Raw genomic sequence first — 57,671 nt, 5'->3', positions numbered from 1 at the left:
GTCGGGGTGATGGTCAGGTCGAGGTTGTGGCGATAGAAACCGGTGACCACGACATTTTGCCTGTCGATAGCAAATTTCTGGCTCATATCTTCAATAACTGCCGGGGTCGCAGTTGCTGTCAGCAACAACACCTGAGGAATATTCAGCCACTGGCGATGAGTGGGCAGCTTGAGGTAGTCCGGGCGGAAGTTATGCCCCCATTCCGAAATACAGTGGGCCTCATCGACAACCAGCAGTGAGATAGGTACCTGTGAGATGAAATGACGGAAACGTTCGTTGTTTAGCCTCTCGACTGAGATCATCAGAACCTTTATTTCTCCGTTTCTTACCCCTTGCATAACCTGCTGGCTCTCGTCCCAGCTTTGGCTCGAATCGATTGAAGCGGCTGGAATGTTTTTGCTATGCAGGAAGTCGAGCTGATCTTTCATCAGCGCCAGCAGAGGCGAAATAACCAATGTCAGGTGTGGCAATTGGACAGCAGGCAACTGATAACACAATGACTTTCCGGAACCTGTCGGGAATATCGCACAGGCCGACTCGCCGCTTAAGATCTGCGTGATGACCTCTTCCTGTCCCGGACGAAGGTGATCAAAGCCAAAGTAGTTTTTCAGTGTTTGCTGGTACATAGGTAAAGAGAACTCTTAGCACAAATGAAGGGTGATAATAACGTACCTGGGCGCTGGACAGTACCTAAGGCAGGTAAAAACGCAAAATAATCGGTGGGGATCGTAGGAAGCTGAAAAGTGTTGCTGCCTTAACGCATTAAACTGTGTTAAGGCAGCCGTCGCAGTTATTTTTCCTCGAAGCGTGCTGCCAGAAGGTGGAAGTCATTGACCTTGTTCTTCAGGGTCGCGCTGCCTTGCTCTACCTGTTCGACTTCATCAAGGTTTTGCTGTGAAGCATCGGCGATCACATGAATATGCTGGCTAGTTTGCTCTGACAACTGCTCTTGCTCCGAAGCTGATGAGGAAACCTGACCAATCAGTTGGTTGATTGCCTGCATATTCTGTTCGACCTGCTCAAGACATTGGGCGCCTTTGGCGGCGATATCGACACATTCGTTGGTTTTGTCCCGATTGTTTTCGATCACCGTTTGCCAGTCATTGATGGTTGCCATCATCTGCTCGATGCTGTTCTGGATTTGCTCGGTAGCCGTTTGTGTTCGGGATGACAGAGCACGTACCTCGTCAGCAACTACCGCAAAACCACGGCCATGTTCACCGGCACGAGCGGCCTCGATGGCGGCGTTAAGCGCAAGCAGGTTGGTTTGATCGGCAATACCGCTGATTTCTGACATAACAGTACTGACCTTATTGGCTTCGCTGCCGAGCTGGTGGGTTGCGGCCGTTGCCTGTTCAGCCTGGGCTGATAACGTCTGCAGGCTGCTTTGGGTCGAATCAAGCTGTTCACGGGTTTGATCGCAGTGAATGCGCGTCTCATCCAAAAGGGTGTTGCTGTCACTGGCATGAGATGCAACCGAACGTGCGGAGTCTGCAATGTCATTCATTGCGTTGGCAACACGGTGAATATTGGTGTTCTGGGTAGAGATTGCCTGGTTCACCCGGCTGGCCGACTCGCTGAGTTGATCAGCAAGATCATGTAGCGGAGCGGCGGAATCCGTCATTCTTCCCAGTACAGTACGAATTCGTGCAGAGGCCATTTTTATACGGTAGTCGGCAACCGAGAACTTATCACTGCCAGAGAAAATGAGTCGGCTGATGCTGTCGTATCGCTGCTGCAGTTCTTTTAGGCGTATCGGGGTGTCAAAGATTTCCTGACGGAATAATAAACCGATAACAGCCAATGGTGTGAACATCAGGGCATTTTGCACGCTGATACCGTCATTGAACAGGTTGGCGGTAGCGGGCAAGACACATGATGCAGCCAGCGCACAGTACTTAAACGAATCAGGAAGTGAAAAGGCGGCTTTTCGTCCACGCTGTTCTGCTTTCAATAGTTGTTTATAGGCTTCGGTAGCAACCTTCACCCATTGAGATTTAGGTTTAACGCGCACTGATTGATAGCCCGTTACCTGGCCGTTCTCATAAATTGGTGTGACATAGGCATCTACCCAGTAAAAGTTGCCACTTTTCGCCTGGTTTTTGACAATACCGCGCCAGGCCTTGCCATCCCGCAGGCACGACCATAAATCGGCAAAAGCGGCCTTAGGCATATCCGGGTGGCGAATAATATTGTGGTTTTGGCCGATGAGCTCTTGTTCGCTATAGCCGGCTACTCGGCAGAAAGATGGGTTGCAGTAGGTGATCACACCTTTGAGGTTGGTCGTCGAGACGAGTTGTTCACCTTCCGGAAATGTTATTTCGCTTGGATTTGAAAAGATGTTGCGAGCTGACATTGTAAATAAACCTGAAATGTACGGTACTTATTTAGAGGTACCTTGTTATAAATCAGGCTAATGAAAACATAATATGATAGGACGTATCAATATATTAATAGAGTTTTGCTACCTAAGACTGATTATGTCGTGTTTTTGACCGTTTATTTGCCAATTTTATGACTATGTACCTGTTGAGTTATGTGCATGTTGTGCGCTTGGTTGCTGGCGAGAGAAGCAAAATATTGCTTTTTTGCATGCTTATTGGCTTGAGTTACGAGAGTTATCTGTATTTCACTGTTTTATGTCTTTATTGACCCCCTTTGTGTGATTGAGTCGATTTTTGCCCAAATCTTTATTGCCTGAGTAAAAGAAGTGGAGTGTGTCCTATTTTATAAATATGCACATAGTTTTGCATATCAATAAGTAGTGGCATATACCCATAATCGGTATGGTTACCCTATATCTCAACAGCTTAGATCAAGTCAGGAATAACAATGTTGTGGTTCAGAAATCTCTCTTTTCGTTGGAAATTCATTACTCCGATAATGCTTGTCGTTACTTTGTTCAGTGGTCTGTTTGCGACAATTGTACTTGTCCTAAAGGATCAGGCTGACGCGAGTAAAATTCTAACAGATGAAATGCAGCCAGTGCTTGAGCAGCTAGAGGATGGCTATCGTGATATCTATCAGGTGATAACTGCTGGCCAAGGGGTGATTTTGTCGCAGCGCGATCTGGCGCAGTTGCAATATCATACCGAGGAGTTTAACGATAATAGTGCGAAGGCATTGTTGCGCTTTCAATCCCCACAAACGCTGATTGATAACGGCTTTCTTGGCGCAGAAAGCAAACAGACGTTACAAACACTCAATACGAGTTATGCCAAGTGGTTACAGTATTATCAAACCATGGTAGAGCAGCCTGATCTGGCTGGTATGTATTACCAGGAAAATCGGGTACAAATTGAAAGTGACTTCAATACACTGCGTACCTCATTGCTTGCGATTCGAGATGAAATCCAATTGGCACAGCTGGATTTAAAGCAGCAGCTTGTTGCCAAGTCGGAACTTATCACATTAATCATCGAAGCCGGTATTACGGTTGTCATAATTATCTCAGCTTTGATTGCCTGGCTGGTCTCACGTTTGGTCAGTTTGCCTTTGAAGCGTTTGTCGCTGGCGATGAACGATATTGCGGTAGGTCATGGTGACTTGACCCAACGTATTCAGGAAGACAGCAAGGATGAAATTGGCATGCTGGCCAATTCCTTCAATGAGTTTGTGTCCAGAATCCACATCATGATCATCGAAGTTGCGCTGACCTTGCAGGCGGTACAGTCTGAAACGGGCCGAATACAGCAAGAAACACAAGGCGTAGTGACTAATGCCTCCCGCCAGCAGGAAGAGAGTACGCAGGCTGCAACGGCGGTTAATGAAATGAGTGCAACCAGTGATACGGTAACAGAGCACGCCAACGAAGCGGCTCAGGCGACACAGAGTGCGAGTACCGAGTCCCAGACTGCACGCGATATGTTGAGTGATACCGTTGTCTCTATCCACAAACTGGCAGAAGAAATTGAATCTTCCAGTGTCGTTATTAGCCATCTTGAGCGTGATGTGGGTAATATCGCTTCTATTCTTGACGTTATTAGAGGCATTGCGGATCAGACCAACTTGCTAGCGTTGAATGCCGCTATCGAGGCCGCACGTGCTGGTGAGCAGGGCAGAGGTTTCGCGGTTGTTGCTGATGAGGTTCGTACGCTTGCCAGTAAGACCCAGGACAGTACTGGCGAAATTCAGGTGATGATTGAGCGTCTTCAGCAAGGGGCAAGGGCGGCTGTACAGGCGATGGAATCGAGTCGTGAAAGCAGCACCTATACGGTACAGCAGGCCAACACTGCCAATGATTCTATTGATGCTATCAGCCAGTCGATTAGCGTGATTAATGAAATGAACCTGCAGATAGCAGCGGCAGCTACGCAGCAAAGTCAAGTCAGCGATAGTATTAACCGTAATGTGCAGGAGATTGCCTCAATGAGTCACAACATGGTTGGCAAGGTCAGAACGACCGAGCAGGGTTTTGAGATGCTCTCGACCCAGTGTGCACAACTTGAAGAGCTGGTGGGGCAGTTCCGCACCTAAAACATACCAATCTTCTAACTTTCGCGATAATCAACATCCGCCTTTTGGCGGATGTTTTCGTTTGATCGAAAATTAAGATTGATCAATATCTATATGAACAATCAATGGCTTAAGATATCCTACCAGTAACTGAACATTGTTTGTAAAGGAGTGAGTCATGCCAGACATGCCGGCTATGCCATATGATACGTTAGTTACTGTAGGGATTTTCATTATTGTCGTGATTGTGTTCATTGCCTCCGGGGTGAAGACCGTTGCACAGGGGAATGAGTGGACTGTTGAGCGTTTTGGTCGTTATACCAAAACATTGCGTCCGGGGCTAAATCTGATTGTTCCTTTTGTTGATAAAGTTGGCAATAGAATCAACATGATGGAAAGGGTTCTTGATATTCCTGCGCAGGAAGTGATCTCGCGTGATAATGCGAACGTCACTATTGATGCAGTCTGTTTTGTTCAGGTTGTTGATGCGGCAAAAGCAGCCTATGAGGTTAATGATCTCGAGCATGCGATTCGAAACCTCACTCTTACCAACATTCGTACTGTTCTGGGCTCGATGGAGCTGGATGAAATGCTATCGCAGCGTGACAGGATCAACAGTCAGCTGCTGACGATTGTCGATCAGGCGACTAACCCATGGGGTGTAAAAGTTACCCGTATCGAAAAAGTAACCACATAAAACATAATCAAACAGTGAGTGAGTGAGTGGTACCTCCGGAATAGTAAGGCTTGCCCTTGAATAAATGTTTGATGAAGTTTGATTAATCATAATCAAACCTTCAATCTGCAATACAACGTAGCTTCCCAATACCAAGCTGTTTTGCTGCCTTTTCTTTTGTCATACCGGACTCGATAAGTGTTTTAGCTGAATCTCCGAGTTCATGACGTGTCATCTCAAGGGGTGATATATAAAAGGGTGCAATGCGTTCAACAGAAAACGGGGGCTGATGTTCAACATGATATCACAATAAAGAAATCATAGAGTTACACTAAACCGTATTTCCAACTAATGAAACAGGCTTTAATATGAAACTCACCACGCTGTCATCTAACAGACAAGAAACGACTGCTTTCCTTGAAACAAAGACAAAGGATTTTCTGCTGCCAGATTTCGTAAAGCCTGCGGGATATAAGGTAGTAGCCAACGAAGCGACAAAGCAAAAAGAAGGTGTCGTTCAGACCATTTGCCTGATCTGGAGTGCAGGAGAGCATGCCGAGACAGTGTACAAGGTAAAAACTATTGTGCGCGACGAGCTTAACGCTTACCTTTCTTTGAAGAAATGCACCCAGTTGATTGTTTGGCGTCAGATTGCCGGTATTCATGGCCACGTACTTTCCTGCTTTGCCCGTGAAGTGTTCAATTTCCTGCTGCAATCACACAACGTCATGATCACGGATGAGCAGCAAACTCCGGACGGTCAGCGTTTCTGGCTGGATCGCATTGGTGAAGCGCTGGTAATGGCAGACCGAGAGGTGTATTACGTGGATCTGAATGAACTTGACGACAATCTTGTGCCAGTGATCGAGCGTATTTCGTCACACGAAGAACTGATGGGGAACTACTGCCCAAAAGGTTGGGGGGCTGACGAATCACACCGCAACCGTGCATTTATCATTTCCAAACTAAACCTTGTTGATAATTTAGAGGCGAAGCCTAGCTGATATCATTAGCCCTGGACTTTGTTCTTTGAAAGTTCGAGTTTTGTGAGTCTCATGTATTTAACAACGCTTCGTAAGGCCTTGACTGTTTGTAATTGCTTTATTGGCATCACTAAAATATGGGTATTGCGGTTGTCGCGATTTGCCCCTAAGTTTTGTGATCATACGGTTTGGGGTATGAGATATAGAACAGATATCGGTAGTAATAAACGCTATCCGCATCTGCCTTTTCAATCCAATAAATTATCCGAAAATAACAAGTAGCGCAGAAGATCTAACACGAAATGTCCAAATCAGCCTTACGATTCTGAGTACCCTGCTCTATAGCTAGGAATTTGCGGCACTCAAACTAAGCCATGGAGGCGTATGATGCCTTAGTTAGAGTGATTATTGCCTTAGTTAGAGTGATTTTTGCATAAAAATGTACACAAAGGTTAATTTGAGTGCGTTAAGTGTAAGTCCGTCCGATATACGCACACTGAGCATCCATAATCTGGCAATTGGTGACATATGATTTTTCATACCAAATGTAACTTTTGCTATCTATTTAATCTTAACAACGAATTTATCAACCTTTAACCTTGGCCCTATAATTGCGAAATGTGATGCTGCCATAATGTAACCGGCCCCATACATAGGGGGGTAAAGTCATTTTTTACAACAGGCTGCTGCAATAATTAGCATTGGACAGTGCTAGTCCACACTAGGTCGTCAATGAGTCATGGTCTTAATTAAATGCGGGTTTATAGGGCGCCATTAACAGATGTTCCGCTGAGATGAACTGGCATTATTTATGAAGCAACTTAATCTGCATATACAGCCAGCGAATCGTGGTTTGATAGTTGGCTGGCTAAGTCTAAATCAACCCAAATCCAAGTCGGTTATGTTGGAATTCCGTGTTTTAATCGGCCAACTAGATCGCATACCATCTCAAAATCTTCCTTGTTTGAAATCATATCGACTGGCCGCTTCCCTCCTAAGCCGTAAACGCTCTCTTGTACCCACAATTTTGCCAAGTGCACATCTTCGTGAAGCTCCGTTGCAAGAGAAATTATGACTTTGAGCCTTTCTATTTGCTCTTCACTTAGGCCCTCATATTCTTCGCTATCAAAAGTCATTTTCCAACCTCATTCTGCCACCGCTAGTGAATGTATCTTATACTAGTACTTATTTGGTGCTACAGCTTAGTTCATTTGGTGGGATGTGTAACTCAGGTGTTGCGACTTAAGTACCGTAGCTGGTATCTGCATTTTTGGTGATACGAATGGACAACAATAAGCTAGAGTTAGCAAGGGATACCCTTAAAAAATGGGGAGCCACGCCGGAAGAAATACAAAATGTGCTTCACTCTTATCCAGAAGATGAACAGGAAGAGCGAGTGTATTGCATTCTAAGTATTCTTAATTTCTTAAAAGTACATTTTGAGAACCCCAAAAATCAGACCGGTTTTATGGCAATAAAAAACCATAACAGCTTTTTTGAGGGGCGTTCCCCTTTAGAGATAATCAGTACAGGTTCACTTGACGCTCTCAAAGAAGTAGAAGCAAGAGTTCGCAATATGGGAGTGTGGTAGCGGTGTTTTTCAAGGTAGTTGCAGATCAAAACTGCCGCTCGCATATCTATAGAACTGCGCCGTCTACACTATGCTATTTTCCATAATTCTTCATAGATGTATCAAACGTAGCTCAACCCCCCCCACCATTGCCATTGAGGTAGCTAGGCTGGCCTATTCCGTGGTATTCGGCAATAGCCTGTTGGACAATTGCCTAAGAAGCTTACGCCCCTAATTGAGATAGATCAGCTTCAGTAGTCTAAATAACCCCATAAATAATTCTTCAGCAGTTCACATTGTCACTTTCTTTTTTACCAACTACCGAGGATTCCTCGGCAGTTGTTGCAAATTTTTCAACAACTGAGTTATGACACTCTTCCTTAAGTCTGGCTGAACTGACTAGCTTTTGCCTCATTCTGAGTTAAAGTGAAAGCTCATACACATTCTGTTTTTTCTGTATTTGCCATAGGAAAAACTAATCCACACAGATCTACACCTACATTAATCAGTTCGTAATATTTAATTTTGATTGACATGGTTTTTGCTGAGATATCAGGGTGATATAATTTTTATCTTATGCGTAAGAAACCCCCAAAGGGAGATATGTCAGTGCCTGAAGCGAACCAAGTGAAAATAGTTGAAGCACCAGAAATTGAAAAAGAAGTTACTGATAATCGCCCTACCGAGGTCATAGAAGTAGGTGCCAAGGTGCTGCCATACCAATTGTTGACCCCTGAACAGTTTGAACTGTTACTTTGGGATGTATTTCGCAGCGGTTATGAGGCGGAGCACCCTTATGACAAGTCTCGATGGATGATTACTGGTGCAGACAAAGGGAGAGACGTTTGGCTTACCAATAAAGAGGTGCCTGTTGGCTTGGTACAGTGTAAGCGTGAGGCAGGAAAATTTAGCGTTTCAGCAACTCTAAAAGAGATCATTAAATTTCTATTTTATGCTGAATTAGATAAAAGCTTATTACCACAACCTGATGAGTTTACTTTTTACTTGGCCTTGAGCAATGATCCACATGGTGATGTAGACGATTTTTTCCAAGCACCAAAAGCTTGGGTCGCAAATAATGAACCAGAAATTTTAAGACAAGCAAAAGCTGTCAAGCAAAAATACGCATCTTTCAAAAATATTGATGCCGAAAACCTCTTGCCAGCTCTTGTTAAGAACATAAATAATTTTCGATACATATTACTGAGACCACATGAATTAAATCGATGGTTACAGATCAATCAAGATGTCTGTAACCGTCACTTCATAATACCGAACACTCTAGTAGCCCCTCTATGGGAGCAACCGATGTCGCAAGTCACAGAAGAGAAGCTAAAGGAAGCAAGTCGTCCGCTCTCTTGCTGGCATAAGACTATTGAGAATCAGTTTATTTTTCGACAAGAATTAGAAAATCTCAAGCAGCTGATAGATACAGCAGAAAGTAACTGTTACCTTCTCTCAGGGAGTTCAGGCTCTGGTAAATCATCATTATTGTCACAGCTCTATGACCACTTGCTTGAGCAGGATCTAACTATTCTAGCCATTAAAGCTGACGAATTGGATAAAGAAATTAATGACTTAGTAGATTTGGGAAAGTATTTAAAATTAGAGGGAAATATTACAAATTCTCTACTGAAACTATCTGAGTCCAAGCCTTTAGTACTATTGGTAGACCAGATGGATGCAGTTAGCGAAGTTATGGATCAGAGTTCAAATAGATTTAGAGTTCTGGTAGACCTTATACTTTCGCTTAAAGAGCAGTTTGAGTCTCGTAAAACATATCCTATTCATATTGTAGTGTCCTCTAGACCGTTTGAGGCTAGCTTTGACACTCGGTTTGTCCAATTGGATGCAACGCAAATAGAACTCAACGCCCTCTCACAAGAATGTGTTGAAGAATTTTTGACGGACATTGGAATTAATAAAAATTCAGTGCCTGTATCAATGTATCCCACTATACAAGTACCTTTCGCATTAAGCTTATACGTCAGTCTTATAACGTCGGGGGAGAATCCTGCTGAAATTACATCTAAAAACCTACTGAGCCGTTGGTTAGAAAAGAAGTTAACAAACCCAGTAACTCGGGTACAACAGCTCGATTTCCTTCGCTTGTTAGCTAATGACATGATTAAGCATGAAGTTCTAAGAAGACCTATTGATGCTTATGAAATTGAGTACCATTCAACTATCTACACTTTAGAAGCTGTTGGAGTTATCGTTAGGTATGGGAAAAATATCGGCTTCAGTCATCAAGCATGGCTTGATGACTTTCAGGCACAATGTTTCAAATGCTCTGACGATATTTGCCGATTTATTTCACTCAAGCAAGATGGGTTATTTTCTAGGAGTACAATTCTTAGAGGGTTAGAGCATCTCCGTGAACATAACATTAGCGAGTACCAAAAGGCGCTGGATACGCTGTTATTTAGTGGCAAAGTGCGCCGTCATATACTTCACCTTTTAGTTGATATCATAAGCACCTCTCCATCTCCTGACTTTAATGATTCGGAGCGTGTTTCTAGAATTATTCAACATGATCAGGTGCTTGCTCGACGTATTGTATCTAAGACATCTATCCATTGGGTGAACTGGAGAGGGCTACTCGTTGAATATCTACCTGAGCTAATGGGGCAACTAAAACACTATGAAAATGCAACTCAATGGCTCATAGCCGAGAGTAACTTTGATGAAGATCATGTTGTGTCATTAATAGATAGGTTGTGGGGCGAGCAGGAAGATGACGAGCGAGCCTTCAATGTACTATCTAGATCAATAGCTTCAACCTCTGCAACATTGAAACGAGTTGAAAAAATCTTATCTCGAACCGATGTGATTAAGGATGTGGTTTCGAGGTATATCGTTGGGTTGTTTAAGCAAAACCATAAAGAATCAGCGTTAAAGCTCCTAGCTACATGGCTTAATTTAGTCGAATATAAAGTCGCGATTGAACACCGATTATATGGGATCGACAAATATGTAAAAGAGTATCCCTTCCAGTTTGCTGAAGTTTTAATGCCTTGGTTTATCCGCATTATTGAAAATGGCGAAGTTCATACTACCTTGGCTCGCACGTTTAAACGCTCTTCCTACCTTAATGGCGACTTGGAAGATAGATTAGAAGAAGATAAACTTTTAGGTGCTTTGCAAATATCATTAATCGAATCTGCTAAAAATAATCCCATAAAGTTTCTAGAGTTTATTAATCCGTTTATGGGTATCCAGCTTGACGAAATTCAATCAATGATAGCCATTGCTTTGGCATCGAATTCTTCAGAACTGGCTGATGAAATTGAAATTTTCTTATTGGAGAATGATTTTCGCTTGTGTTTGGGATATGGCTATTTTCAAGGAGAAGATAAAGTAAACTTTTTGGTGAATGGCAACATCACTATGATGCTTATTGAAGAAAGCGTACCTTACTGGAAATCTGAACAAATCGAACATATAAAGCAGGCTATTGAAAATTATCATGCATATTCACCAGATTCTGAACTTCCAGTAGAAACGAGACATCGCTCACTTCGATATAGTGAAGAGTATCGCCTTACTTTACTAGCTAGGCTCCCTGCTGAAATGTTAACTCCTCGCAGACGACGTCAAGTGGCAGAAAGAGACTGTCAACGAGAGCCAAAAATTGGTGAACGCTCAAGTGGTATGGGCATGGCCTCTATAGTGACTTCTCCTATGTCAGAAGAACAGATGGACAAAGCAAGTGATAGCGATATTCTCAAATTTTTTAATGAGATGATTTCTGATCACGATGAACAAAAACAAAGGCATTGTTGGAGATATGGTGGGATAGTAGAACTATCAAGAGCATTTGGACGCTTCGCTTTTTCTACCCCAGTACGAGCGATGAATCTTATGAACAATCATTTTGAGGCGGGAATTCACGAACGTCCTGCGGCTTACGCTGTAGAAGAACTATCTAAGTTAAATGAAATTAAATCATCTGAGCTAAAAGAGCTTATAAGTACGTTAAACCAACGAGGATTTAAATCACAAGAGTGGGTTTTCGGAGTTGCTAGATCATTCCAACAGATTGCAAAGATCGACAAAGGATTGGGCGATGAAGATATTACGCTTTTAGTTAGTTTCCTTGAAGCTGATATAGAACCTGATACGAATCACAAGGAGTTATCCGAGGACAATGAACATAATGGGGCACTTCTTTTCGGTAATAGAGGTGGATCTCGTGCTGTTCCATCAGGAAACTACACTATTCTTTCCGCAATTTATTTGGGCTTATTGTGTCGGGAGAATCCCGAATATGATCAGTGGCTGGACATCTTATTCCAGTTTATTGATTTATCGAAAAATACTGAAACTTGGGAATGTATATTACTTTTTGAAGGACGTCAGTTGTATTGGGCTAATCAAGAAAAGGTTAATTCTCTAATCACTCGACTATTTACAGAAAATTCGGCGCTGTTCTCAACACCAGCATTGGTTAGTACTATTTGGGAACTCGTAGACAAGTTAGATTTCTCGTTACTCCTTGAGATAATTGAGAACTGGCTATCCACAAAAAATCCTACTTGTATTCAGGCAGCTGGAGAGTTGATGGCTGGGATCATAATTTCTGATCGAGGATGCGCTCAATTGGTAGATAGGTGGATAAAGGCACTTGATACAGGAGATATCAATATTAAATGTGGAGGGATCTACGCTGCTTGCTCTGGGTGGTACGAACTTGGTAAGGTCAGAGGCTCCTCACATGACGTACTGATGAGTTGCATGAAAGGAGAACTTGAACTGTTATCTCATGCAATAAACTCCGTGTTTTCCTACAATAAACGAATGCCTAGTGATGAACTTACATACGAGGTTCTTCATTTTATTGCTGATAACCCATCACTGATAACCAAGCTCGACATGTATCGATTAGTAAGCTGTCTTGTTAAGCTAAATCCAACTCCAAGGATAATGAAAGTAGTTTTGACTATTGCCCAGCATATAGTGAAGGTGCAGCAAGAAAAGGAATGTGATTTCGCGTACATCGAGCATGCTGATAAGTTAGTTGAACTAGCAGTAACGCTTCAGCGAACTGTGGGAGCAGTAAAGGAAGACGCTATGACGCTATATGAAAAATTACTTGATGCTGGAACTTATCGTGCAGAAGAAGCTGCTGAAGTAGCATTACGAAGTCATTGAGTGAGGTCTATTCCTCATACCTAAGAAATATTGGACTATATTGTAATCTAGATTAGCTGAGTTAGAATGAAGGTTCTAACTTGGTTTTGTCCATCATCGAGTCAGCTAGATCTAGGCTGATTCTGATCCCCTGCCACAAAGCGTTTTGGCTCCTCACTAAATTATATCGATGAGGTAAGGGATATGACAAAAGCATCTCGTGATGGATCGAATAATAAGTGAACAATCATTATTTCTGGGTTAATCTATATTCATCAAGTTGAATGCGATGTTATAGAGGCTCAATGCACGAGAAAGTAAATCGTTGGCTAGATATAGCTGAGCGTATTTTAAATCTAATCAAACCCAAGGCTTACAACACTATAGCTAAGTCAGTTGTTCTTACTGGTATAGGTCTAATAGTCGAATCACAGGTTAACTTTCTTCACGCTGTAGTAGTGGCGCTATTCGAAGAGTATATAGGTAAGTCCGAGATTCTTCGCTCTGTACTGAATGCTTCTAGTGATCCCACTGTGGGAGTCTTACTTGTCCTTACTGGCATGGTTTATCACGTAGCTGTAACCCTTGGTAAAGACTTCATTGATACTAAAAAAGCAGAATTACCGAAGTATCCAATTTTAAATTGCTTGCTACTGAACGGTGACAAGGAAGAGTTGAATTCAGAATTCACGGTACGTGGCAAGTTAGTTTCTCTTCCAGATAACGGCAATATTCCAGATCAAGAAGAGACTAAGCTCGATGAGTCTATCTATGGTAACTCTTCTATCTTCCAAACAATGCAATTATTACAAAACTCTCACTTTGGAAAACAACTAAATAAGGACTTATACAGAGAGCGAGCAGGTGTGCTCAGAGAATGGGCTGGTGCGGAAATTCTTTATCTAACCGTATCTAATGATAGTCGTATCTTGGCAAATGGTGTTTCTGTAGAGCTAACAATTCCGCGACACAAAGGGTTATCAATCAAAGTGCCTAAGAATAAGTACCCAGAAGAACCTAAAGCAGAAAATGACTACAACGATAGGTTTCAAATCCAAAGTATTCATAGCTGTCACAATGTCTCAATACCGGACTTGAGAGTGTCATCTGATGCTAAAAACTACTACATCAAGTGGAGAGTAAACCGTCTACAAGCACAAACCTATCTAGAAGTAGATGAATATGTATTGCTTAAAACTGATAAGCCTGTTGATATTCAATGCACTATCTTTTGTGATGAGTTACCGGAACCTACCAAGACTACATTCAAGGCAAATCCACCGTTGGGTACTGCTATTGTATCGATAGATGAATTATCGGATGAATCCTACTATGCGTCATTGCGCGATAAGCTCATTATGGATGGTTATGTCATAAGAGTTTTTGAAGAAATGATGGAAGAGTATGAGCTTGAGAGCTAGATAATCCTAGCTCTACCATCTTTACTACCTATGTGTGCGATAGCGACAGCTTATCTGGACGTATTTACCCCAAAGCATTTAGAGTCAATCCTAGAGCAACTCTTTCTGAGAGCTCATTTCCCGCAAAATAGAAAGCACTCGAGATTTGTCCTCATCTTTGAGCTTGGCCAGTAAACAGACAGCCTCGGCCATCTGATCATCTTCACAGAAAAAATAATTTAGCGGAACGCCTAGCTCGTTAGCTATCAGTTTAAGCGTTCGCACATCAGGGGTATGCCGCCCCTTCTCATACTGGTTCATCCGTGCACTTGCCGAACTTTCATCCATGCCTATGCGCACACCCAAAGCTTTTTGGGAGATCTTGGCTTTCTTGCGGACCTCCTTGAGGCGCATTGGGATAGGGTTGTGGTTCGACACTTACGTTTCATACTTTAAGGCTCAATCGAACTAAGATTTTCTTAGTTTTACTGATTTCTGTATACTAAGCAATCCTTAGTATTTATTTGTCAGGAGCCGAAGAATGTCGAAGTCAGTGGCATTGAATGAACATATCTACAACTTGTTGATCGTAAGGGATTTGGATCATTTTACTGTTACTGAGCTAAGGGATGCGCTTCTTGAAACGGGCAATATCAACACAGACAAGAATGAAACGCGAAAGTTCGTCTATCGCCAGGTAAGTCGGTTAGTACTTAAAGGCTATCTGGAGAAGTCGACAGAGAAAGGTTTTCATAATGCGGTTTACAGCAAAACGTTGGCAGCCCGGAGCACTCGCTTTCATGCCAAGAAAAACAACCTAACAAAATCGCAGGAGGCCTCCAAGATTGCTGAAAAGTCTCCTGGAAACAATAAGATTGAATTTCTATCCGCAATAAAAAGAGAGAGAAACGAGCTGGAGGTAAGACAAGCTATTGCCTTGAGAGAAATAGACAAATTCAAGGAACTGCTTCACCGTTTCCCTGATGAACAATCATATATCAGACCGTTTTTCGTAGAAGCTCGGCGGCATGCAACAGATGTTCAGGGTGATTTGGAGGCCGTTACTAAGCTAATTGATAACCACCCGCTATCTCAAGGTTGTCATGAATGAAGTTAAGAGCGTGGCAAACTAACTGCGTTAATACAGCTTTCGAAAAATACTTAGCAGGACATCAGCACTTTATGTGCCTTGCAACACCCGGTGCAGGTAAAACCATCATGGCATCTCAGGTCGCCAAAAGACTATTGTTGCAAGGTCATATCGATTTCGTTTTGTGTTTCTCACCTTCGGCTGTTGTTGCTCAGGGGATAAGAGAGACTTTTGCTTCGCAGCTTGGGTGCAACTTTGAGGGGGGCATCGGTGATACTGGTGCGTCTTATACTTATCAAGGAATGCTGTATAGGAAAGACTCTTTTTGGCAACTGCTGAAACGGCACAAAGTGCTTGTTGTGTTTGATGAGATACATCATTGCGCTGGTTCTTGCGAACTCGATGCAAATAGCTGGGGAGCCAAAATTCTAACCGAGATACAAGGCTATGCTGCTTATACTTTAGCGTTAACAGGTACGCCATGGCGCTCAGACAGCGCCCCTATCGTTCTGGCAAGTTACACCGATGATGATGGTCAGGTTCTGTGTGACTACTCATACGGGCTCGCAGATGCGATTACTGACGGCGTGTGCAGAGTACCGAAAATAGTATTGGTTGATAACGATAAACTGCAAATTACTCGAGATGGCGAAACGGAGTCCTTCAGTTCTTTCAACGAACTTCTAAAGAGTAAATCAGCGTCGTACCTATCTATCATTACTCAGTATGATGCGATGAAGTATGTTCTACAAAAGGGCTGCGAGACATTAGCGAAACTCCGAAAAAGTAACTCTAATCCAGGAGGACTCGTTGTGGCAGCCTCAGTATCGCACGCCAATATGTTACTGAAAATACTTGTCAACGAATTGGGTCAAACAGCGGAGATAGTCACGTACCATGAACGGAACCCTCTCGTTAAAATTGAGCAATTCAAGCAGGCTAACATCCAATGGATTGTCAGCGTAGGTATGATCAGTGAAGGGACAGATATTCCTCGCCTTCAAGTCTGTTGCCACCTTAGTACAGTGAAAACTGAGCTGTATTTTCGGCAGGTTTTGGGGCGAATTCTGAGAAAAACAAGCACTCCTAATCAGGAGGCTTGGCTTTACACCTTAGCTGAAGAGCGTCTATCAATATACGCGGAGAGAGTTGAGCAGAATATTCCTGAAGCATTCTCAAATCCCAATAACTCTGCATTTGGTGAAGCCGAGCTGAGTATCCAAACTGGTTCTCAACCAGTAACTAACCATGAGGAAATTGACCTTAGCTTGGGGGCGGTAAGTAATGATTCAATTTGTGGTTTTGGGCACATCGAAGACGATCCGTCATTTCCTCGACTGCTGTTGGGTGACTTTCGCGAGAGGCTGATTAGTGCCTTTATGTGAGCAGGATATTATCCAGTTTCGTGCCAGGTGCTTGCTCTGGCACAGTTTTGCCCAAAATCAGTCAGAGCAAACACTCGTTCATATCTTGTTAACGTGCGCTTTCCCTACCAAAAGTTATCCGAATTCAGAACATCAAGAAATTGAACATCAATGAGCAGTCTAAGCTCACAATATAGACACTAACCTATTGATTATAAATTGAAGTGATAAATGAAAGACGGCATTATGTGATTAGAACATTAGACGCGACGGTTAGCCGTCTAAGTAGCGTTATGAGTTTAGGAGGAAAGACCTATTTAAATCGATGATAGGCTGTTTATTACTAATTGAACCATAACAATGATTTTGATGGGGCTGATTATGAAGCTTAGTTTTGTCCGGCTGTCGAATTTTCAATCATTCGGGCCGGAACCAACCACTCTTACACTCAATGACATGACCTATTTAATTGGTCCAAATGGTTCAGGCAAAACAGCTGCGCTATTGGCTCTGAGTCGCATGTTCGGTTTCAATCCAGCCATGCGCAGAATTCAGCGCTCAGACTTCCATGTACCAGTAGCGGAAGAGGAGGCTCCTGAAGAACGGACACTATGGATCGAAGCGGAGTTTACTTTTCCAGAGCTGAGAGAGGGTGTTGATAACAGCACAGTCGCTCCACACTTCGGGCACATGAGGTTAGATGTTCCTGACGGTCTACCGCGAGTACGGTATCGCCTTACTGCGACGATGGGAATTGATGGTGATATCGAAGAAACACTTGATTATGTACTGGAAGTAAACCCAGATGGCTCACCACTCAGTAGTGCGAAAGTGCCACGTGGTGAGCGCAATCATATCCACGTTCACTATCTTCCTGCTAGGCGCGATCCTGCGGAGCACGTAACATACGGTTCTAATGCTATTTTGGGCAGAATGCTACGTTCTATTCAGTGGGATAATGAGCGAAAAACCATCTCAAGGCTAACAGGAGAGATAAGCGATAGTTTGCTTGGTAATCCATCTATTGTGGCTTTAAGCCAAGGTCTTACAAGCACATGGAACAAGCTGCATAAAGGCAATTTCTTTACAGACCCCAAGGTTACATTTGTCGCATCAGAAATAGAGGCTTTGTTGCGACATACGTCGATTTCCTTTGGACCAGGGCATGATGAGGGTTTCGTCGATTTCTCTCGCCTTAGCGATGGACAGAAGTCGATGCTTTACCTTTCCTTAGTGTTATCATCTCAAACAGTAAACAAGGCAACCCTCTTCGGTGAGGATACTGCATTTGACGTAGAAAAGCTTAAGCCACCAGTGTTTACTATCGTTGCGCTAGAAGAGCCCGAAAACAGCCTCTCGCCACACTATCTGGGTCGTATAGTGAATGCGCTTGTGGAAATGACGAAAGGTGGAGATGCTCAAGCGCTGATAGCCACTCACGCACCTTCGATGCTACGCCGTGTCAAGCCTGAAGATATTCGTTACCTGCGACTTAACTCTGCTCGCCATACTCAGGTGAAGCATATTCAAATGCCACCTACAACTGATGAAGCACACAAGTTTGTCCGACAAGCAGTACAAGCCTTTCCAGAAATATACTTCTCCCGCTTAGTCGTACTCGGCGAAGGTGACAGCGAAGAAATAGTCCTTCCTAGACTTCTTGCAGCGAAAGGCATACCTGTTGATGAGTCTGCTATTACCGTTGCCCCACTGGGTGGTCGACATGTAAACCATTTCTGGCGACTTTTATCGACATTGGAAATACCATACGTCACCTTGCTAGATCTTGATGTGGCCCGATACCAAGCCGGTTGGGGACGAATGAAATATGTAAATGATCAATTAGCACAATTTGAGCCCGAAAAAGTACTTCCTGCAGGACACGTTATTCCAGCATGGAATGACTCAATGTACATGGTAAGAGACTACGCAAATTACCAGACAGAGTTTGAAGAAAGAGGTGTTTACTTTTCTTTTCCAATGGACTTGGATTTTGCAATGTTGCTTGCGTACCCGAGAGCTTACAACGTAGAGGAAGAAGTTGCAGAAGATTCAACCATCAAAGCTGTATTGGGTAAAAGCCATTTCAATTCAGCACAGTATACTTCTGATGAGCTAAAGCTATTTAACACCTATCATCAGCTATTTAAACTGGGAAGTAAGCCAGCTTCGCACATTGAGGCCTTTGCAGAGTTATCTGATGCAGACATACTCGGAAGCATACCTGAATCTATAAACCGTTTAGCGCGTGTAGTCAAAGAGCGGCTAGAGGCTATACCAGAATGATAGCTATAGAGTCTTGGAGGCCTTCTGATGGGCTGCAACTAGAACCAAATGCACACATAGCCGCAACAGATCAAAATCAATCTCTTGCTCTTACTGCAGGACCTGGAGCAGGAAAGACGGAAATGCTGGCTCAAAGAGCTGACTTCCTTCTACGCACTGGTGTATCAAGATACCCGAAACGAATTCTTGCCATTTCGTTTAAGGTAGATGCTAGCAAAAACTTAAGAGAAAGAGTGCAGCAACGTTGTGGCACTGAGCTTGGTTCTCGTTTCGATAGCTACACTTTTCATGCATTTGCCAAACGCATTGTTGACCGATTCAGGGTGGTATTAACTGGCAATGATGCACTCACTGCTGGTTATACAATTGGTGAGACCAAAATTCCCCATCAGCAGATTCTATTTCTTGATCTAGTACCCTTAGCAATCAAAATTCTTCAAAGCTCAGAGATTGCCAGAAACGCAGTAAGCCAGACATATAGCGACGTGTTTCTAGATGAATTTCAGGATTGTACTAACTTGCAGTATGAATTGGTCAAAATCGCATTCCTTGGAACAGGTGCTCGTCTTACGGCTGTTGGGGACACTAAGCAAAAGATCATGGGGTGGGCCGGGGCTCTTGAGGGCATTTTCTTACAATTTTCCAGAGATTTTGGAGCAAGACCGCTGAACATGTATCGTAACTTTCGATCTCAGCCGGTTCTACTTCGCCTACAGAACGAGATAATCCGTACTCTGGATCCCGCATCCGTTATGCCAGATGAGCAACTAGCTGGCCAGGGAGGCGAAATTCACTCGTTGAGTTTTGATACTTGTGGTAATGAAGCTGAATGGATAGCTGATACGGTCTTGCAGTGGATCAGGGATGAACGCCTGCCCACCTCTGAAATTGCCATTTTAATCTCCAAGCAACTCAACCTGTATGCTGCTCCACTTATGGCCGCTCTTGAGGCTCGTGGAATTCCTTATCGCAATGAACAGCAGATGCAAGATATCACTACAGAGCCATTAGCCCGACTCATCGTTGATTATCTTCAATGCCTCTACGGGGAGCGTTGCCCTGACGCTTGGAGAAGCTTGTCTAAGCTCCTGACACCATTCGAGGGTGAAGATGCCCAATCCGGTGGTAAGCAATCTTTTGGTCAGTTCATTCGGCAACAACGGCTAGAAATTGCTCAGGAGAATGCTGAAGGAGAAAGATATTATTCATGGTGGGAAAGAGTTCGAAACTTTCTGGCTTTCGTCGGTCTTGAGATTGCTACATCATTATCACCAGATTATGAGTCGAAAGTGCGGCTTAATGAAGTGGCAGCCGAAACTCATGCCCGTATAAATGAATTAAGGGAAGTTGAAGAGGACTTATTGGGCGCACTAAGCCGCTTTTCCGATGACCAGGCCGTGAGGATTCTAACCATCCATAAAAGCAAAGGCCTTGAATTCGATTCAGTGATCATGATGGCAATTGAGAATGAGATCTTTTTTGGTGATCAGGGCGCAAATCGTTGCGCCTTCTTTGTGGGCGTGTCGCGTTCCAAGCGAAGACTAGTGTTAACTCACTCTGAGATGAGGCAAAGACCTGACGGCTATACCGGGCATTGGAGCGAACGAAGAACACCTCAAAAGGAATACTTGGGTTATACGCGATGATTCCTGAGTTATGGTTGGCTTGTGGGTGCCCTCCGAAAAGTTTCAACTTAATAAAACCAATCCAAATTATTCGGTCGATGATTAGTTCCTGGCTTATATTTGTCCAGAGGTGTGTTGACGGGTGAGGTGTGTTGACGTGTGACAGTGTGTTGACGTGTGATGTAACACACGTTTGCCCCTTTCTGAGTTTGGGCTGCTTGACATCTCATTTAGCCAACTAGTCATTGACCTACTTTTTCTCATGTATGTAAGGTACGTACTGGAGTCGAAATATCAGTTATCAATCATGCCTGTAAGTCATTAAAAAGTAGGGGGAGTAATGCCTGTTTTTATAAGTTATTCGCACAGCGATGAAGAATTTGTAAACAAGTTCGCTGCGCACTTGGTAAAGCACAATACTCATGTATGGGTTGATACATGGAACTTAAGCATAGGTGATTCTATTCTAAGTAAGGTTCAAGAGGCTATCGAAGAATCTAGTGCCCTCATCCTAGTTCTCTCAAAACAATCTGTTGAGTCTGAGTGGTGTAAAAAGGAATTAAATTCAGCACTAATGAGAGAGTTGGACGAAAAAAGAGTTATTGTACTGCCAATTTTACTCGAGGATTGCAATATCCCGTTGTTTTTGAGGGAAAAAATGTATGCTGACTTTCGTTCATCTTTTGACGCAGGACTTACCTCAGTCGTAGATTCACTAGCTCGAATATCCAACCAACAGCAAAGCCGAATTGCTAGCTCGAATGGCCATGTCGATTGGTCTATGACATGGGGTTTTCAACAAGGTTTACTAAACGCTAATTTTACAATTATTGAGCAATCTACAGGTGCCCCCTTTACCGTTCTGTCTCAGATTTCTATTAAGTGCAACAGGCAAGCGACACAACGTTATCGACAGTATATGAGCCTTGGCTTAGATTGGTATTGTCAGTTTTTATTTACAACATCTATTGCTAATGCTGTTTGTGAAAAAGACCTACACTTGGTTCTAGAAAGCACAGAAAAAGAAACTATTGACGTAAAAGTTCAAGACAGCAAGTTAGGGGTTGAGTTCATAGTACAAGTGGAGTCTAGTCGGCTTGGTGAAGATACCGGTAAGGATATTCTAGTTAATGCTACTCGTTACATAAATGATATTTCAAGATATGTAAAATCAGTTACACGTGATTTGACTTCAGATGAGAGTTCAAGGCTTCAATTATTGCTCTTGGCTAGATAGAGTTTCAAACCAAAATACTAGTAACGTGTAGTGGTCAACCATTTCCGGACAGTAAATTAGTTTGATTCTCAGCTTTTGCCGGTGGAACGCCTCCATTATGTTGATGAGGCCGTTGCCAGTTGTAATAACCCATCAGGTAATGGCTGATATCTCTCGATGCATCGGCCTTTGTCATGTATCCCATAGCCGGAACCCATTCCGTTTTCAGACTTCGAAATAAGCGCTCCATTGGCGCGTTATCCCAGCAATTTCCCCTACGGCTCATACTTTGGCTTATTCGATAACGCCACAGCCGTTGGCGAAAGTTCCGACTGCCATATTGGGAACCTTGATCTGAGTGAAAGAGAACACCTTTGGGTTTCCCTCGTAGCTCATAAGCTCTGTCCAATGCGCTCACAACCAGCGCTGCATCGGGATGTTCAGATAGCGCCCAACCCACAACACATCGAGTATATAGGTCGAGAACAACAGCTAGATAACACCATTTTGAGCCCGCCCAGATGTAGGTGATGTCTCCGCACCAGACCTGATTTGGCGCACTAACATCGAACTCTCGGTTCAGGTGATTCGGGATCTCTGGCCGTTCATGAGCAGCCTGCTTATATTTGTGTGCGCCAGGTTGTTTACTGGTAAGCCCGGCCTCCTGCATCAACCGCCGAACTTTGAATCGGCCGATACTGTAACCGTTATCACGCATCATCATCACAAGTGAGCGACTTCCCGCGGAGCCTCGACTCACTGTAAAAAGTCGTTTGACCTCGCTGCGTAATTCAACGCGTTCAGCGTCTATATTACGGTGGCGTTGTCGGTACTCATAGTAACTTGAGGGTGAGATGCCGAAAACGGTGCAGACCAATTCAACAGGCTCTTGCTCTCTTAACTGGTCTATCAGCGAATACGTTCTATCTCGTCCGCCATCAAAAGAGCTGTAGCCTTTTTTAATATCGACTTCTCCCGCTCAAGGCGGTTAATACGAGCTTCTAGCTCCTGAATTTTTTGTTGCTCCGGAGTGAGTGCTTTACTCGATGGCGTTTGACCACCTCGCTCCTGTTTTAACTGATTAACCCATCGACGAAGGACATTTTCACTCACATCTAGAGAGCTGGAAGCCTCAGAAACGGTATAGCCCTGGTCAAGAACCAGATTGGCAGCTTCAAGCTTAAATTCAGCAGAAAAAGTACGACGTTGTTTTGTCATTGAACACCTCTAAAACTAGGCGGTAATTTTACCACCTTAAATGGTGTCCGGGATCATTAGACCACTACAACGTGCCTCTTAACAAAACTACGAAAAGTGGCACGTTATACTCTTAAGGGTAGAGCTTTCAATTATCGCATTTTTTGATTTACTTCCCTATCGACGTACATCAGGATTCAATCAATTTTTTGTCTAACTCTTTGATGATTAGCTTGGTAATCATTTCAACGGAGTGAGTAGAAGTGTTCAGCGCAAATTTGTCTGCCATGTGAAGATTAAACTCTATTACTTCATCAAAGGTGATCCTATGCCAGATTGGTAAGATTGATTTACCCTTGTGTACTTCCTTTGCGTAAAGGCTTTGCAGTTCAATCTCTGGCCATTTCTTTTTAACAAAATCTGGCGAAAGAACAACAATACCAAAGGTGCATTCACTCAGGCCTTTGTTGATTGAAGAGCTAAGACTATCACCAATAGACAGTGAGTATTCATCATACCAAACACTAACACCTTCACTTATCAATGAATCAGCTAAATCTCTAACGATTGAACCTTTGTCTTCTGATGCATGGCTAATGAATACATCCACACCATCACGTTTCATAGTATCTCCGCTTATGTCCATTCCTGAAAATTGCCGAAGAGTTTCAGATTCTTGTCTCAATTCTCCAACAAATTTCCTGTTATCAATAATTTTCTGCTTTTCTAACTGAGAGCGCTTTTTGTTATCAAGAGCAGTTTCACGTCTTCTTCTAGCATCAGCCTGAATGCTATTCCACTCTCTTAGCTTGGCTTTTTGCTGTTCTTCAGCAAAGATTTTCTGTATAGATTTGCGCTTATTTTTTTTATTATTTTTTTTAAAGTCGCCCTCTGCATAGAAGAACTGTGGCTTATCTTCAGCAAGTTGAGCTATCTCATTTGTTTTCTCTCTGTGTGCTTTCTCTAACTGATTTAAAGTATTAGTTAAATCTTTATGCTCTTTTGAACCCAGCTCTGATCTTCGAAGATTATTGATTACTTGCCTTATCTTCTCATCAATCTCTTCAACCCTTTCTTCAGCCTGCTTAGATTTTTTGAATCTATCTGAAGAGCATCTAAATCCAATTGGTAACTTAGTCATGCCGAACCTTATGAATAACAACACATAACTAATATCCAATAAGTTAATGAAAAGGTGAAGATATATGGTAACAAATTGTGTGAGTTAGCAGATACATTTCAAAATTATTGTATTGAAATGGCAAAATTGGCCATGAGAAAGGAGGTTACCCATAGAAATGGTAATTCATGGTCAACTAATTTAGTAAAGCCCCTGACTCAGTTTTGTCCAGAAATGAATTGGGATTTACATGTGCTAGATAGGAGCCTTACACTCATTCGTTTGCAAGGTGATGCATTGAAGGCTAGCTGTAAGAAAGAATCTTACAGATGACAGGTACGTAACTTCTACTGAGTGATGTTGTGTAATCTTATGGTTCATTTTTATGTCAATTTATGGTGCAAAAAAAGCGCTAACAATCTGATAAGTAGTTAACGCTTATGTCAGCCGGAAGCAACAATTGCAGTACAGCAATTCCATATACAATGTTAAAAGTTGTTATGACCAGATACGCATCAACATTTGATCCGGGGTATATCATCCCATTGGGTAGTATATTGCGGGGTTAGCAATTTTCTTCGCATAGCCCATTTTTGTTCGGTTCCCTGAGCCGCAAGGAACATTGTATTGCTGCCATAACGATGATTCAGATCATCAACCATCTTCATCAAAGCTGGATTAGATGGATGATCATCAAACATATCTTGCTGAAAAAAATGTCCATCAACCAAATCAATCAAACCTATCCCGACCTTGTAATAACGTACGTTTTCAGCAAACAGCGTATTGATGAGATCGGACACGACATCCGTGATTCGTGTTGTATCATCAGTAGGATAGGCAAAGCGGTGTACCTGTCTGTAACTGACAGGTTGATCATCGAAAGGGGAGCTGGCAGCAAAGGCCAACATGACTCGGCATAACGAGCCCTGGTGACGCAATTTTTCTGCAGCAATGGCGGCATGCTTGCTCAAGGCTTGTCGAAGCGGCTCCCTTCCGGTGATCCGCTCCCCGACACTGCGCGTAGAAAAGATCTGCTGTTTATCAGCCCTGGCCTGATCCCACATCTTGCAGATCTCCCCGTTGAGCTCGCGTACGGTGCGCTCGACTTCCACATTAAAGTTTTTTCGTGCCAGGGCAGGCTTCATCTGTGCCAGCTGCAGAGCGGTGTTGATCCCCATATATTCCAGCCGTTTGGCCAACCGACGTCCGATCCCCCACACATCCCCTGTCTGCATCCTGGCCAGTACCTGGCTTCTGACCTGGTGATTATCGATAACACAGACACCGTTATAACCTTGGATCTTCTTTGCAGCATGATTAGCTACTTTGGCCAGAGTTAGGGTTTCCCCCATGCCGACACACACAGGCAACCGGCATTCACGCCACACGGCACGGCGAAGGATATGGCCATGTTGGGTAAGATCAGGGATCGCTGCCTCGCAACGCCTGAAAGAGAGAAAGGATTCGTCAATACTGTAGATGTGCTGTTCGGGTGCAAAGCGGCCGATCACTTCCATCATCTTTGCCGACAAGTCACCATACAGTTCATAGTTTGACGAACAGACAATGATCCCTTTGGCTTCGCACAAGGCCCGCATTTCAAAATAGGGCTTGAACTTCACCACTCCCGCTTCTCTGGCTTGCCTGTTGGCCGCCACGATACAGCCGTCATTGTTCGACAGCACTACCATACCCCGCCCGCGCCAATCAGGCCTAAATACCTGCTCAGCACTGCAATAATACGCATTTGCATCAACTAGGGCGAACATAGGACCGGGCTTAAGCGGTGAAAGCGAACGGAGCGGATCACAACCCCTTCAACAGAAAACTGATCGAACTCCATAATGGGTACGGGCTGATATGCCTGGTTGGCTGATAACAGCAGTCGGCGGTCGGTATCGAGAATTTTGCAGACAAACTCGCCATTTATATTGGCCACAATGACATCTTGGTTCTGCAGCTTGACGTGACGATCAACGATTAGCAAATCTTGATCGAATATACCGACTCCAGTCATGGAGTCACCGCAGGCACGACCGACGAAAGTCGCACTGGGGTGCTCAATCAAGAGTTCATCGAGAGACAAAGGCAGCTGGGTATAGTCTGCCGCGGGGCTTTCAAAGCCTGTGATACCGGCACTGGCCGCGAGGGGGATCACTTTCATAATCAACTTAACTGTACAAATATACAGTTAAGTTTACCCGATCAACGTACAGAGGCAAACTATATGAGGCAGAAATACGACTGTTAACAAGGGGGCCGTGGCCAACAAAGCGCACATTTTTTAGCATGCTAAAACGGAAGCCAGGTAGCGGTGACATTGCACCGTCACTTCTATCTGGTGTGCTAACAATAATTTGCCACTTCACTTTTCATGCTTCAACGGATTGACGTCTCAGTTCACTAGCGCATAATTTGACTTATTTTTTCTCATGCCCGTATTGTGTCGATAGGATCGCGGTAACCAAAGATAGAGGAATAAAGGTGTCTAGTGATGTGGATTTGGTAGTAGAAGCTATCAACGGACTAAAGTCGAATGTATTTAAAGATTATATTTTCCCAATCGGAACATTAGGAATTTCAGCGTTTGTAGGGCTAAAAACTTCATTCTATGCTATCCGTTATTCAGAGGATGTAAAAGCTGACATCCATAAAATCAAAGTTCTTAATCAAACGCTGTTATCAGCGAATCAAATACGTAGTTCTTTAATGGCAATTAAAACTAATTATTACGGAAAAATACAGTCGCACCCTATTCAGCGAGCACTAGCAATACCTCCGTTAGCAAGTACGCCGATTATCCCTCAATTCAATCCTGTTGATTTATCCTTCCTTGCAGATCAAATTTCTTTGAACAACTTGGAAGAACATAAGTGGATCCGTATCGAGTACATCGATACTTTATTTAGGAACTTTCACAATGTTGTACAACAGTGGCAGTTACTAACTAATGAAAAACGTAGTGTAGCACCGCAATTAAATGGGCTTATGGGAATAGGTTTAAATACTGAACAACTGATTAATGCTCTTGGTCGAGAAAAGCTATGTAAGTTGATTGACCTAACGGAACAGACCCTACTTCTTACAGATCAGCTTCTTATAGAGATTAGTTGCTTTTTGATTGCATTTCCTGACATTAGCGGCGAGTTTGTGAGTAAACAAAATCGCAAAAGATATGGAGGCATGTTGAGATTTGAACTGCCCGATAAGTCAGATGCAAAATCACTTCTATCGGCTTGCCCACCTTTAGATTTCGCTGAATGCGCTAGTGTACTCGGTACGACAATAGAAGAGTTAAAGCATCGGTATCGGCCTATTTACGTATAAGTACTAGTGTAACAGGTGTCGCCTATCCGACAACAACGCGTTTGCATGCTTCCCCCTTATGTACCAAGCCACCTGGCAACATTCCCACCATGACCTAACATCACTACCTTTCAGTCAAGATATCTAACTTTTGCTGTGCAAGTGTTGTTGTAAATTTCATATATACGAAAATACAACATTAAATTGCATGGTAAAGGGTTGTGTTGTAATATGACCATATGAAACAAATACAACATGAAGCTTGTGATGCCAATTGAGAAGTTGCTGAATGAAAGAGATGTACAAGAACTTATTAATGCCAACAGCTATGGTGAATACGCTCATCGAAATGTTGCGCTATTAATGGGTGGGTTGTATTGGGGATTATTGCCTATTGAGCTATCTAAGCTTAAGTTAGAACATGTTATGCATCAAAGCGGTGAATTCTTTAAGGTTTGGGTGCTACCCAAACATGTGGCTTACAATGGCGTTGCCAGAGAACTCCAAACAAGTGATCACATACTACAAGTGTTTGAATCTTATGTTGAATGGAGGATAGGAAAATCTATTGGTGTGAGTAACCTATCTTCATACCGTGGATTATCACCCGACACAGCTTTTTTTCGTAATGACCGAGGTGAGCCGTTTGCTGTTACTGGCAGCCTGCGAAATGGAACTACTTACTATCAGCCACGATCGATGACTGAAATGCTAAAACGGTTTATAGCAAAAACATCGCTTCAGGGAGTAACACCAAGCACATTAAGGGATAGTTGGATCAAACAGATGTGGGATCTTGGCTGTGGTTATAGCGATTTACAAGCTATTAGCGGCATTCAAAGTAAATCGACTCTTGATCGAAAGGTACGGCCAACCGAACACGAGTTAGAAGGTGTATTCAAATCTATTTATGGCAGAGTTAAGTTTCCAAAAGAAGGATAGGAATATGTGGGCGTTTAAGTCGCAATGGCAGAAGTGGTTCATGGGCTTTGTATCCATTGTATTTGGTGGGCTGTTGGTTGAATTGTTAGGTTCACTTTGGCCGTTAGCTTTTGCTGGTTCCGCAGCAGTATTACTAAGCTGGCCGCTAATAAAATCTATCGGGTATGTCGTCGTGACTGGTCATTACCCGAAGTAAATTGGAGTGGGAAAATGACTGCACGCAGAAAAGCTTTTAACTGGATACTCTGTATTATCACTAGTTTTTGGGTATGGAAAAGCTTTGCTCAAATACCATCTATCAGAGTTGGGGTAACTTTATTGGCGGCAGGGATGATGGTACTCGTCACATTGATCGTAAACTCTAAGAATTAGTGGACTCAAGATTGTCAATTTTGGCATTGCCATCATGGGTGATAAAGGTCAGAAAATCGTAGAACACTTAGCGGCATCAAGCCAAAAATCAAAGTGAGAAACAATATGAGCGTTCAACTCCCTCAAGAGTTTCAAGGATATGGATATATCTATTTGTTCGTAAATGAAAATAACCCTAATGAGATTAAAATAGGCTTTTCTAAAGATCCTATTACAAGGCGGCAACAACTTCATACTACGGGTACAGCACAGCCAATGTATATTAAGTACCTATGGGCAGTTAAGGATATGCGAGAAGCTGAAAGGGTCGCACACTATCGTATGAGGGGGCATCGAATAAATGATCAAAGAGAGTTTTTTAACATAGTGACTGAGGATGGTGCACTAGAACTAGAAGTTCCTCATCAGCATTATGGTGGCCATGACCTGGCTGATGTCTACTTAGATTGCCTTAGAAATTTAATTGAAGATGACTGGGAATACTGTGGTATCCACTATGAGCGTAAAGATATTAGTGAGGTAGTAGAAAAATATAATTTTGATCAAGTAATGTCTAAAAAATACAACTCTTTTTGATAGTGGGACACGTTGGAATATGGCGACAGATTACGAATCTCCACGATGCTATCTGATAGCTCCAGAATATTTGATCAAGCGACGCAGTTTTGGCCTGTTGAGCACTATCCTCAAGTAGTATGGATAGGTCGTACACCGCAACTAAATAGAAACACCCAATAAAATTTCAAATCGGCACTCTTACTTATAGGGCTTTATTATGGAATGGCTAAAGTACATAGTTTGGGTTATCACGTTCGGGACAACCTTTGCTGGAGCTTGGATTTTCGAGTTCACATCTCCCAATCAGAGCACTGGTAGAAAGGAAGTCACTAAACCAGGCTATGTGGCCATGTTTTTAGTTCTAATTGGGGGAGCGCTTGGATTGTATCTGACCTATCAAGGCGACCTTGACAAGCAACGTGCTAGGAACAATAGCGAGCGGTACCAAGAGCAAAGTGACCATTTTCAGAAAGAGAGTGAGAGGTTTCAAGAGGAGGCTCAGAAAGCCTTTGCAAAGGCTGATAAGGATAGAGAAGTAATATTCGAATTACTGACAGTACTTAACAACAATAAGGACTCTCTAAACATGACCGATAGGCTCCGTGTCGCCAAAGTTGTAAATGAGAGTTCTGAGTTAGAGGCAGTTTACCCTGATTTGGCTAAAAGCCTTGATGAGGCTAATTCTATTGAGGGTATAGTTGATATCGCTAAGGAGATAGCCGAACGAAACGTCGAGGTTAGATTTGACACAGGTCGTGCTGGTTGCTCGGCACAATTTGACCGTGACGAGGCTGGCTATATCACGGATCTTACATCAGGCCGCCTTTCATTGTTAGTTCGAGCCAGCCCATATGAGAGCTACTTTAAATTCATGGATCTTGACCACTATACGAAGTCACCGGATGAGAAAACGAATTGGAGAGGAGTGGTCACATTTAACTTCACAGACCGTTCCATTGATTCACGCTGTACCACGCCCACTTCGAGTGGCTGCAAAATAACGCTTAGCGACGGCAGTTCTAACACCAAGCGACTTTTCTCACAATTGAGGGATGATAGCCTTCTTTCAATTGAAGCGCCTCGCGTAAATGGCAGCAAGTCGAAATACTCATTTACCGATGAGGCCAGTGATGAGCTCCGAAATCGTTTTAAGTGCATTCTCATTTAAGCTGCTCCAGTTGGTCAGCCTCAACTTAACGATAGTCATCATCACTGCTTTGGTTGGTTTATATTATTGGTTCTCTGGTGATATTGAAGATTTGTAGGAGTGGAAAATGGCCGGTGCAATTTTATAGCTGTTCGTCTTTTCCACGTTGCCGATATACACAACAATTACCACAGTGACGTATTCCAGGTGGGCATTGATAAAATTAAACTGTATTCATGTCAATTCACATTTTCAATCAATGCTCACTTTGCATTTTATTTTAGTTCTGGCATGTGCCTACAAATACTAGTTCATTATCAGACAACTGTAGCCTTATCGCATTTGCATTAATAGCTTCACCGCCGATACTCAGCAGATTGGAATAATTCGCACCTTTCAGTTGTGCACCAGTAAAGGTTTTACGTTGTGTTTTCTGGTGTTTAATGGTGTCGGTCAGATAAACAATATAGTTATGACTACTTATCACTTTACTTGTGACAGGTAGATAAAACTCATTATTATTAGTGCAATAAGGTTGGCTAGCCACATAACCTTTATCAACAATCGCCCCTGAACCACAATCCACACAACTTCGTGCCGCATCAACATAACCAAGATCAACTGCATCGTTTAACCCATTTGCCGCAAAAGCAAATGAGCTAATAATCGACAAAGCTATTACTGATATTATTTTTCCTTTGACATTCATCGCAACCGTCCTTTTCAATTGAGTATTTTCTAGTAAAATCAGAAGTCTTCGTAAGATAGTAGATTCCGGCCTATAGGAACTATTGGTCCAAACCAGCCACGTTAAGGCGCCAGCGCCTCAAGTCTCCATACTGAAACATTTCAAAAACGATTAAATTCCAGCAAAAGCATTCTAAACCCAATATGCATCATGTTCAATATCATTGCGTAACATGAAGATCGTCTGGAATAAGGGGCTTTGTTGAAGTACTAAAACGGGTTTGTTGCCCATTTCAGCAGAAAATCCATAGCTGGCTCTCAAGCCAAGTCCTGTAAGGGCTAACGGAATTACGACTCTTTAGGCATCGATACGATTAATCGTTTTTTGTTCAAATAAAACGCTGTGACTTTGGAGTATACCTATAGGTCACATGCTAAAATTGACACGAAAGCTATATTTGTCATAACCTATTTGTCACACTGCGTTAGATCATAACTTAAATGTCACTTTGAGAGAATTATGTACATCTTTGGTTACTTAAGAGCATCAACCTCTGATCAAAATGCAAAGCGAGCACAAAGAGCATTGCAGGAGTTTGTACAGCAAAAAGGCTTCCGAATAGCAGGTTGGTATATTGAGAATGAATCGGGAGCTTCATTACAAAGACCAGAACTGCTCCGATTACTTGATGATGCTGCAATTGGTGATGCAATCATCATTGAGCAAATTGATAGGCTTTCTCGTCTGGATGAGAAAAGCTGGTTTGCATTAAAAGAAATGTTGCACGAGAAAGAACTCAAAGTAATTAGTCTGGATTTGCCAACCAGTCATATTGCTTTCTCACCTCAAATCACTGATGAATTTACTGGATCGATGATCAAGGCAATAAATAGCATGATGATGGATATGTTAGCTGCTATCGCGAGAAAAGATTACCAAGACCGTCGCCGCCGACAGGCTGAAGGAATAAAGAAAGCCAAAGAGGAAGGAAAATACCGAGGAAGACAGGCAGACTTAGAACTACATGAAAAAATCTATCAGCTACGAGTTGTCAATAAGCTAAGCATTAGTGATACGGCCAAACTGACTAATGTATCAGGTCGTACAGTAATTCGGGTTGCTAATAAATGGGCAAATGAGCGAGCAGTAAAGTGCGATACTTAACAGACCTCTTCGTTCCATCGGGCTTTATACACCTAACTTGAACAAGGACATCAAACCTGTCTTTGTTCTAGCGAGTTTCTGCCCCTTTTCGCGTTAGAGTTAAAGCTCATTCACAGTACGTGAATGACAATTCGCTATATATTTTCTAATCTCAATTTCTGCGCTGAACAACGAAGAAGGTCTGCAACTGGCAGACCTTCGTTCGTGGTGCATAGAGCGACTGTTAAGTGAATTAAGGCTTTTACTCCGGTTTTTCACCTCTGTCTGTCCGCTTATAAATAGCCTTATTATCTACTGTCTTATGTGATAACAGACCAATTTCCAGTGATTCTAACTCTTTTCTGAAACTACGACCAAAAGCTCTAGGGCTCTCCACTTGAGCCCACGCTTCACCAAGTAATTCTGTAAGAGAAAACTCAGCGCCCTCATCTAACATAAATGCATTATGCAATGCTGCGTTCATTAAGCGACTTTGATCCACCTTTTTCACCTCCTCATCTTTCGCTACTTGCGCTTTAACCTGATTTTGAAGAGACAAACTTAATGCCTCTTCAATAGATACTCCTAGCTTATTTGCGAGCAGCGTAACATGAGATAAGTCTTCACCACTGAGCCTAATGAGTAGTTCTATAGCCATATAACCTCCTATAAGATACAAAATGGAACTAGATTGGACATAGAAGCAACTTCTATAAGATATCTATATCATTCTATGACTGGAATCATAGGTTAAACTTAAAAGCGTGTCAAATGGTGTATAGAATTTATTTTTATGGCTATTCTATACCTTTTTGAAAGTATAGAAGTGTCCTATCGAGGGATTGCGGCTAAAGACTTAAGGAAAGAGGTAGAGATCAAGTGAGGGGACAAACGGTTTTTGATGGCGGTTTGACAAGCTTTTGCCCCAAAACCATTTAGAGCCAAAGCTCACTCACATGCTGTTCATGTGATTTTACGATACATTTTCTAATCGTGCTTGTCGGTTTAGTGCGTATTCCGGCGAAGTTGAACACCTATTCAGGCTGAACGTGAACACTTAACTTCCGCTTCCCCCCTTTCCGAGTTAAAAAGCCTACTTTTAAAATGTACATGTGAATAGACTTGTGTTGTCCCCAATCAGAAATGTCACAGCTGATAAGCTTCCTACATAGGAGAGACGGCAGGGACATTGGACTTACATTACCCTATAGAAAGTATGAACAATAGTGCACACAACTCCACGGTTGCTCTCAAAGACTCTTTGACTATTCTCGTACTCAACTATTTCTTAATACTTTGAGTATCTGAAGGGAATCCTGCTCGCATAAATGTGATAATCTTCCACATCTCACTCCTTGATAGCTGGCCTTTATATGCTGGCATGGCTGTTCCGAAGGCTTTTCCACCCTCAGATATTGACCAAAGTAAATATTCATCCACTGCCATGGGCATCTGGATCATATACGCCAGAAGTGCTGGAGAAGGATTTAGTGAATTAGCAATCTCTCCATCACCCATACCTTGTGCACCATGACAAGTCGAACACTTCTGTCGGTACAATTCGCCACCTTTTCGCACTACATCAGGCTCTTGTACAAACGGGTTTCTTACATTTCGATATTCTTGTGGAATGCTTGAATGCATAAAAGTCCAATGTCTTGTCATTCTCTGTCGCTGCCCAGGATTCATCATACCTGGCCCCCACATTTCGCGCTGAGTCCACTTGGGGTTCCATCTATCGTTGCAACACGCTGGCTGTGATTGAGCGCTGGCAGGATCACTATAGGTTGGCAGTAAAACCAAAGCAGCGAAGACACCGAGGATTGGTAGTATACAAAACTTACGACACGTAACTGTCATTTTGCTCTCCTTTTTCTGGACATTTTGAGTTTAGTTTGTGCCTGTTGTATTCTGTGTAGCAGTGCTTAAATTTAGACTTGCATTAGACGTGACAAATCGGCAAGTTCCTCCGCAACTCCTTCATCAAGTTTATGAACTCTTGATTCAATCAATCTTTAAATTCCATGACACACAAAAATATGTTCATTGCATTCATACAAAGGATAATTTGCCTGTATCGGTATTCAAGGTAATGAAACTCATAAAGGTCGAGTTGATCACACATCTATAAAAACAATACCCAAAAGGGACTAATTGGTTGCGATTTAGCTTGCGGTAGAATCACTTTTCCTTGCACCTTAGAGGAGATGCTATGTAGCCCAATCATATTTCAATGCCAAGCATGCTGTCGTTCACTACAGGACAACTTGCCAAGGAGTATTAGATTCTTATGAAATCGGGAAAATCACTCCTTTACTACCTTCTGATTATTATTGTAATCGCCCTATTTCTTCTATGGGTTTGGCTGTATCACTTCAGCATGCCGCAGTCTCTCGATTGGGATCCTCAAAGAATTGTCGAGGTCGTAAAGCACTCAGGTATGGCTGGGCCACTGGTCATCATTGCAGCCATAGCAACAGCAATCGTGTTCAGCCCTTTGCCCAGTGCTCCCATAGCCATGGCTGCTGGTGCTATCTACGGACATTTTGAAGGTACTATTTATGTCTTTGTCGGTTCGCTAATAGGGGCATCAGCCGCCTTTGGAGTGGCCAGAGTACTGGGGCTTCAGGCTGCCCATGCCTGGTTGGATCAACGCTTTCCGGACTGGAAGCTGGGAGATCAGAAGCGGCTTATGTGGTTGGTTATGGTGACTAGGCTGATGCCCTTCATGTCTTTTGATCTGGTGAGTTATGTCGCTGGGGTTACCGTATTGAGTTATGGACGCTTTCTGCTTGCTACAGCGGTGGGTATCCTTCCGGCCTGCTTTTTATTAGCGTATTTGGGTGAAGCGGCAATAGAGCAGTCTTTTACTCTAAATGTGGTTGTTGTGATTGGCCTGTTGATTGCGGCGGGTATTTGGCATCTCCGTTCGGACAAAAATAGCTGATAATTGAAAACTTAGATAATTAGCTACCTACTTTAATGATCAGTAGTCCGACAATACTCGGATAGAAATGGGGTCTTTCCCCCTTACTCCTAGCATCAAGCAGAATTAGTCCATTTGGAGATAAGGAAATCTCAAATTAACGGCCGTGAAGTGGTCAAAATGTGATAATTCAATGATACAAAAAAATAGCGAATATATATAAGTAATAACCATTTCTTGTATTTTAAAACTTGAATGAAAAATTAAATATTCAGAGTTTCCCGTTTTCAAGCGAAGCTGTTTCAATCACGATACCAGCCGAACAGTATTTTTGTGAAGTGAGATACTTTTCCTTATTCGAAGTGTCTTGGTTAGAGCATAACCTCTAACTTATTTCTGTCCAGATATCAGTTTGGTTGCATTGGTATTGTTAGCAATTTTTGGTGCTTAGAGCTCTTTTTGGCAGGTCAACTTCTGTTCGATGATAAGCTCAAAAACTTAGATGTTTGTATCTACCATTTGATCTAACTTTTCGCTGCCACTCACCTTCATTCAAATGCAAAAAAAGCCAAAAATCTTAGATGATTTAGATAATCGGCTCAGAAGCCCCGCCATCACTGGGTTTTCTAAGTTTTCAATCTAAATTTTAGTTACATGTGTTTGTTTTGTGATACACGTTTAACAGCGAGAAGCTTTCTTAAGTAACTAACCATCGCCAAGTCACAGGCCTTCCCATTAGCACCCCTGCAGAGCTCACGCTTGGTTAGGGAGCTATCGACTCTCGGTGGATCGGTTCGCTACCGTTATTTTTAAATCAATTAGTTCAGCAGCTCTAAGATGTTTTGGAAGGGAAGCCCTAACATAATCGGTTTTTTAAACACACTTTCTGCTCGTAGAATACAGCTTATGAAAACAGTTGTTCATGCTATGTGTTTCATTAGCAATTAATGGTTGGAAAATACTATTTGGAGCGTTCAATGACAAAAAAGTGGTTTACCGAGCAGGTCGATAGCACCTTGTCGAAGATGGGTACAACAGTCGAGCAAGGTTTATCTGCTGAAGAAATAGCTGATCGTCAAGCACGATATGGCAACAATGAACTTGAGGAGCAGGATAAGAAAAGCGCTTTTGAGCTGTTCTTGCACCAGTTCAAAAACCCCCTCATCTTTATTCTTGGTATAGGAGCCGGTGTTTCCTTCTTTACCGGGCACTTAATCGACGCCGTTGCTATTACGGTCATCATCTTTATCAACGCACTAATCGCGTTCTGGCAAGAATTTAAAGCACAGAAAGGAATGGAGGCGCTACGGGAAATGGCAGCCCCTGTCGCTCAGGTTCGACGTGATGGTGAGTGGGTGGCGGTACTCGCCAAAGAGCTTGTACCAGGTGATATTCTGAAAATTCACACCGGTGACATATTGGCTGCCGACGTGAGGATTATAGAAGCTAACCGCCTTTCGATTGACGAAGCGGCGCTGACCGGAGAATCAGAACCTGTAGACAAAACAGTGTCTGTGCTGGCAGATGAGCACATCGGTTTGGGTGATCAGAAAAACATGGGCTTTATGACCACGATGGTGACATCGGGTACTGGCCTGGGTGTCGTGACTGCAACTGGTATGAAAACAGAAGTGGGCCACATTGCAGACATGATGGCGAACACCGAAGAAACCAAGACTCCGATGCAGATACGCATGGACACCATCGCAAAAACGTTGATGGCGGCTGCATTGGCTGTTGTAGCGGTTATCTGTGTTTTCGGTCTGTATCAGGGGATGCCTTGGCTCGAAATTATCAATACCGGTATTTCTCTATCTGTTGCAGCGATTCCGGAAGGTTTGCCAACCGTTATCTCCATCGTGCTAACCATGGGTTCTACCCGGATGGTGAAGAGCAACGCATTAGCAAAACAGTTATCAGCGATAGAAACGTTGGGTTCGACGACAGTTATCTGCTCTGATAAAACCGGTACGTTAACTCAGAACCAAATGCAAGTTATGAAGGCGTATGATACGAGTGGAAGATACTGGGATGTAAGTGGAAAAGGGTTTAGCCCAGAAGGGGAGTTCAAACCAGTTGATCACTATACTAACGTGAAGAACAGCCCTGAAATGCTGTTGGGACTGAAAATAGCGACGCTTTGTAATGATGCTGAGTACATTCAAGATGCCGGAAGATCGACTGTCAGAGGAAACCCTACCGAAGGTGCGCTGATCGTTGCAGCGGCAAAAGCAGGGTTGCAGCAAAAACAAATGTTTGACAGTGGTGATTACACTATTGTTGAAAAGTTTCCATTTGACTCCGAGCGCAAGATGGCTTCGGTGGTTGTCAAAACGAAAGACGGCAAGCATTTCCTGGCGCTCAAGGGAGCACCGGATGTCGTGCTTAACCATGCATCTGGCGTTATGGTCGATGGTGAAACTATTGCTCTGAATCAGACAACATCTGATGGTAACTTGGCTCTTGCGATCAGTCCGGCTGAAAAGTTGGTGAATCTGTATGATGCTGCGATTCAAGACTTTGCTCATCAGGCGCTTCGGACTCTGGCTGTTGGTTTTCGTGAACTCTCTGAAGCTGACTTAAGTAAGGATTACACAGAACTCGAAAGCGATGTAACAGTACTGGGGTTATTTGGGATCATGGATCCACCACGCCCCGAAGTGCGAGATGCAGTAAACAGCTGTTATGAGGCAGGTGTTCGTACTGTAATGATCACCGGTGACCATGCACTCACGGCAGCCGCCATTGCCAGAGAGATTGGCATTATTCGCTGTAATGATGATTTGGTTGTGACAGGCAGTGAATTGGATGATATGAGCGATGAAAAACTTCAGGAGATCTGTCCTAAGGTTGCTGTGTTTGCTCGTGTTACTCCAGAGCATAAACTTCGCATTGTACAAGCACAGCAGTTCAATAACGAAGTTGCGGCGATGACCGGTGATGGGGTGAACGATGCTCCGGCACTTCGTCGTGCAGATATTGGCGTTGCGATGGGGATCACGGGCACTTCAGTTGCAAAAGATTCTGGTGACCTAATATTGTTGGATGACAACTTCAGCACCATTGTAAAAGCGGTGCGTCAGGGGCGTCAGATCTTCGATAACCTACGTAAATTTATTCGTCAGGCACTTACCGCCAACGTGGGTGAAGTCTCGGTGATTTTGTTTGCGTTCTTAGCGATGGGGCCAGAAACCGTACTGCCACTGACACCATTAATGATTCTTTGGATCAACCTGGTATCTGATGGTCTGCCTGCCCTTGCACTGGGTGTTGAGCCAGAAGAGAAAGACCTGATGGAGCGTAAACCACGTAAAAGAAACGAAAGCTTCTTTGGTGATCACTTGGGAACTCGGATCATTTTGCGAGGCTTGGCTTTAGGTGGTATGAGTTTCCTCGCATTTAGCTGGGCGCTCGGAGCTGGGTACAGCGCGGCATACGCACAGACGGTGGCATTTGCAACGCTGATTTTTGCTCAGCTATGGCATTTATTCGACTCGAGAACATTTACTACTTTGTATCGTAAGAATCCATTTACCAATGTTTACTTGCTGGTAGCTGTCGTTATTTCATCAACCTTGTCACTAGGTGTGATTTATACCAGTGTTGGTCAGTTGATATTTAGTACAGAGGCATTAAGTGCGGTACACATGGTTGGTATTATATTGGCTTCATCGTTACCAACACTGGCTATTTCTTACCTGAAAGAGCGCACCAAAATTAAATTTGTCTAACTTGTGTGTTTACTCCCACACAGAAAATGACATGTAAGCAACTGAGGAGGTAATATATGGGAGATGAAAAGAACGCAACCAGAATCTTTGCGCGATTATTCTTAACTATATTTGCAGGTCTTTATATTTTTACTGTATTAAATGGTTAAAAATATCGGTTAATTAACTCAAGCAGCCATTTTTAATGGCTGCTTTTTTATGTTTTTAATTATAAATATATAACGTATTAATGTATCTTATTCTTTTGACCATTTTTGAATTGAATTAATATCGGATAAAAAAAGGCAGCTACTTATAGCTGCCTTTGGTCGTTTTATGTGATTTATCCTTGCTTTTTCAATGGATTAATCGCCACTTTCCAGCCCCGCAATGAGAGCCAGATCACCAGCGCTTGCCCCAGTGACAAATGTCAAACTGGCAATTAATAAGATCAGTGTGTATTTACCAGCAATGATAGCCATACCTAATGTATTAATTATATTACTCATGTATCTACCTCTCTTTTAAATGGTGGGAAATAGAACTCAACTGCTAGATTTATATTAACATCGTTTGCTTTGAATTTGGTAAATTTCGTGTAGATAATTAATGTTTTTATCGCAACTTGATATTTGACGTCTAAGTAAGTCGAGATAATTGTTATTTTAGTGGTAATGTAAAATGTGTTAGATATTTATAATTCTGTTTGTATGGATTTCTAATGGTTGTTTAAAATATCAAGTTCAGATTATCTCAAAACTAATTATGAGAGGCTAATGCTTGTTTATGCCGCGACGTTAAATAGAACCACCACAGGCGCTTAAACTAGGCTCTGTTGATTTTATCAACTTTGGTACATTGCGATTTCGAGCCTATATCTCCGCTAAGCCTCCACTTGCAAGGCAAGAGCAGTTGTCAGTAGGCGATCTCAGGTTGGCAAAGCAATATATGACTGAAAGTGCGGCGATGGGAGGCTTGGGTGGTTACTCAGTCTCGATTTAAATACAGATTTGAGATCTGTCATCCTGGACACCTCTTAAGTACCGGCACCGGAAGATGTTTTGGTAGATATACGAGTCAGGCGAGGTAATCGCCTGCGTGATGGTCTAGCATATCTAATGCAAAACTGATCTCTTCCCTGGTGTTGCTGGCCAGCCCGAAAAACAAGCACACCCCGTGCTGGTAGCCTCGTGTTGCATCATCTAACTTTAACGGTTTCAAGTAGCCTGACTTTCTCCACGGCGTGGCCAAAGAGTCAGACAAGGCAATCCAACCACCATCAGCTAATAATTCTGTTGCTAACTCGACACTGCTAACTTTCTCAACAATGTTGGAAACCCTGAAAAAGCCCAAGTCCCCTTCGCTGGTATTTGGCAGCTCATACTGCGTCTCTAACCGCAGGTCATCTAGAGAAACGCTCTTGTTTTCGGCAAGGTGTGAGCGGGTATGAACATAGCCGCTTAGGGGTAAGTTACCGATATATTTGGAAGCAATTCTTGCCTGAGTTCTGGGGCTATTCTCAGTTGCCATTATCGCAATGTGGCACTCACCGTTCTCAATACAGCGGTAGGCGTTTTCACGGGAAGATGGAGCACAATTAATAGACATTCCGGGATAACGGTGTTTGATTGCTTTAATTGCTTTGGCGAGTAGCTCTACGGGAACATGCTCGTCGTGCAGCAAGACTAATTTGCCAAGTGGATCATCGAGCAATGAGAATGCGGTCAGCTCAAAGTCTTTAGCTTGCTTGCTTAAGTTTGTGGCGCGAGATATCAGTTTGTGGGCAGCGTTGGTTGGTTTAGCTTTACGCCCTTCTATTTGAAACAGGTCGACCCCGATTGTGTCCTCTAAGGTCACAACATGTTCGCGTATGGTACTTCGCTCCTTATTGGCTGCACGGGCGGCGGCGCTGTAAGAGCCATGCTGGTAAACAAGAGTAAAAGAGTGAACCTGCTCTAGCGAAATCATTCATTATCCCTAACTATCAGATGCTTAACCTATCTGGGGAGGACAATACACCATCGCAAGCTAAATGTCTGATGGCGTGCTCACAGGATTTCTTCTGTGATGGCCGGACAGAAGATTGTATGACATACCCAGGTATCTTGAGGCTGCCTGGATATAGAACAAAAAAGGCCTTAACGTAAAATTAAGGCCTTAAGAGTCAAGCTGGGGTGTGGATTATTTAGCCTGGTCTAGTAATTCAGCCACTTTCCTAAAGTAGGCCGGGGCTTTAATTTCACCATAAGGTGCGACATACGGCGTTGCCGAGAAGTAAACCGCGGCAAAGTCGCGCTCAGGATCGACGTAAATGCCCTGGCCGGTATTGCCGTGCTTGTACATGGCGCCGTCTTCGAAAATAAAGTCAAATTGGTAAGCAGCTTTGACCGGTTTTTCTTTAAACAGGCCTAATGCCTGCGTCTCTTTGTGGCCGCCGTCAAAGGCATCGGCGCTGCCTGCGCTGCGAATCTGCTTGAGCAGCGAAGGGGTGACTACTTGCTCGTGAGCAACCTTGTCCCAGCTTGGCGTATACAGGGTCGCGTATTTGGCAAAGTCCTCCAGGGTAGACGACATAATAGCCAGGTTCAGTGGGGTGCCATCTGGTGTCAGGTGAACCATAAGCGGCATACGAGCCCCCAGTTTGCCCCAAATACGTTCTTCTACAACGTCTGTCCAGCGCTTGTTGGTCACATTCTGGATAACCTGGCCAAGCACATGCGTGTTGAGCGAAGAGTAACGGAATCGCTCGCCCGGCTCTTCATTTTCAAGCGGCTGTACATCATTCAGCACGTCACGCCAAGTTTCACCCTCACTGCACCGTTCTGTAGTGCCCAGTGCAGAGCTGACAAAGCGTACAAAAACACCGTCGGGATCAAGAATGGAAGAGTTGTTCTCTTCGTGATCTAAGCCTGCGGTGTGGTTAACTAAATCCAGTACGGTGACTTTGTCCCATGCTGTGCCTTTCAGCTCGGGAACATATTTCGTTGCAGAGGCATTGAGTTCGAGTTTGCCTTCTTCAGCCAGCATCGCTGTGATCAGGCCGGTAATGGTTTTAGATGATGACATCCAAATGTGGGTATCGGCCGGGTTCATACCTGGGTATGCCTCATAAACCACCTTACCTTTGTGGATCATCATGACACCCTGGTGGCGGAAAGTCGGATGAACAAAATAATCATCCATTGTTAGTACGCCTTCGCTATCGGTCTTCACTACTATGTTGCCGATTTCACTGCTGAGGTTGCGTTCCAGTTCAATCTGTTGAGTAGCAGGATTGACCATATCTGTGCGCATAAAGCTGCTCCAGTTGGTCAGGTAGTATAGGGTGTGATCGCCCCCCATCTGAGCATGGAAGCTTTCAAAGCTGTCATAGGCACCTTGAACAAAGTCCAAGTCAAAATGTTTTTTTGCCGCACTGACCGGAAGTGTAACAGTGGCGCCAGGTGCAGCAAGATATTCTGCCAAGGGATGGTTAGCAGGAACATTTGCATTTGCAGCAAATCCGGACACCGATGCTATGGCAAGGACGAGGCTTTTAATTGCAAGTTTTTTCATATTTATCCCCAGGTAAGTTACGCTCTAGAACGAAATGAGCTTTTGTTTTACGCTGGTATATTAGCGATTATAAGCCAGCAAAAAATTCAATTATGTAGGGGATAGCACACCTAAAGAATGTAAAGGAAGTAATCCAATAAAAAAACTGAGCCATATAAGGGCTCGGGTTCGTAGCTTGATATTCGTTGTAGAAAAGCTTATCGAGGTAGGGGGTTTGGCATTCATATGCCGATTCGGCGTAAGATTTCATAGAGTAAGTCACTTTTCTCATTAGCCATAGTAATGCCAAGGGTGTAAGTTTGAGCTCAAGCTCTATCAAGCTTTTGTCCAGTGACGAGTCAGGGCGATCTGCTGTCAGGTGTGATCTGCTGTCAGGTTAGTATGTTTTGTCAGTATGTCAGTATGTATTAATTGGTTAAAGCTAACGGAAAGGAATTTGCTAGCTTAGCATCTGGTTTTCTTTGCGGTTACATCAAAGATCCATTCGACAATAGCGAACTGGAAGTTATCACTTATAAGAGTAAAGACTACAAATACTTGTCATCTGTCTTTCGGGTACGCCAACAACCAAACAGGCTTGCCACGTTGAACCAGTCTGCGAAACCTAACTACCTCGACAAGTTAAGATACGTGTTTGAAAGAACAACTGGCTCTATGAACGGAAACCTAAAACAATGGACTACAACTAATAGGCAAAGAGTGAGTTACAAACAAGCGCGCAGTATGGCCTTCAGCTTGTCGTTCAACTACCGGCACTTCTTGCTATGCCAGAACGCAGAAAAAAATGTGGACAACGCTCCGCGTTGACACACAGTTTATTTCCGCTTGCACCCGTAGTCACTCCACGAAGCCACAAGCATTTTAGTCTTTTAATAGTTCTACTAAGTAACTGTTGCGGCCATGTGCGTTGCTAGGGCGCTCAGTGATTTGTCTCAGGTCTTCAGCGCTTCCTACTATATGGATTTCGCTTTCCGCTCTCGTGAGAGCAGTGTAAAGCCATGCTCTATCAACAATTTTTCCTGTTTGGAGAGCGATAATGATTCGTGGGAACTGCGAGCCTTGAGCTTTGTGAAGAGTTATTGCATAGCCCAATTCTATACAATCCAGTACTGATTGCGTTATTTCAACCTTTTCACCTGTATCCAGCGTAACTTCACCGTAACTATCACCCACGGCATCAGCATTCGTTAACGTGCCAAGAGAACCATTCTGAATACCTTTATCGTAGTGATTTTGTGTAAACAGTATGGCGTCATTCAGCTTGAGGCCCAAGAAGAATCGATCTCCATGAATCTCAAATTCAAGCCTTTGGCCATCAGGGTTGACCGCTTCTTGTATTTGTTTGTTGATGCCCTTAACGAGTGCTTTAGTCGGAGCCATTACTCGACTGCTTGATGGTGATTGTTTGTATAAATCACAGCATGTCGAAGCTATGTCTTTTTTATCAGCCTCATGGAAATAGATCGCTCGAGTGGAGAGTTGTTTCGGTACTTCCCCTAGGTTAATGAGTTTCGAATACTCTGGTATGCCTGTAGACCCCTCTTGGCGCTTTACAATATCCAGCATAGTGTTTGCAATCGCTTTGGATTGAACGATATCAGCAAGCACTTTTCCACAGCCGATAGGGGGAAGTTGATCGGGGTCGCCCGTCAGGATGATTCTTACGGAAGGGTGGATATGAGTAACCAGGCGATACATGGTAGGCAAATCAACCATGCTTGCCTCGTCAATGACTAGTAAATGCTCTTGGTGATTAGCGCATGGTTCAATAGGTTTATCTCTGAGTAACTTAGCTATCGTTGAGGTAACAAAACCGATTGACTCATGCAAGCGCATAGCTGCGCGGCCACTTAAAGCAACTGCGTGAATCTTAAAGCCCATATAGTTATAGGCACGCAAAGCAATTCTAAGTACCGTAGTCTTTCCTGTACCTGCACCACCTGTAATACAGCTCAAGGTATTGTCTAAGCAGGTCATAACTGCTTCTGTTTGCTTTGTGGTTAGGTCATACGGAAGTTCCTTTACCGCACTGCAATACGCTTCGTTGGCGCGTTCATCAAAAAGGTCATCTCGAAAGGCGAGGGCTTTGAGTCTGCGTGCAACCACACTTTCCATTAGGAGTTGTGCAGTCGGATGATAAGCTCCTGTTTTGGGATTCAGTACAAATTGGGCTTTGTTGTAGCCAGCTTCAAATGCCTTAGCTACAAGTTCTTTTTCTTTCAGTAACTTATTTAATGTAGGCCGTACTTTACTCTGCACTGTATAAGTGTGACCTTTATCGATTTCTTTTCGGATAGCGACCTCAAGGGCAGCGCTTAACCGTCTGTCATCGGTCGGGGAAACTCTAAATGAGAGAGTTGAACTCGTAGCTATCGCATCAACGGATTGAAATGGCATGCCAAAACCGATCAATACGTAAGGGTTGTTCTTAATTGCTTCGATTGACTGTTCACCATGATGTTTTAACAAGCGCTGTTGAACACTGGCAGGGATTTGGGTTTCGGTCATCCAGTTACAATAAGCAAGATTTTTATACTTGGCGTAACCTTCAAACAGAGAATCAATAGAATCTTCGCTCAGAGTGTCTCTAAGGCGTTGTCTTGACTCTGGAGTATCATTAGCTACAACTGAATGAAAGTCTTTTCCTAATGACTCCCAGAGCGCCCTTGCCTTGATTTCGCCAATACCTTTAAAACTACTTTCCTTCGCAATAAAGCGGATTAACTGCTCACCTGTTTCTGGCAGACTACATTCTATGTGCTCTGGAGACTCGTAAGTATGCTGTTGCATCACATAATCACCGGTCTCCATATCTTCGACTAGTCTTGTTCCTTTTACTGTCCAGTGTTGGCCAATAGCTGGAAGCACAGGGATTGTGTCTGGATCAGCTTTTATGGTGACGTAGTATTTACCGCTGTTTATCTTGTAGGAGTTTTTCTTGAGAGGCACACCACTGAATATCACCATGCTTGATGAAGTAAAAGGGATACTGGTGACACGCATCTGATCTTCATGCATAGCAATATTCATCGTGGCATGAACCCCATTTCTGAGAGAACATCCGACAACTCCCCATAGCGCTCTAGCTTACTTTCTAGCTCTTGCACTTTCGCTTTGAGTTCGATATTTTCCGCTTCTATCACAGATAGGCGGTTAGCATCTAACGTTCTACGGTTTAACGTATTGTCATACTGCTTAGGCTTGTCCTTTGATTGTTTGGCTGATTTAGTCAAAGGTGGTAACACGCCCTCGTCACGCAGACTATCTTCCAACGCTTCTAAAGCTTTCCGCAATGCAGGGTTTTGATTCAATGCCGATTTCCCACAACCAACAGCCTTTGCTACCTCACCTCGATTGAGTTGGCCTCGAAAGATAATTTGCTTGAAGTCATCGTTCGTTTGAGTGGCTTTCCACGCTTCAAATGCATTAAAGTTTTGCTGTGCTTTTTGTTGCCCATTTGCCATTCGTTACCACCTAGTTCTGCGACACAGTAAGAATTTTCTCAATGGCACTAACAAAGCCCCTTGGAAGTAATCGGTGGTTGTTTTCATCCCGGACTTCCCCTGAATCCCCAATGCTTAGTCCTGCTCGTTTCAAGCTTTGCGGGTCAATAGCATCTTGAAGCGCCGCCAACTCTGCCGCATTTAAATTAGGTAAAGTGCTTGCACTCTTTGGGGTTGTGCCAGAGCCTCCAATTTGTAGAAGTGGCCCCGAATCTGACCTCATGGCACGCCGCAGCATGTCATTTTCTGTCTTCAATAATTTATTTTCACGGATAACTTCTTTGGCCATCCACCTGATATCAGGCTCAGTAATGCGTTCAACCCAAGATTTTGTTTTAACCTTTTCAGGAGCAATCGGCTTAGGGTAAGCTCTCGTATATGCATCTATCAATATCTGATAGCGTTCGCCGTTCTTGTTTCGTATCGCCTGAGCAGAGGGGCCTCCATTCGATTTAGAAAGATCACCAATTATTTCATATTTGAAGTCACGATTACCCTTGGAGATGTCTTCACATATATCCCTAACAATCTTCAAGCTCTGCTCTGAACGTTTGCTCTTGGTTTCGGATTTAAGCGCATCATACACGGCATCGAGTTCCTCAACACCTACACCCGGATGTAAGATTAGGTTATTCATTTTCTACGCCCCTTGTTAGTCGTTCGGCTTTCCGTGCAGCAGTTATTAACTGTTTAAAAGCAGTTCCTAGAGATTGTAGCGATTCCTCACTACCAGCGATAAGGTCATCTAAATGTAGTCTTCCTTCCATCAGTTGCTCCACCGCACCCCATCCATTCAATCGCTCAAGAAGCAGCTTTTGCATTTGATTGCCTACATAACGCTGCTGCTTCTCGCTCATAGCAAAAAGTCCCACTGGCAAGTTGTTGTTCATCAGCATCTTATCTAACAGTTGGCTACGTCGAGCAATCGCAGCAGAATCATTTCCTGATAGGAAAATATCGGCGTTTTCACACACCTCACCTAGCATCCTGAATTCGCTACATTCTTCTATTTCAACACTGACACTGCCATGCGGACGGTTTACAACCAAAGAAAGCCCATCACCATCGGTATTTTCAATTTGTTGATTCATCAACTCAGTACAATCATTCATGAGCCGAGCTATTGCAATCTGATCAGTGACTAATGTGTGAAGTCGAGTCTCTTCCATATCTAAAGCCTGGTGTACGCTTGATAGCGATAGTTCAATATCCTCAACGGGCAAAGATTCGCTGCGAGCGTTATACTGAGCGTTGTCCAACTCGTCTTCTTGCTCACGCAGCGAATCCATCTGAGACTGTGCGGCGACTTTACTGATGTTGATCTCTTGGAATTTGGTGATCAACCCCCCTATATAAGCTGGGCCTGTCACCAAAAATCGGCACTGAAAGCAATTTGATGCACCCAAAAAACCCGCTGGAACCGGTTGATAAATCTGTTTTTGTCCTTTGTTTCTTTCGAGGGGAGCACCACCTTCTTTGCACTGCGCTGCGGCTACAGGGCATAATCCCCAATCCATGAATCGTATCGAGGCTGTGGGCCAATTGTCTGATAACAGAGGGTTGCTTTCGCCTGACATAAAAATGAGCTCACCTTTAGCCTCCGCTATTTTTTTATCTATTATCAGTTGCTTGATTCGTTCTGGAGCTTTTGCCAATAGGCGTTTATACCCATCAGCCAACTCATCTCGAATATAAGATTGTCGAGCTTTAGCATAATAAATTGTCATTACGATATTGGCATGACCAACTAATTTTGCGACCACTCTTGGGTCTACTTTAGCATCGAAAATTAGCGCAGTGATTTGGCTAACCCTTGTACTATGTGGCGTGTAAACTGATGTATATTTTACAAATGCATCCCCAGAGCCAGTTTTAGTTGCAAGTGGAAAATGCTCATCTTGGATAGAATAGAGCAGTTTAGGAAGAGGCAATTTAAATGCACTTGTTGTACTCAGTGGTTGACTACCCACTGGATTATTTTTTCGAATCGCAGAATCTAATGGGTCACGAAAAAGAAAACATTGACGACCTCGCTTTAGCAAAATTTTATCGTCAATTTTGCGAGGATGTTTAATATCGGACCAGGCTGTTGGCTCTGTCAGTGGATTATATTTGCTTTGCCAGTCTCTTAATCGGATCAACCAGCGTGCAACGTCATCCGGCATATATGGAACAGAATAACCACCTTGTTTTGCACTTGTTTTATTTGTAGAAACCAGCATACCCACAGTGCCATTAGGTTCTTTGTGAAGTATGCCGCGGCCATCTAGTTGACCAGCCAGAGGATTGTCATTTAATTCCCATTTCAGTTCATTTCCATCTTCAACTAACTTGTAATCATCGGCTTCACCACTGTCAAGGTAAGTGACCTGAATTCCACGGAGAGGCAATGAAAATAGGACATACATGGCTATCGCTCTAACAGGAGACCAGATTTTGTATACTGTTACCTTTTCTCTTCCTGACCCATGTTTATAGCGTGAATCTTTCTTCCAGACGCAATTTGGATCGTTCCGGTCAATGAGAGATTCATCCACTTCAAACCAATCTTGGTTATAAAATGCTTGAGCATTGCCTAGCTGACCAAAGTTACGACACTTTATCTGGCTCTTTGACTTATCTGTAATAAACTCCGGAGCAAGATATTCTCGTGCTCTGTGCATGTACAGATAATCAAGTGGCGGCTTTACAGATTCTGTCGGCCTATCTCTTTCCTCGCCTGTGTATTTAGATAGCTGATAGGGATTCCGAAAGAGCGTCTCATCAATGGGGGTTTTTTCTCCGGTTTCAGGATCAACGTCAAAACAATATTTCTCAAACGCAGAGGAAAAAAAACTAACAATAATGTTGCTAGTTGCAGCGGTTCTCGAAGAAAGAGCAAGGGTTTCAATAAAATCATCTAACTCAGGTACCTGGTGCTTTTTATCAAAAAACGTGCATACCTCAGTAGGTAATGCATTACGCAGTATAAGAAATTCTAGAAACCTGCTTAATATACCTCTTTTGCTGTCAAGATTTTTTCCGCGCTTGGTCCAAGTCAATCCCAACTCACCCCAGTCTGAAAACCCCGCTTCAATAATCGAGTCAAACTTAGTCCGTTTGTACAGAATATCTTCCTTTCGCTGATATCCATCGATAAGACTAACTTTACTCTTAAGGTGCGAGTGTGTTTTCGCGTGTTTTTGATACTCAATCAACGTACTGATTTGATGTTTATGACAGTAGGCACGAACTTTTTTAACCCCCCAATATTCGAACCCTATGAACTCGGCATAACTCTTAACACCATAATACCTGGCAGGTTCTGCTGGTAATCGAGCGTCCAGAAAACGTTTCTCGTCATACAGTGCCTTTGTTTCAAGACCATGCTCTAAAGCCGCACTTTGGGCTGCCTCGATTGTCCGGTATAGATCTTTGGTTCTTGTGCCACAAAACTCAGGCCAATTCTGCCAATCCGATTTATAGGTCTCTTTTGGATTTTCAGGCAAACGAGGATCATGAATTGCAAATTTTGAGTAGGTTTTGTGGCTTAAATTGATATTAAGCCTTCGTGCCATTTTTTGCGCAGCCTCGGAAGCTTCATTAATCGTCGGATAATAACCGTCACTCTGACCCAAATAATGCTCCCACGTTCGCCACTCACAGAAATATGCGGACTCAGGGTTCGGAGGCAGTTTTTCATCAAGACGACATGCAAGTGCGTAATCAGCTTTAGTCAGGCGCTTAGAGGGTAGTATTTTAAGTGAAGCTTCTCTGGCAGCGCTCAGTGTTGAATAGCATAGCTTAATGTCAAATAAATAGTCAAAGCTCTGCCAACCCATATTATTGTATATAGTAGCCGGACTAGCTGGAAGTTTAGGGTTTTTAGCACGCAGGCTTTGATATAATTTTTTCAAGTTACCTTTACGCTCTTCTTCAGGAACGAGATGAAGCACCGCTTGTTTACATTCTTCATACGTTTCGTATAGGTTAATAACTGTCATATCAAACAGGCTGGGGTAACTCTGCCACCCCTTATTCTTGTATATACTAGCCGGACTAGCTGGAAGTTTAGGGTCTTTAGCACGCAGGCTTTTATACAATTTTTCCAGGTTATCTTTACGCTCTTCTTCAGGAACGAGATGAAGCACCGCTTGTTTACATTCTTCATACGTTTCGTATAGGTTAATAACTGTCATATCAAACAGGCTGGAGTAACTCTGCCACCCCTTATTCTTGTATGATTTAGCCGGGGTTGATGGAAGTTTAGAGTCTTTAGCACGCAGGCTTTGATACAATTTTTCTAGGCTACCTGTGCGCTCTTCTTCAGGAACGAGATGAAGCACCGCTTGTTTACATTCCTCGTAGGTTTCGTATAGTCTATATGGCGCATCAAACAGGCTGGGGTAACTTTGCCACCCCTTATTCTTGTATGATTCAGCCGGGGTTGATGGAAGTTTAGGGTTTTGAGCACGCAGGCTTTGATACAATTTTTCCAGGTTACCTTTACGATCTTCTTCAGGAACGAGATGAAGCACCGCTTGTTTACATTCTTCATACGTTTCGTATAGGTTAATAACTGTCATATCAAACAGGCTGGGGTAACCCTTCCAACCCACATTTTTGTACTGTTCATCCGGATGGGATGGAAGTCTAGGGTCTGTAGCACGTAGGCTTCGATACAACTTATACAGGCTACCTTCACGCTCTTCTTCAGGAACGAGGCTAAGCACCACTTGTTTACATTCTTTGTAGGTTTCGTATAGTTCAGGAGCTTCCACATCAAACAAGCTGGAGTAACTCTGCCACCCCTCATTTTTGTACTGAACCCCCGGACTGGATGGAAGTCTAGAGTCTTTAGCACGCAGGCTTTGATATAACTTATATAGGCTACCTGTACGCTCTTCTTCAGGAACGAGGCTAAGCACCGATTGTTTACATTCTTTATAGGTTTCATATAGTTCATTCATTTTAAGATCCCTATTTCAAAAATAATCCTAGCGGATCAACATCAATAAACATGTCAAACGCTTGGTCAGGTGCAACCAATCCTAGTGGTTGACCAGCTCCAGCAGGAGCCTTCAGTCTTTTAGACTTTACTTCCAACTCTTCACGAATCTCTTCATTCGATTTATTTTGGTACACTCGCTGAGATTCAACACTACGATGTGCGGCAACATTTTTTATAACTAGCGGATCTACTTCGGCATCTTTCAAATTCGATAGGGCAGTGTGTCTGTGTCCGTGGGGCGTTGTACCAAGCTTTTTTTTGGGCACGAGTCCAATTGCCCGTACCGCATTGTTGTGGGCATCTCTGTAAGCCCTACGGGAGGCTGGCTGACCATATTGATTTGTAAATGCAAATGGGTGATTTGGCTCACCTTTTTTCGGGGGAATGCGTTGGTGCTCTACGTAAAGATTCCAGAGAGCCATAAAATAGATACCAATGTGTGCGGGAAACCATTGAACAATCGTGTACCCCTTGTCATTGAGAGCTAAATTTTTAAAACCAGAGTGGTAGTTCTTTGGGTTTATATTGTCGTTACGAGGTCGTAAACCGCACTTTGCAAGATAATCCCGTCTTGTTTCATCTTCGTTGACTGGAGAAGGTGAATTGCTTGGATGATGCAACTTAACCAGTGCCGATTCTTGATTGGCAGGGTCTCGCATAATGTCACACATATAAAGATGGAAAGGTTCAGAGACACGACGCGCTCCAAAGTGTAACAACAACGTTATTAGTACATTGCGCAAATTTAGCCGTTCATGAATAGGGCTATTAGGACGCGCTCCAGGCAATTTAAACGCCTCACATAGATCCCATATTCTATCATCAGGAAACTTATATACGTCTTCGTCCTGCGTACCAAAATAATCATGATTCGAGACTCGAACTTCACGAGTAGTATCAGCTTCTTTAAAAGCTCTCTCACCATCGAACGTATAAGACAAAAATGCTCTTGAGACGCGGTTATGATATGCAGCATAAGCTACATATTTCTCTGCGCTCGTAGCTTTGCGCCATGGATTAATCAGAACTGCTTTAACATCTTCGTTATTTTCGATGGCCTTTCGGTTCGCCTTATCATACTGCCAATCGCTAAACTGGGTGATATACCTAATAATAGTTTCCACATTCTTTGAACGCCTAGCCTTCCAATACAACCCAGTAGGATCTTCTCCCTGCAGGTCTATAGTCCCAGTTTCCAAATCGTCTCTAAATTCCCGAAACATCGAAACTGGATCTTCAAAATCATTATGTCGATTAATCGTGTAACGCAAAAATAACCCAACTGCTCTAGCATTATCATTTAGCCACGTTATGGATTTTCTTTTATGTTGATACAGATATTGAGCATGTGAGGCCAACACACCTTCACCATCTATCATGATGACTGGCAGTACCGCATAACTGCTAGTGCCTGCTTTCTGCACTCGGATTTTAACGACAGATACAACCCGTATTGAACTCATGAATCCAGCCCTTTTGTTTGATTAACTAGATTATAGTTTATAGGGTTACATTGAAGAAAAGAGTGGCTGAAAAAGCATCAATAATACTGTTTTTGATTACTTTGATTACACCATCCATTACCGGTTACATTAGAAATTCGAGATGTACAGCCACCGGCTGATTTGACTGCGGCTATGAACGCACAGATGAAAGCCGAGCGTAACAAGCGTGCCGAAGTATTAGAAGCGGAAGGTGTTCGTCAGGCCGAGATCCTGCGCGCCGAAGGTCACAAGCAATCAGAAATCCTTCGTGCCGAAGGTGACAAGCAGGCCGCAATTCTTCAGGCTGAGGCACGTGAACGCGCAGCAGAAGCGGAAGCGCGTGCAACGGCTATGGTGTCGGATGCGATTGCTCAGGGTGATTTGCAGGCCGTGAACTACTTTATTGCCCAAGGCTATACCGATGCACTTAAGTCTATTGGCCAGGCAGAAAATGGTAAAATTATAATGTTACCACTAGAAGCAACAGGCTTGATGGGATCAGTAGCGGGTATTGCTGAACTACTTAACCAGTCCAATCAATCCCAATCTAAGCTATCTCCGTCAAAGCAAGCTGAGTCGACAAGCAAAGGAACAAATGCATGATAGCGCTTTTGGAGCAAGTGAACTTCTGGCATTGGATAGCATTTGGTTTGGTGCTATTACTGCTGGAGTTGCTGGGCACAGCCGGGTATCTGTTGTGGCTGGGCTTATCTGCGTTACTGGTTGGGGCGATACTGTCGGTGATACCGATGAGTTGGTCATTGCAGTGGCTAACTTTTGCAGTGTTCTCGTTGTTCTCTACCTGGCTTTGGTGGCGGTATCAGCACCAAAAGGATCGTGTTGACGATCAGGCAAGAACACTTAACCAGCGTACTGAGCAGGTGATTGGTCAAACGTGCGTGTTGGACCAGCCGCTTCCTGTATCACAAGGGCGCATTCGCCTGGGAGATACTTCATGGCTGGCTAAAACCGATAAGCCGCTTGAAGCGGGAACATTAGTTGAGGTCGTTGCTGTCGAAGGCATTACATTGGTTGTGCAGGCTAAGCAGTAAACGAAAAAGTAAAAGACTCAATTATTGAAGAGAGGGGCCGTGCTAGAGCACGGCCTTTTTTTTCGGCTCAAGCTAAGCCGCAGCCCCTTGCAGGAAGTCTTTTGACTGTACAATTCTTTCTATGACAGTTCTGAGCCAACGCAGGCTAGGTGAATGATCATCCCGACAGTGCCAGGCCATGGAAATTTTCACGGGGGGGATTTCTATCGGTACTGGCTTTATTGCCAGCGTGTCGATGGCATGGTACTCAGCCACAATAGAGTAGGGCATACTGCAGATAAGATGACTGGCATGCAGTAAGTTCAGTGCACCGGCAAAACTGTTTACTGTCATTGCAACTCGTCTGGTTTTATTTATCTCGGCAAGTCTCTCATCCAAAATACCTGTCGCGTCACCTGATAACGACACTAATAAATGATCGGCTTGAAGAAAACTATTCAGGGTTAAGTCGGAGCTCGCGAGCACGTGATTTGAATTCATAATACAGACGAAATGATTATCGAACATTTCTTTTGTTCTTATGTGCTTAGTCTCTCCATTGTAGTGATCAAACACTAAATCAACATCAGCATTTGATAATAGATCTTCACCATCGAGTTTATACGGAACGGTATGAATGGCGATATTCGGCGCTTCTTGTTCAATGATCTGGCGAAGTGCTGGCATAACTACCGCTGCGGTTCCGTCAGTTAATGCAATCCGAAATGTAGTGGTGGCTTCTCTGGCGTCAAACGTGTCTGGTGATATGGCATCGGAAATATTATGTAGAGGTTCGGTAACTTGCTGCCATAGCTTTAGGGCATACGGTGTTGGCCGAACGCCTCTGCCATGTTTTACAAACAAAGGATCTCGCCACTGATGGCGCATCCTGGCGACGGCATTTGATACGGATGGCTGAGTCATTGCTAAACGCTCTGCAGCAACGGTTATCGACTGTTCTTTCATTATCTGATCGAAAATAACCACAAGATTAAGATCTGTCTTCGCCATATCAATTACTCATCATTTTTATCAATGCAAATGATATTACTTATTAATTAGACGATATGAAAGAGAAGTTTAATACTGTTTCTAACCAATCAGTTGACCAGCAAAGGGAATAGTATGACGGCTCAACGTTCTATGAAGGCAATACAGATACATGAGTATGGTGGTCGACAAACATTGCGCCATGAGCAAATAGCCATACCTGACATTACGGAGGATGAAGTTCTTATTCAGGTGTTGAACACCAGTGTGAATCCGGTGGACTGGAAAGTACGAGACGGTCTGCTGGCTGATGCTGGAGTGCATCAATTGCCATTGACACTAGGCTGGGACATTGCCGGACGTATAGCCTGTGTAGGCAACAATGTGACAGGCCTGAATATCGGTGATGAAGTGTTCGCACTTGGTGATATCGGTCGTAACGGTGCATACGCTGAGTATATTGCCGTCGATGCCAAAGCGGTTGCCAGGAAACCACAAACGCTGACCTTCTCGCAGGCGGCAGCTGTACCTCTCACCGCTTTAACAGCGTGGCAGGCGGTCAAAGGCTTATCTTCTATCAATAAAAATGACGCCGTTCTGATTCATGGTGCCAGTGGCGGTGTTGGCAGTTTCGCCGTGCAATTTGCCAAATTAACGGGAGCAAGGGTAACGGCTATCGCCTCTGCTGCTAATCATGATTATTTGCTAAGCCTCGGGGCGGATGTGGTGGTTGATTACAACACGCCTGAATATCTTGGCAGTTTGGGTCAGTTTGATGTGGTGTTCGATATTGTTGATAACGATGCTGCCGGTATCTATGACAAAGTCAAAGAGGAGGGCAAATACATTACCACATTGAAGCAGCATGAGATTCCTTCCCGTTACTCTTTTTACCATCAACGGGTATTTGTCGTGCCTAGTGGCGAGCAGTTAACAGGTATTGGGTTGCTTATTGACCGCGGAGAAATACAGTTACCCGAAATTACTGAGTTATCCTTTGAACAAATACAGCAGGCACATGCATTGTCTGAAGCGGAACATGTTCGCGGAAAAATCGTAATTAACATTTAACGTTGAATGGAAATCGGAGGGAATTACTATGATACCGAATATAGATAGAGTGGATCATATACATGTTTTTGTTTCAGACCGTGATGCCAGCGTTAAATGGTATCGCAATGCACTGGGGTTTGAGCCGGTGAAGCGGCTTGAGGTGTGGGCAACAGATACAGGGCCGTTAACGGTAGCTGATGCTAATGAACAAGTGTGTATTGCATTGTTTAAACATGGAAAGCAGACGCAGGCTGAGAAACCTGAGTCAAATCATTCGACGGTGGCTATAGCCGTTGATGCCAAAGCATTTCTAGCCTGGGAGCAGCATTTGAACCAAATGTTAAATACAAAGCTGACCGTTTATGACTTAAAGCTGGCCTGGTCTGTATTTATTAATGACCCCGATGGAAACCCCTACGAGATCACCTGTTACGACTACGATGAATTAGCGCCTGTATATAGTGTTTAGCTTGGGTATACCTATGTTGGTAAATGTGGCATCTATTACAGATGGTAAGCATTGTTTTATGAAACAATTTGTTGCGTTCACTTTCTGTGAAACATATGTGTTAAACCATTCTATATGATGCCACTCAACGTTGCTTTTGTGTTTTTTTCACTGAAAGCAGGTTTACAAGGAGGTAAGTTTGGACCAACAAGCATATTGGGATGAGCAATTTGAGGACAATGGCTGTATCTGGGGAAATCAGCCCAGCGTTGCGACGGATATTGCGATATCTCTTTTTAAAGACAATAACGCGCAGAGTGTTTTAATTCCCGGTGCAGGCTATGGAAGAAACAGTAAAGCATTTACCTCTGACGGGTTTGATGTAACGGGTATTGAAATCTCCTCTTCTGCCTGCCAATTAGCAGAGGGCTATGATCCAACGATGACGCTGCTTAATTGCTCTTTTTTTGACGCCTCGTTGCCCGCTGAAGAATTTGATGCCGTTTTTTGTTTCGATGTCCTTCATCTGTTTCTTGAGGAAGAGCGTCGTCGATTTATTGCCAAATGTGCAGATCTTGTAAAGCCAAATGGCCTTATGTTTTTTACGGTTCTATCGGAAAATGATGATTATTTTGGAAGTGGGGGTGAAGTAGAGCCTGCCACCTTTGAAGTGAAACCGGGTAAATATATTCACTTTTTTACAGCGGGTGATTTAAGGGATAGCTTTCAACGGTACTGTACTCTTCAAGAGGGGCAATTTAAAGACAACGTCAAACATGCAAAACATGGCCTCAAAGAATATCAGGAACGATATATTTGTGTTCGAAAGTAAGTTGTTTATTCTAAAGAGGTGAAATGAAGTTTGTAGACTTAAAGAGTATAAATCTCGACAGATTAGTTGCCTTTTTAAACGAAAACGACATTAGGACGCATTTAATCAAACATGCGTTGTATGACACTCAAACTGCTCAAGAATGGGTAAATAGCAAGTTGGCGCTTGATGCATTGGAGGGGTGTTATGTTCGTGCAATCGAAGTCGATGGTTCATTAGCAGGCTGGTGTGGGATTCAACCCGATGACTCTGTTTATGAAATTGCTATTGTATTGCAGAAAAGCTGTTGGGGCATGGGTATTCCTGTATTCAGACAGTTATTGGAAACAGCCAAAAAGATGGGTCATAAAGAAGTCGTGCTTAACTTGCTGGACAGTAGGCCACAATATGAAAGCTTGCGTCGTCTGGCGAGTAAAGTCGAGACAAGGCATATTCATGGGGGCTGCTTTACGACGTATCACATTTTGTTGTGAGTCAATCCGCGGTGAGATGTCTTGAAAATGTTGCAAGGCATATCGCTGATTAACGTGTAGGTGATTTTATCTAAGTTAAATAGGCTCATTACATACTAGAGTATAAAAATGAACGGTATATAGCCAGAGTATATATCGTTTCTGCACTTCCTAAGCTATCTGGTCGACACTCCGAGTAAAGTATCGATAAGTGGCATGGTAAGGCTATGTGGGTGGTACTTACAGTTTTGTGTGTTTACATTAGCATCTAATGATGCTTGTATTAGTTGCTAAAAAAATAAATAAAGCAGGGTAATATCCTAACTATTTCCAAGGTGTTTGAGTTTTTGGTGGTTTGTATATTGTCAATGACTTGTGTTTTGGCTTTTTACCTCCGTATTCTGCAGGGTAAATATTGTTTGA

General features: G+C 43.3%; 43 protein-coding genes and 3 pseudogenes (1 of these 46 running past the window's edge). 26 read left to right on the top strand and 20 right to left on the bottom strand.

Going from position 1 to position 57,671, the window contains the following annotated elements:
* Together EIZ48_RS16895 and EIZ48_RS16890 are read right to left on the bottom strand one after the other, a co-directional pair.
* Nucleotides 1-626: the 5' end (the start) of a RecQ family ATP-dependent DNA helicase gene (locus EIZ48_RS16895; protein ID WP_160653824.1), read on the bottom strand. 1,300 nt of this gene lie to the left of the window's left edge; 626 of the gene's 1,926 nt are visible here — the first part of the coding sequence; its start codon is at nucleotides 624-626; its stop codon lies off the left edge, out of view.
* A 164-nt stretch (nucleotides 627-790) separates the two neighbouring features.
* The gene (locus EIZ48_RS16890) at nucleotides 791-2,356 is read right to left on the bottom strand and encodes a methyl-accepting chemotaxis protein (RefSeq protein ID WP_160653821.1); all 1,566 of its coding nucleotides are present in this window, start codon (nucleotides 2,354-2,356) and stop codon (nucleotides 791-793) included.
* Between the two features lie 476 nt (nucleotides 2,357-2,832).
* On the opposite strand from EIZ48_RS16890, the gene EIZ48_RS16885 reads away from it, so the two are divergent.
* From EIZ48_RS16885 to EIZ48_RS16875, 4 genes and pseudogenes are all read left to right on the top strand, one after another.
* Nucleotides 2,833-4,476, top strand: coding sequence for a methyl-accepting chemotaxis protein (locus tag EIZ48_RS16885; RefSeq protein WP_160653819.1), 1,644 nt, complete (start codon nucleotides 2,833-2,835; stop codon nucleotides 4,474-4,476).
* A 175-nt stretch (nucleotides 4,477-4,651) separates the two neighbouring features.
* Nucleotides 4,652-5,137, top strand: a pseudogene (locus tag EIZ48_RS16880) (paraslipin); the annotation flags it as partial.
* 201 nt (nucleotides 5,138-5,338) lie between these two features.
* Nucleotides 5,339-5,446 (top strand): annotated as a pseudogene (locus tag EIZ48_RS29950) (integrase); the annotation flags it as partial.
* A 53-nt stretch (nucleotides 5,447-5,499) separates the two neighbouring features.
* A complete protein-coding gene (locus tag EIZ48_RS16875; RefSeq protein ID WP_160653816.1) occupies nucleotides 5,500-6,135 on the top strand; it encodes a hypothetical protein in 636 nt (211 codons plus the stop codon).
* Between the two features lie 878 nt (nucleotides 6,136-7,013).
* Here the strand turns inward: EIZ48_RS16875 and EIZ48_RS16870 are convergent.
* A complete protein-coding gene (locus tag EIZ48_RS16870) occupies nucleotides 7,014-7,250 on the bottom strand; it encodes an antitoxin Xre/MbcA/ParS toxin-binding domain-containing protein (protein WP_192928610.1) in 237 nt (78 codons plus the stop codon).
* A gap of 146 nt (nucleotides 7,251-7,396) precedes the next feature.
* Between EIZ48_RS16870 and EIZ48_RS16865 the strand changes: the two genes are divergently transcribed.
* The 3 genes from EIZ48_RS16865 to EIZ48_RS16855 all read left to right on the top strand — a co-directional run bounded on the left by EIZ48_RS16865 (nucleotide 7,397) and on the right by EIZ48_RS16855 (nucleotide 14,238).
* Nucleotides 7,397-7,705 carry a hypothetical protein gene (locus EIZ48_RS16865; protein ID WP_160653813.1) on the top strand — a complete coding sequence of 103 codons (309 nt, stop codon included), beginning with the start codon at nucleotides 7,397-7,399 and terminating at the stop codon, nucleotides 7,703-7,705.
* A gap of 588 nt (nucleotides 7,706-8,293) precedes the next feature.
* A complete protein-coding gene (locus EIZ48_RS16860) occupies nucleotides 8,294-12,838 on the top strand; it encodes an AAA family ATPase (protein ID WP_160653810.1) in 4,545 nt (1,514 codons plus the stop codon).
* Nucleotides 12,839-13,122: 284 nt separating this feature from the next.
* Entirely contained in the window at nucleotides 13,123-14,238 is a 1,116-nt protein-coding gene (locus tag EIZ48_RS16855) for a hypothetical protein (protein ID WP_160653808.1), read from the top strand.
* A gap of 90 nt (nucleotides 14,239-14,328) precedes the next feature.
* Here the strand turns inward: EIZ48_RS16855 and EIZ48_RS16850 are convergent, their stop codons facing one another.
* The gene (locus EIZ48_RS16850) at nucleotides 14,329-14,655 is read right to left on the bottom strand and encodes a helix-turn-helix domain-containing protein (protein ID WP_160653805.1); all 327 of its coding nucleotides are present in this window, start codon (nucleotides 14,653-14,655) and stop codon (nucleotides 14,329-14,331) included.
* A gap of 103 nt (nucleotides 14,656-14,758) precedes the next feature.
* Here EIZ48_RS16850 and EIZ48_RS16845 point away from each other — a divergent pair, with 103 nt between their 5' ends.
* From EIZ48_RS16845 to EIZ48_RS16825, 5 genes are all read left to right on the top strand, one after another.
* Nucleotides 14,759-15,328 (top strand): VspR family transcription factor, encoded by a 570-nt coding sequence (locus tag EIZ48_RS16845; RefSeq protein ID WP_160653803.1) that lies wholly within the window; start codon nucleotides 14,759-14,761, stop codon nucleotides 15,326-15,328.
* Nucleotides 15,325-16,692, top strand: a complete 1,368-nt coding sequence (locus tag EIZ48_RS16840; RefSeq protein ID WP_160653799.1) for a DEAD/DEAH box helicase — start codon at nucleotides 15,325-15,327, stop codon at nucleotides 16,690-16,692. Before EIZ48_RS16845 ends, EIZ48_RS16840 begins: the two co-directional genes overlap by 4 nt.
* 360 nt (nucleotides 16,693-17,052) lie before the next feature.
* Entirely contained in the window at nucleotides 17,053-18,957 is a 1,905-nt protein-coding gene (locus EIZ48_RS16835; protein ID WP_160653796.1) for an ATP-dependent nuclease, read from the top strand.
* Nucleotides 18,954-20,603 (top strand): UvrD-helicase domain-containing protein, encoded by a 1,650-nt coding sequence (locus tag EIZ48_RS16830; RefSeq protein ID WP_160653793.1) that lies wholly within the window; start codon nucleotides 18,954-18,956, stop codon nucleotides 20,601-20,603. Before EIZ48_RS16835 ends, EIZ48_RS16830 begins: the two co-directional genes overlap by 4 nt.
* Nucleotides 20,604-20,922: 319 nt before the next feature.
* Nucleotides 20,923-21,819 carry a toll/interleukin-1 receptor domain-containing protein gene (locus EIZ48_RS16825; protein ID WP_160653790.1) on the top strand — a complete coding sequence of 299 codons (897 nt, stop codon included), beginning with the start codon at nucleotides 20,923-20,925 and terminating at the stop codon, nucleotides 21,817-21,819.
* Between the two features lie 34 nt (nucleotides 21,820-21,853).
* Here EIZ48_RS16825 and EIZ48_RS16820 read toward each other — a convergent pair.
* The 4 genes from EIZ48_RS16820 to EIZ48_RS16805 form a co-directional block, all read right to left on the bottom strand.
* Nucleotides 21,854-23,016, bottom strand: a protein-coding gene (locus tag EIZ48_RS16820) for an IS3 family transposase (RefSeq protein WP_160653787.1) whose coding sequence is annotated in 2 segments (ribosomal slippage) — nucleotides 21,854-22,761 and nucleotides 22,761-23,016 — 1,164 coding nt in all. Because the reading frame shifts where the segments join, the coding sequence is not laid out codon by codon here.
* A 169-nt stretch (nucleotides 23,017-23,185) separates the two neighbouring features.
* Nucleotides 23,186-24,136: a toll/interleukin-1 receptor domain-containing protein gene (locus EIZ48_RS16815; protein WP_160653784.1), complete on the bottom strand. Its 951-nt coding sequence runs from the start codon at nucleotides 24,134-24,136 to the stop codon at nucleotides 23,186-23,188.
* A gap of 494 nt (nucleotides 24,137-24,630) precedes the next feature.
* On the bottom strand, nucleotides 24,631-25,887 hold the full coding sequence (locus tag EIZ48_RS16810; RefSeq protein WP_160653781.1) for a Y-family DNA polymerase: 1,257 nt from the start codon (nucleotides 25,885-25,887) through the stop codon (nucleotides 24,631-24,633).
* Complete coding sequence (locus EIZ48_RS16805; RefSeq protein WP_128786548.1) at nucleotides 25,875-26,282, bottom strand: LexA family protein; 408 nt, start codon at nucleotides 26,280-26,282, stop codon at nucleotides 25,875-25,877. The genes EIZ48_RS16810 and EIZ48_RS16805 overlap by 13 nt, the downstream gene beginning before the upstream one ends.
* Before the next feature lie 320 nt (nucleotides 26,283-26,602).
* On the opposite strand from EIZ48_RS16805, the gene EIZ48_RS16800 reads away from it, so the two are divergent.
* The 5 genes from EIZ48_RS16800 (at nucleotide 26,603) to EIZ48_RS16780 (ending at nucleotide 30,464) form a co-directional block, all read left to right on the top strand.
* Nucleotides 26,603-27,445: an SRPBCC family protein gene (locus EIZ48_RS16800; RefSeq protein ID WP_128786549.1), complete on the top strand. Its 843-nt coding sequence runs from the start codon at nucleotides 26,603-26,605 to the stop codon at nucleotides 27,443-27,445.
* 246 nt (nucleotides 27,446-27,691) lie between these two features.
* The gene (locus EIZ48_RS16795; RefSeq protein ID WP_160653779.1) at nucleotides 27,692-28,366 is read left to right on the top strand and encodes a site-specific integrase; all 675 of its coding nucleotides are present in this window, start codon (nucleotides 27,692-27,694) and stop codon (nucleotides 28,364-28,366) included.
* Between the two features lie 4 nt (nucleotides 28,367-28,370).
* A complete protein-coding gene (locus EIZ48_RS16790) occupies nucleotides 28,371-28,562 on the top strand; it encodes a hypothetical protein (protein ID WP_160653776.1) in 192 nt (63 codons plus the stop codon).
* Between the two features lie 281 nt (nucleotides 28,563-28,843).
* Nucleotides 28,844-29,314, top strand: coding sequence for a GIY-YIG nuclease family protein (locus tag EIZ48_RS16785; RefSeq protein ID WP_160653774.1), 471 nt, complete (start codon nucleotides 28,844-28,846; stop codon nucleotides 29,312-29,314).
* A 199-nt stretch (nucleotides 29,315-29,513) separates the two neighbouring features.
* A complete protein-coding gene (locus EIZ48_RS16780) occupies nucleotides 29,514-30,464 on the top strand; it encodes a hypothetical protein (RefSeq protein ID WP_160653771.1) in 951 nt (316 codons plus the stop codon).
* A gap of 259 nt (nucleotides 30,465-30,723) precedes the next feature.
* On the opposite strand, the gene EIZ48_RS16770 is transcribed toward EIZ48_RS16780, so the two are convergent.
* A complete protein-coding gene (locus EIZ48_RS16770; RefSeq protein WP_160653766.1) occupies nucleotides 30,724-31,152 on the bottom strand; it encodes a hypothetical protein in 429 nt (142 codons plus the stop codon).
* Nucleotides 31,153-31,650: 498 nt separating this feature from the next.
* On the opposite strand from EIZ48_RS16770, the gene EIZ48_RS16765 reads away from it, so the two are divergent.
* Nucleotides 31,651-32,295 (top strand): recombinase family protein, encoded by a 645-nt coding sequence (locus EIZ48_RS16765; protein ID WP_017052152.1) that lies wholly within the window; start codon nucleotides 31,651-31,653, stop codon nucleotides 32,293-32,295.
* A 241-nt stretch (nucleotides 32,296-32,536) separates the two neighbouring features.
* Here EIZ48_RS16765 and EIZ48_RS16760 read toward each other — a convergent pair whose 3' ends face one another.
* Together EIZ48_RS16760 and EIZ48_RS16755 are read right to left on the bottom strand one after the other, a co-directional pair.
* Nucleotides 32,537-32,932 (bottom strand): hypothetical protein, encoded by a 396-nt coding sequence (locus tag EIZ48_RS16760; RefSeq protein WP_160653763.1) that lies wholly within the window; start codon nucleotides 32,930-32,932, stop codon nucleotides 32,537-32,539.
* Nucleotides 32,933-33,555: 623 nt separating this feature from the next.
* Nucleotides 33,556-33,966, bottom strand: a complete 411-nt coding sequence (locus EIZ48_RS16755; protein WP_160653760.1) for a c-type cytochrome — start codon at nucleotides 33,964-33,966, stop codon at nucleotides 33,556-33,558.
* 598 nt (nucleotides 33,967-34,564) lie between these two features.
* Between EIZ48_RS16755 and EIZ48_RS16750 the strand changes: the two genes are divergently transcribed.
* The gene (locus tag EIZ48_RS16750; RefSeq protein ID WP_160653757.1) at nucleotides 34,565-35,221 is read left to right on the top strand and encodes a TVP38/TMEM64 family protein; all 657 of its coding nucleotides are present in this window, start codon (nucleotides 34,565-34,567) and stop codon (nucleotides 35,219-35,221) included.
* Between the two features lie 956 nt (nucleotides 35,222-36,177).
* The gene (locus EIZ48_RS16745; protein WP_160653754.1) at nucleotides 36,178-38,931 is read left to right on the top strand and encodes a cation-translocating P-type ATPase; all 2,754 of its coding nucleotides are present in this window, start codon (nucleotides 36,178-36,180) and stop codon (nucleotides 38,929-38,931) included.
* A 344-nt stretch (nucleotides 38,932-39,275) separates the two neighbouring features.
* On the opposite strand, the gene EIZ48_RS29090 is transcribed toward EIZ48_RS16745, so the two are convergent.
* From EIZ48_RS29090 to gmtY, 8 genes are all read right to left on the bottom strand, one after another.
* Complete coding sequence (locus EIZ48_RS29090) at nucleotides 39,276-39,419, bottom strand: hypothetical protein (protein ID WP_192928609.1); 144 nt, start codon at nucleotides 39,417-39,419, stop codon at nucleotides 39,276-39,278.
* A gap of 568 nt (nucleotides 39,420-39,987) precedes the next feature.
* Complete coding sequence (locus EIZ48_RS16740; RefSeq protein ID WP_160653751.1) at nucleotides 39,988-40,878, bottom strand: LysR family transcriptional regulator; 891 nt, start codon at nucleotides 40,876-40,878, stop codon at nucleotides 39,988-39,990.
* A gap of 213 nt (nucleotides 40,879-41,091) precedes the next feature.
* A complete protein-coding gene (locus EIZ48_RS16735) occupies nucleotides 41,092-42,465 on the bottom strand; it encodes a serine hydrolase domain-containing protein (protein WP_160653748.1) in 1,374 nt (457 codons plus the stop codon).
* An 861-nt stretch (nucleotides 42,466-43,326) separates the two neighbouring features.
* On the bottom strand, nucleotides 43,327-45,495 hold the full coding sequence (locus EIZ48_RS16730) for an AAA family ATPase (protein WP_160653745.1): 2,169 nt from the start codon (nucleotides 45,493-45,495) through the stop codon (nucleotides 43,327-43,329).
* On the bottom strand, nucleotides 45,492-45,929 hold the full coding sequence (locus tag EIZ48_RS16725; RefSeq protein ID WP_160653742.1) for a VPA1267 family protein: 438 nt from the start codon (nucleotides 45,927-45,929) through the stop codon (nucleotides 45,492-45,494). Before EIZ48_RS16725 ends, EIZ48_RS16730 begins: the two co-directional genes overlap by 4 nt.
* A gap of 10 nt (nucleotides 45,930-45,939) precedes the next feature.
* On the bottom strand, nucleotides 45,940-46,605 hold the full coding sequence (gene gmtX / locus EIZ48_RS16720; protein WP_160653739.1) for a gamma-mobile-trio protein GmtX: 666 nt from the start codon (nucleotides 46,603-46,605) through the stop codon (nucleotides 45,940-45,942).
* Nucleotides 46,598-50,917 (bottom strand): gamma-mobile-trio integrase GmtZ, encoded by a 4,320-nt coding sequence (gene gmtZ, locus EIZ48_RS16715; protein ID WP_160653736.1) that lies wholly within the window; start codon nucleotides 50,915-50,917, stop codon nucleotides 46,598-46,600. Before gmtZ ends, gmtX begins: the two co-directional genes overlap by 8 nt.
* A 10-nt stretch (nucleotides 50,918-50,927) precedes the next feature.
* Nucleotides 50,928-52,421 (bottom strand): gamma-mobile-trio recombinase GmtY, encoded by a 1,494-nt coding sequence (gene gmtY / locus EIZ48_RS16710; protein WP_160653733.1) that lies wholly within the window; start codon nucleotides 52,419-52,421, stop codon nucleotides 50,928-50,930.
* A 129-nt stretch (nucleotides 52,422-52,550) separates the two neighbouring features.
* On the opposite strand from gmtY, the pseudogene EIZ48_RS16705 reads away from it, so the two are divergent.
* Together EIZ48_RS16705 and EIZ48_RS16700 are read left to right on the top strand one after the other, a co-directional pair.
* Nucleotides 52,551-53,045 (top strand): annotated as a pseudogene (locus EIZ48_RS16705) (SPFH domain-containing protein); the annotation flags it as partial.
* Nucleotides 53,042-53,494, top strand: coding sequence for an NfeD family protein (locus EIZ48_RS16700; protein ID WP_160653730.1), 453 nt, complete (start codon nucleotides 53,042-53,044; stop codon nucleotides 53,492-53,494). The pseudogene EIZ48_RS16705 and the gene EIZ48_RS16700, both read left to right, overlap by 4 nt.
* Before the next feature lie 72 nt (nucleotides 53,495-53,566).
* On the opposite strand, the gene EIZ48_RS16695 is transcribed toward EIZ48_RS16700, so the two are convergent.
* The gene (locus tag EIZ48_RS16695) at nucleotides 53,567-54,484 is read right to left on the bottom strand and encodes a LysR family transcriptional regulator (protein WP_160653727.1); all 918 of its coding nucleotides are present in this window, start codon (nucleotides 54,482-54,484) and stop codon (nucleotides 53,567-53,569) included.
* A gap of 114 nt (nucleotides 54,485-54,598) precedes the next feature.
* Here EIZ48_RS16695 and EIZ48_RS16690 point away from each other — a divergent pair, with 114 nt between their 5' ends.
* The 4 genes from EIZ48_RS16690 (at nucleotide 54,599) to EIZ48_RS16675 (ending at nucleotide 57,269) form a co-directional block, all read left to right on the top strand.
* The gene (locus EIZ48_RS16690; protein ID WP_160653724.1) at nucleotides 54,599-55,534 is read left to right on the top strand and encodes an NADP-dependent oxidoreductase; all 936 of its coding nucleotides are present in this window, start codon (nucleotides 54,599-54,601) and stop codon (nucleotides 55,532-55,534) included.
* Nucleotides 55,535-55,562: 28 nt separating this feature from the next.
* On the top strand, nucleotides 55,563-55,985 hold the full coding sequence (locus EIZ48_RS16685) for a VOC family protein (protein ID WP_160653721.1): 423 nt from the start codon (nucleotides 55,563-55,565) through the stop codon (nucleotides 55,983-55,985).
* Nucleotides 55,986-56,163: 178 nt separating this feature from the next.
* The gene (locus EIZ48_RS16680; RefSeq protein ID WP_160653718.1) at nucleotides 56,164-56,796 is read left to right on the top strand and encodes a class I SAM-dependent methyltransferase; all 633 of its coding nucleotides are present in this window, start codon (nucleotides 56,164-56,166) and stop codon (nucleotides 56,794-56,796) included.
* A gap of 23 nt (nucleotides 56,797-56,819) precedes the next feature.
* The gene (locus tag EIZ48_RS16675) at nucleotides 56,820-57,269 is read left to right on the top strand and encodes a GNAT family N-acetyltransferase (protein WP_160653714.1); all 450 of its coding nucleotides are present in this window, start codon (nucleotides 56,820-56,822) and stop codon (nucleotides 57,267-57,269) included.
* The last annotated feature ends 402 nt before the right edge of the window (nucleotides 57,270-57,671 follow it).

Source organism: Photobacterium alginatilyticum (assembly GCF_009910675.1).
Classification (GTDB): Bacteria; Pseudomonadota; Gammaproteobacteria; order Enterobacterales; family Vibrionaceae; genus Photobacterium; species Photobacterium alginatilyticum.
The sequence above is the reverse complement of the archived record's forward strand: the minus strand, read 5'-3'. Positions and strand labels throughout refer to the sequence as shown.

Coding starts and splice junctions, on each gene's coding strand:
- EIZ48_RS16890 (WP_160653821.1), bottom strand. CDS start 2,356: ATGTCAGCTCGCAACATCTTTTCAAATCCAAGCGAAATAACATTTCCG.
- EIZ48_RS16885 (WP_160653819.1), top strand. CDS start 2,833: ATGTTGTGGTTCAGAAATCTCTCTTTTCGTTGGAAATTCATTACTCCG.
- EIZ48_RS16875 (WP_160653816.1), top strand. CDS start 5,500: ATGAAACTCACCACGCTGTCATCTAACAGACAAGAAACGACTGCTTTC.
- EIZ48_RS16870 (WP_192928610.1), bottom strand. CDS start 7,250: ATGACTTTTGATAGCGAAGAATATGAGGGCCTAAGTGAAGAGCAAATA.
- EIZ48_RS16865 (WP_160653813.1), top strand. CDS start 7,397: ATGGACAACAATAAGCTAGAGTTAGCAAGGGATACCCTTAAAAAATGG.
- EIZ48_RS16855 (WP_160653808.1), top strand. CDS start 13,123: ATGCACGAGAAAGTAAATCGTTGGCTAGATATAGCTGAGCGTATTTTA.
- EIZ48_RS16845 (WP_160653803.1), top strand. CDS start 14,759: ATGTCGAAGTCAGTGGCATTGAATGAACATATCTACAACTTGTTGATC.
- EIZ48_RS16840 (WP_160653799.1), top strand. CDS start 15,325: ATGAAGTTAAGAGCGTGGCAAACTAACTGCGTTAATACAGCTTTCGAA.
- EIZ48_RS16835 (WP_160653796.1), top strand. CDS start 17,053: ATGAAGCTTAGTTTTGTCCGGCTGTCGAATTTTCAATCATTCGGGCCG.
- EIZ48_RS16830 (WP_160653793.1), top strand. CDS start 18,954: ATGATAGCTATAGAGTCTTGGAGGCCTTCTGATGGGCTGCAACTAGAA.
- EIZ48_RS16825 (WP_160653790.1), top strand. CDS start 20,923: ATGCCTGTTTTTATAAGTTATTCGCACAGCGATGAAGAATTTGTAAAC.
- EIZ48_RS16815 (WP_160653784.1), bottom strand. CDS start 24,136: ATGACTAAGTTACCAATTGGATTTAGATGCTCTTCAGATAGATTCAAA.
- EIZ48_RS16810 (WP_160653781.1), bottom strand. CDS start 25,887: ATGTTCGCCCTAGTTGATGCAAATGCGTATTATTGCAGTGCTGAGCAG.
- EIZ48_RS16805 (WP_128786548.1), bottom strand. CDS start 26,282: ATGAAAGTGATCCCCCTCGCGGCCAGTGCCGGTATCACAGGCTTTGAA.
- EIZ48_RS16795 (WP_160653779.1), top strand. CDS start 27,692: ATGCCAATTGAGAAGTTGCTGAATGAAAGAGATGTACAAGAACTTATT.
- EIZ48_RS16790 (WP_160653776.1), top strand. CDS start 28,371: ATGTGGGCGTTTAAGTCGCAATGGCAGAAGTGGTTCATGGGCTTTGTA.
- EIZ48_RS16785 (WP_160653774.1), top strand. CDS start 28,844: ATGAGCGTTCAACTCCCTCAAGAGTTTCAAGGATATGGATATATCTAT.
- EIZ48_RS16780 (WP_160653771.1), top strand. CDS start 29,514: ATGGAATGGCTAAAGTACATAGTTTGGGTTATCACGTTCGGGACAACC.
- EIZ48_RS16770 (WP_160653766.1), bottom strand. CDS start 31,152: ATGAATGTCAAAGGAAAAATAATATCAGTAATAGCTTTGTCGATTATT.
- EIZ48_RS16765 (WP_017052152.1), top strand. CDS start 31,651: ATGTACATCTTTGGTTACTTAAGAGCATCAACCTCTGATCAAAATGCA.
- EIZ48_RS16760 (WP_160653763.1), bottom strand. CDS start 32,932: ATGGCTATAGAACTACTCATTAGGCTCAGTGGTGAAGACTTATCTCAT.
- EIZ48_RS16755 (WP_160653760.1), bottom strand. CDS start 33,966: ATGATGAATCCTGGGCAGCGACAGAGAATGACAAGACATTGGACTTTT.
- EIZ48_RS16750 (WP_160653757.1), top strand. CDS start 34,565: ATGAAATCGGGAAAATCACTCCTTTACTACCTTCTGATTATTATTGTA.
- EIZ48_RS16745 (WP_160653754.1), top strand. CDS start 36,178: ATGACAAAAAAGTGGTTTACCGAGCAGGTCGATAGCACCTTGTCGAAG.
- EIZ48_RS29090 (WP_192928609.1), bottom strand. CDS start 39,419: ATGAGTAATATAATTAATACATTAGGTATGGCTATCATTGCTGGTAAA.
- EIZ48_RS16740 (WP_160653751.1), bottom strand. CDS start 40,878: ATGATTTCGCTAGAGCAGGTTCACTCTTTTACTCTTGTTTACCAGCAT.
- EIZ48_RS16735 (WP_160653748.1), bottom strand. CDS start 42,465: ATGAAAAAACTTGCAATTAAAAGCCTCGTCCTTGCCATAGCATCGGTG.
- EIZ48_RS16730 (WP_160653745.1), bottom strand. CDS start 45,495: ATGAATATTGCTATGCATGAAGATCAGATGCGTGTCACCAGTATCCCT.
- EIZ48_RS16725 (WP_160653742.1), bottom strand. CDS start 45,929: ATGGCAAATGGGCAACAAAAAGCACAGCAAAACTTTAATGCATTTGAA.
- gmtX (WP_160653739.1), bottom strand. CDS start 46,605: ATGAATAACCTAATCTTACATCCGGGTGTAGGTGTTGAGGAACTCGAT.
- gmtZ (WP_160653736.1), bottom strand. CDS start 50,917: ATGAATGAACTATATGAAACCTATAAAGAATGTAAACAATCGGTGCTT.
- gmtY (WP_160653733.1), bottom strand. CDS start 52,421: ATGAGTTCAATACGGGTTGTATCTGTCGTTAAAATCCGAGTGCAGAAA.
- EIZ48_RS16700 (WP_160653730.1), top strand. CDS start 53,042: ATGATAGCGCTTTTGGAGCAAGTGAACTTCTGGCATTGGATAGCATTT.
- EIZ48_RS16695 (WP_160653727.1), bottom strand. CDS start 54,484: ATGGCGAAGACAGATCTTAATCTTGTGGTTATTTTCGATCAGATAATG.
- EIZ48_RS16690 (WP_160653724.1), top strand. CDS start 54,599: ATGACGGCTCAACGTTCTATGAAGGCAATACAGATACATGAGTATGGT.
- EIZ48_RS16685 (WP_160653721.1), top strand. CDS start 55,563: ATGATACCGAATATAGATAGAGTGGATCATATACATGTTTTTGTTTCA.
- EIZ48_RS16675 (WP_160653714.1), top strand. CDS start 56,820: ATGAAGTTTGTAGACTTAAAGAGTATAAATCTCGACAGATTAGTTGCC.